This window comes from Massilia sp. 2TAF26 (genome assembly GCF_052115005.1).
In the GTDB taxonomy this organism is placed as follows: domain Bacteria; phylum Pseudomonadota; class Gammaproteobacteria; order Burkholderiales; family Burkholderiaceae_D; genus Telluria.
Genome location: NZ_JBFRFV010000028.1, coordinates 1 through 53,346, shown reverse-complemented (window position 1 = coordinate 53,346; position 53,346 = coordinate 1). Strand labels below are relative to the sequence as shown.

59 protein-coding genes and 1 pseudogene (1 of these 60 only partly in view) are annotated in these 53,346 nt (G+C 64.7%); 30 read left to right on the top strand and 30 right to left on the bottom strand.

All coding sequences use genetic code 11. The features are described 5' to 3' along the window. The 6 genes from AB4Z32_RS22610 to AB4Z32_RS22585 form a co-directional block, all read left to right on the top strand. A protein-coding gene (locus AB4Z32_RS22610) for a MarR family winged helix-turn-helix transcriptional regulator (RefSeq protein ID WP_442124114.1) crosses the window boundary here: on the top strand, nt 1-419 show its 3' portion. The gene continues 16 nt to the left of window position 1, outside the view; only the last 419 of its 435 coding nucleotides appear in the window; its start codon lies beyond the left edge, outside the window; it ends in the stop codon at nt 417-419. A gap of 21 nt (nt 420-440) precedes the next feature. Beyond that, the gene (locus tag AB4Z32_RS22605; protein WP_442124113.1) at nt 441-1,739 is read left to right on the top strand and encodes an MFS transporter; all 1,299 of its coding nucleotides are present in this window, start codon (nt 441-443) and stop codon (nt 1,737-1,739) included. 10 nt (nt 1,740-1,749) lie between these two features. Beyond that, nucleotides 1,750-2,529 carry a 2-oxo-tetronate isomerase gene (otnI, locus tag AB4Z32_RS22600; RefSeq protein WP_442124112.1) on the top strand — a complete coding sequence of 260 codons (780 nt, stop codon included), beginning with the start codon at nt 1,750-1,752 and terminating at the stop codon, nt 2,527-2,529. Nucleotides 2,530-2,613: 84 nt separating this feature from the next. Further along, nucleotides 2,614-3,480, top strand: coding sequence for a hypothetical protein (locus tag AB4Z32_RS22595; RefSeq protein WP_442124111.1), 867 nt, complete (start codon nt 2,614-2,616; stop codon nt 3,478-3,480). Between the two features lie 21 nt (nt 3,481-3,501). Beyond that, a complete protein-coding gene (locus tag AB4Z32_RS22590) occupies nt 3,502-4,011 on the top strand; it encodes a hypothetical protein (protein WP_442124110.1) in 510 nt (169 codons plus the stop codon). Between the two features lie 83 nt (nt 4,012-4,094). Then, nucleotides 4,095-4,478, top strand: a complete 384-nt coding sequence (locus AB4Z32_RS22585) for a TraR/DksA family transcriptional regulator (RefSeq protein ID WP_442124109.1) — start codon at nt 4,095-4,097, stop codon at nt 4,476-4,478. A 12-nt stretch (nt 4,479-4,490) separates the two neighbouring features. On the opposite strand, the gene phbB is transcribed toward AB4Z32_RS22585, so the two are convergent. The 5 genes from phbB to AB4Z32_RS22560 form a co-directional block, all read right to left on the bottom strand. Next, nucleotides 4,491-5,249 carry an acetoacetyl-CoA reductase gene (gene phbB / locus AB4Z32_RS22580; RefSeq protein ID WP_442124108.1) on the bottom strand — a complete coding sequence of 253 codons (759 nt, stop codon included), beginning with the start codon at nt 5,247-5,249 and terminating at the stop codon, nt 4,491-4,493. A gap of 127 nt (nt 5,250-5,376) precedes the next feature. Beyond that, nucleotides 5,377-5,931: a hypothetical protein gene (locus AB4Z32_RS22575; RefSeq protein ID WP_442124107.1), complete on the bottom strand. Its 555-nt coding sequence runs from the start codon at nt 5,929-5,931 to the stop codon at nt 5,377-5,379. A gap of 89 nt (nt 5,932-6,020) precedes the next feature. Continuing rightward, nucleotides 6,021-6,896, bottom strand: a complete 876-nt coding sequence (locus AB4Z32_RS22570; protein ID WP_442124135.1) for a zinc-dependent peptidase — start codon at nt 6,894-6,896, stop codon at nt 6,021-6,023. After that, nucleotides 6,896-7,666 carry a glutathione peroxidase gene (locus tag AB4Z32_RS22565; protein WP_442124106.1) on the bottom strand — a complete coding sequence of 257 codons (771 nt, stop codon included), beginning with the start codon at nt 7,664-7,666 and terminating at the stop codon, nt 6,896-6,898. The genes AB4Z32_RS22570 and AB4Z32_RS22565 overlap by 1 nt, the downstream gene beginning before the upstream one ends. Before the next feature lie 187 nt (nt 7,667-7,853). Next, nucleotides 7,854-8,459 (bottom strand): winged helix-turn-helix domain-containing protein, encoded by a 606-nt coding sequence (locus AB4Z32_RS22560; protein ID WP_047825542.1) that lies wholly within the window; start codon nt 8,457-8,459, stop codon nt 7,854-7,856. Nucleotides 8,460-9,068: 609 nt separating this feature from the next. Between AB4Z32_RS22560 and AB4Z32_RS22555 the strand changes: the two genes are divergently transcribed. Together AB4Z32_RS22555 and AB4Z32_RS22550 are read left to right on the top strand one after the other, a co-directional pair. Continuing rightward, nucleotides 9,069-10,100 carry an OmpA family protein gene (locus AB4Z32_RS22555; RefSeq protein WP_442124105.1) on the top strand — a complete coding sequence of 344 codons (1,032 nt, stop codon included), beginning with the start codon at nt 9,069-9,071 and terminating at the stop codon, nt 10,098-10,100. Nucleotides 10,101-10,221: 121 nt separating this feature from the next. Beyond that, the gene (locus tag AB4Z32_RS22550; protein WP_442124104.1) at nt 10,222-11,241 is read left to right on the top strand and encodes a YihY/virulence factor BrkB family protein; all 1,020 of its coding nucleotides are present in this window, start codon (nt 10,222-10,224) and stop codon (nt 11,239-11,241) included. A 173-nt stretch (nt 11,242-11,414) separates the two neighbouring features. Here AB4Z32_RS22550 and AB4Z32_RS22545 read toward each other — a convergent pair whose 3' ends face one another. The 3 genes from AB4Z32_RS22545 to AB4Z32_RS22535 form a co-directional block, all read right to left on the bottom strand. Then, nucleotides 11,415-12,698, bottom strand: a complete 1,284-nt coding sequence (locus AB4Z32_RS22545) for an AI-2E family transporter (protein WP_442124103.1) — start codon at nt 12,696-12,698, stop codon at nt 11,415-11,417. Between the two features lie 153 nt (nt 12,699-12,851). Further along, the gene (locus tag AB4Z32_RS22540) at nt 12,852-13,166 is read right to left on the bottom strand and encodes a BON domain-containing protein (RefSeq protein WP_442124102.1); all 315 of its coding nucleotides are present in this window, start codon (nt 13,164-13,166) and stop codon (nt 12,852-12,854) included. Between the two features lie 88 nt (nt 13,167-13,254). Continuing rightward, a complete protein-coding gene (locus tag AB4Z32_RS22535; RefSeq protein WP_442124101.1) occupies nt 13,255-13,785 on the bottom strand; it encodes a hypothetical protein in 531 nt (176 codons plus the stop codon). A gap of 208 nt (nt 13,786-13,993) precedes the next feature. On the opposite strand from AB4Z32_RS22535, the gene AB4Z32_RS22530 reads away from it, so the two are divergent. Beyond that, a complete protein-coding gene (locus AB4Z32_RS22530; protein WP_442124100.1) occupies nt 13,994-14,500 on the top strand; it encodes a glycine zipper 2TM domain-containing protein in 507 nt (168 codons plus the stop codon). Between the two features lie 61 nt (nt 14,501-14,561). Further along, nucleotides 14,562-15,005, top strand: a complete 444-nt coding sequence (locus AB4Z32_RS22525; RefSeq protein ID WP_442124099.1) for a hypothetical protein — start codon at nt 14,562-14,564, stop codon at nt 15,003-15,005. Between the two features lie 136 nt (nt 15,006-15,141). Here the strand turns inward: AB4Z32_RS22525 and AB4Z32_RS22520 are convergent, their stop codons facing one another. From AB4Z32_RS22520 to AB4Z32_RS22495, 6 genes are all read right to left on the bottom strand, one after another. Then, nucleotides 15,142-15,495, bottom strand: a complete 354-nt coding sequence (locus AB4Z32_RS22520; protein ID WP_442124098.1) for a hypothetical protein — start codon at nt 15,493-15,495, stop codon at nt 15,142-15,144. 25 nt (nt 15,496-15,520) lie between these two features. Further along, the gene (locus tag AB4Z32_RS22515; protein WP_442124097.1) at nt 15,521-15,907 is read right to left on the bottom strand and encodes a phage holin family protein; all 387 of its coding nucleotides are present in this window, start codon (nt 15,905-15,907) and stop codon (nt 15,521-15,523) included. Nucleotides 15,908-15,925: 18 nt separating this feature from the next. Next, nucleotides 15,926-16,192 (bottom strand): DUF883 family protein, encoded by a 267-nt coding sequence (locus tag AB4Z32_RS22510; RefSeq protein WP_442124134.1) that lies wholly within the window; start codon nt 16,190-16,192, stop codon nt 15,926-15,928. A gap of 135 nt (nt 16,193-16,327) precedes the next feature. After that, entirely contained in the window at nt 16,328-16,864 is a 537-nt protein-coding gene (locus AB4Z32_RS22505; protein WP_442124096.1) for a ferritin-like domain-containing protein, read from the bottom strand. A 39-nt stretch (nt 16,865-16,903) separates the two neighbouring features. Continuing rightward, on the bottom strand, nt 16,904-17,827 hold the full coding sequence (locus AB4Z32_RS22500; RefSeq protein ID WP_442124095.1) for an OmpA family protein: 924 nt from the start codon (nt 17,825-17,827) through the stop codon (nt 16,904-16,906). A gap of 56 nt (nt 17,828-17,883) precedes the next feature. Beyond that, nucleotides 17,884-18,264 (bottom strand): DUF4398 domain-containing protein, encoded by a 381-nt coding sequence (locus tag AB4Z32_RS22495; RefSeq protein WP_442124133.1) that lies wholly within the window; start codon nt 18,262-18,264, stop codon nt 17,884-17,886. Nucleotides 18,265-18,467: 203 nt separating this feature from the next. On the opposite strand from AB4Z32_RS22495, the gene AB4Z32_RS22490 reads away from it, so the two are divergent. The 3 genes from AB4Z32_RS22490 to AB4Z32_RS22480 all read left to right on the top strand — a co-directional run bounded on the left by AB4Z32_RS22490 (nt 18,468) and on the right by AB4Z32_RS22480 (nt 21,259). Further along, nucleotides 18,468-20,612: an AsmA family protein gene (locus AB4Z32_RS22490; protein WP_442124094.1), complete on the top strand. Its 2,145-nt coding sequence runs from the start codon at nt 18,468-18,470 to the stop codon at nt 20,610-20,612. A gap of 89 nt (nt 20,613-20,701) precedes the next feature. Next, complete coding sequence (locus AB4Z32_RS22485; protein WP_442124093.1) at nt 20,702-21,013, top strand: BON domain-containing protein; 312 nt, start codon at nt 20,702-20,704, stop codon at nt 21,011-21,013. Nucleotides 21,014-21,037: 24 nt separating this feature from the next. Beyond that, nucleotides 21,038-21,259 carry a glycine zipper 2TM domain-containing protein gene (locus tag AB4Z32_RS22480; protein WP_442124092.1) on the top strand — a complete coding sequence of 74 codons (222 nt, stop codon included), beginning with the start codon at nt 21,038-21,040 and terminating at the stop codon, nt 21,257-21,259. Nucleotides 21,260-21,365: 106 nt separating this feature from the next. Here the strand turns inward: AB4Z32_RS22480 and AB4Z32_RS22475 are convergent, their stop codons facing one another. Further along, nucleotides 21,366-22,097 (bottom strand): Crp/Fnr family transcriptional regulator, encoded by a 732-nt coding sequence (locus AB4Z32_RS22475; RefSeq protein WP_442124091.1) that lies wholly within the window; start codon nt 22,095-22,097, stop codon nt 21,366-21,368. A 178-nt stretch (nt 22,098-22,275) separates the two neighbouring features. Between AB4Z32_RS22475 and AB4Z32_RS22470 the strand changes: the two genes are divergently transcribed. From AB4Z32_RS22470 to AB4Z32_RS22440, 7 genes are all read left to right on the top strand, one after another. Beyond that, a complete protein-coding gene (locus AB4Z32_RS22470) occupies nt 22,276-23,133 on the top strand; it encodes a glycine zipper 2TM domain-containing protein (protein WP_442124090.1) in 858 nt (285 codons plus the stop codon). A 187-nt stretch (nt 23,134-23,320) separates the two neighbouring features. Then, nucleotides 23,321-23,551, top strand: a complete 231-nt coding sequence (locus AB4Z32_RS22465; protein ID WP_442124089.1) for a hypothetical protein — start codon at nt 23,321-23,323, stop codon at nt 23,549-23,551. Between the two features lie 90 nt (nt 23,552-23,641). Next, nucleotides 23,642-23,788 carry a lmo0937 family membrane protein gene (locus AB4Z32_RS22460; protein ID WP_105378160.1) on the top strand — a complete coding sequence of 49 codons (147 nt, stop codon included), beginning with the start codon at nt 23,642-23,644 and terminating at the stop codon, nt 23,786-23,788. Between the two features lie 104 nt (nt 23,789-23,892). After that, complete coding sequence (locus AB4Z32_RS22455; protein ID WP_442124088.1) at nt 23,893-24,564, top strand: OmpA family protein; 672 nt, start codon at nt 23,893-23,895, stop codon at nt 24,562-24,564. A 378-nt stretch (nt 24,565-24,942) separates the two neighbouring features. After that, nucleotides 24,943-27,798 carry a TonB-dependent receptor domain-containing protein gene (locus tag AB4Z32_RS22450; RefSeq protein ID WP_442124087.1) on the top strand — a complete coding sequence of 952 codons (2,856 nt, stop codon included), beginning with the start codon at nt 24,943-24,945 and terminating at the stop codon, nt 27,796-27,798. 110 nt (nt 27,799-27,908) lie between these two features. Beyond that, on the top strand, nt 27,909-28,517 hold the full coding sequence (locus tag AB4Z32_RS22445; protein WP_442124086.1) for an NUDIX domain-containing protein: 609 nt from the start codon (nt 27,909-27,911) through the stop codon (nt 28,515-28,517). An 81-nt stretch (nt 28,518-28,598) separates the two neighbouring features. Continuing rightward, nucleotides 28,599-29,162 (top strand): DUF3617 domain-containing protein, encoded by a 564-nt coding sequence (locus AB4Z32_RS22440; RefSeq protein ID WP_442124085.1) that lies wholly within the window; start codon nt 28,599-28,601, stop codon nt 29,160-29,162. Between the two features lie 310 nt (nt 29,163-29,472). Here the strand turns inward: AB4Z32_RS22440 and AB4Z32_RS22435 are convergent, their stop codons facing one another. Further along, the gene (locus AB4Z32_RS22435) at nt 29,473-30,309 is read right to left on the bottom strand and encodes a branched-chain amino acid aminotransferase (protein ID WP_442124084.1); all 837 of its coding nucleotides are present in this window, start codon (nt 30,307-30,309) and stop codon (nt 29,473-29,475) included. A 173-nt stretch (nt 30,310-30,482) separates the two neighbouring features. On the opposite strand from AB4Z32_RS22435, the gene AB4Z32_RS22430 reads away from it, so the two are divergent. Together AB4Z32_RS22430 and cls are read left to right on the top strand one after the other, a co-directional pair. Next, nucleotides 30,483-32,582 carry a site-specific recombinase gene (locus tag AB4Z32_RS22430; RefSeq protein WP_442124083.1) on the top strand — a complete coding sequence of 700 codons (2,100 nt, stop codon included), beginning with the start codon at nt 30,483-30,485 and terminating at the stop codon, nt 32,580-32,582. Then, the gene (gene cls, locus AB4Z32_RS22425) at nt 32,579-33,961 is read left to right on the top strand and encodes a cardiolipin synthase (protein ID WP_442124082.1); all 1,383 of its coding nucleotides are present in this window, start codon (nt 32,579-32,581) and stop codon (nt 33,959-33,961) included. Before AB4Z32_RS22430 ends, cls begins: the two co-directional genes overlap by 4 nt. A gap of 82 nt (nt 33,962-34,043) precedes the next feature. Here cls and AB4Z32_RS22420 read toward each other — a convergent pair whose 3' ends face one another. From AB4Z32_RS22420 to AB4Z32_RS22410, 3 genes are read right to left on the bottom strand one after another with little or no spacing between them, the layout of a single operon-like run. Beyond that, entirely contained in the window at nt 34,044-34,883 is an 840-nt protein-coding gene (locus AB4Z32_RS22420) for a metallophosphoesterase family protein (protein WP_442124081.1), read from the bottom strand. Then, nucleotides 34,858-35,835, bottom strand: coding sequence for a diacylglycerol/lipid kinase family protein (locus tag AB4Z32_RS22415; RefSeq protein WP_442124080.1), 978 nt, complete (start codon nt 35,833-35,835; stop codon nt 34,858-34,860). The genes AB4Z32_RS22420 and AB4Z32_RS22415 overlap by 26 nt, the downstream gene beginning before the upstream one ends. Next, nucleotides 35,832-36,497: a phosphatase PAP2 family protein gene (locus AB4Z32_RS22410; RefSeq protein ID WP_442124079.1), complete on the bottom strand. Its 666-nt coding sequence runs from the start codon at nt 36,495-36,497 to the stop codon at nt 35,832-35,834. Before AB4Z32_RS22410 ends, AB4Z32_RS22415 begins: the two co-directional genes overlap by 4 nt. A gap of 218 nt (nt 36,498-36,715) precedes the next feature. Between AB4Z32_RS22410 and AB4Z32_RS22405 the strand changes: the two genes are divergently transcribed. Continuing rightward, a complete protein-coding gene (locus AB4Z32_RS22405) occupies nt 36,716-36,928 on the top strand; it encodes a hypothetical protein (RefSeq protein WP_258845858.1) in 213 nt (70 codons plus the stop codon). 119 nt (nt 36,929-37,047) lie between these two features. After that, nucleotides 37,048-38,070, top strand: coding sequence for a sulfate ABC transporter substrate-binding protein (locus AB4Z32_RS22400; RefSeq protein WP_442124078.1), 1,023 nt, complete (start codon nt 37,048-37,050; stop codon nt 38,068-38,070). Nucleotides 38,071-38,502: 432 nt separating this feature from the next. Here AB4Z32_RS22400 and AB4Z32_RS22395 read toward each other — a convergent pair whose 3' ends face one another. Together AB4Z32_RS22395 and AB4Z32_RS22390 are read right to left on the bottom strand one after the other, a co-directional pair. Continuing rightward, entirely contained in the window at nt 38,503-38,940 is a 438-nt protein-coding gene (locus tag AB4Z32_RS22395; protein WP_442124077.1) for a hypothetical protein, read from the bottom strand. A gap of 49 nt (nt 38,941-38,989) precedes the next feature. Next, on the bottom strand, nt 38,990-39,982 hold the full coding sequence (locus AB4Z32_RS22390; protein ID WP_442124076.1) for a porin: 993 nt from the start codon (nt 39,980-39,982) through the stop codon (nt 38,990-38,992). Nucleotides 39,983-40,187: 205 nt separating this feature from the next. On the opposite strand from AB4Z32_RS22390, the gene AB4Z32_RS22385 reads away from it, so the two are divergent. After that, complete coding sequence (locus AB4Z32_RS22385; RefSeq protein WP_442124075.1) at nt 40,188-41,531, top strand: alpha-amylase family glycosyl hydrolase; 1,344 nt, start codon at nt 40,188-40,190, stop codon at nt 41,529-41,531. Here the strand turns inward: AB4Z32_RS22385 and AB4Z32_RS22380 are convergent. Genes AB4Z32_RS22380 through AB4Z32_RS22370 form a run of 3 tightly spaced genes read right to left on the bottom strand, consistent with a single transcriptional unit; the run spans nt 41,498 to nt 42,567 of the window. After that, nucleotides 41,498-41,932: a hypothetical protein gene (locus tag AB4Z32_RS22380; RefSeq protein ID WP_442124074.1), complete on the bottom strand. Its 435-nt coding sequence runs from the start codon at nt 41,930-41,932 to the stop codon at nt 41,498-41,500. The two genes, AB4Z32_RS22385 and AB4Z32_RS22380, sit on opposite strands and share 34 nt — an antisense overlap. Nucleotides 41,933-41,971: 39 nt before the next feature. Continuing rightward, on the bottom strand, nt 41,972-42,229 hold the full coding sequence (locus AB4Z32_RS22375; RefSeq protein ID WP_442124073.1) for a hypothetical protein: 258 nt from the start codon (nt 42,227-42,229) through the stop codon (nt 41,972-41,974). A gap of 8 nt (nt 42,230-42,237) precedes the next feature. Next, nucleotides 42,238-42,567 (bottom strand): ArsR/SmtB family transcription factor, encoded by a 330-nt coding sequence (locus AB4Z32_RS22370; RefSeq protein ID WP_442124072.1) that lies wholly within the window; start codon nt 42,565-42,567, stop codon nt 42,238-42,240. A gap of 138 nt (nt 42,568-42,705) precedes the next feature. On the opposite strand from AB4Z32_RS22370, the gene AB4Z32_RS22365 reads away from it, so the two are divergent. Further along, nucleotides 42,706-44,847 carry a TonB-dependent receptor plug domain-containing protein gene (locus AB4Z32_RS22365; RefSeq protein ID WP_442124071.1) on the top strand — a complete coding sequence of 714 codons (2,142 nt, stop codon included), beginning with the start codon at nt 42,706-42,708 and terminating at the stop codon, nt 44,845-44,847. A gap of 6 nt (nt 44,848-44,853) precedes the next feature. On the opposite strand, the gene AB4Z32_RS22360 is transcribed toward AB4Z32_RS22365, so the two are convergent. Continuing rightward, the gene (locus AB4Z32_RS22360; RefSeq protein WP_442124070.1) at nt 44,854-45,585 is read right to left on the bottom strand and encodes a transcriptional regulator; all 732 of its coding nucleotides are present in this window, start codon (nt 45,583-45,585) and stop codon (nt 44,854-44,856) included. A gap of 67 nt (nt 45,586-45,652) precedes the next feature. Between AB4Z32_RS22360 and AB4Z32_RS22355 the strand changes: the two genes are divergently transcribed. Next, nucleotides 45,653-47,149: an amidase gene (locus AB4Z32_RS22355; RefSeq protein WP_442124069.1), complete on the top strand. Its 1,497-nt coding sequence runs from the start codon at nt 45,653-45,655 to the stop codon at nt 47,147-47,149. Nucleotides 47,150-47,262: 113 nt separating this feature from the next. Further along, the gene (locus AB4Z32_RS22350; RefSeq protein ID WP_442124068.1) at nt 47,263-47,826 is read left to right on the top strand and encodes a PEP-CTERM sorting domain-containing protein; all 564 of its coding nucleotides are present in this window, start codon (nt 47,263-47,265) and stop codon (nt 47,824-47,826) included. A gap of 52 nt (nt 47,827-47,878) precedes the next feature. On the opposite strand, the gene AB4Z32_RS22345 is transcribed toward AB4Z32_RS22350, so the two are convergent. Continuing rightward, complete coding sequence (locus AB4Z32_RS22345) at nt 47,879-48,271, bottom strand: hypothetical protein (RefSeq protein WP_442124067.1); 393 nt, start codon at nt 48,269-48,271, stop codon at nt 47,879-47,881. 154 nt (nt 48,272-48,425) lie between these two features. Here AB4Z32_RS22345 and AB4Z32_RS22340 point away from each other — a divergent pair, with 154 nt between their 5' ends. Continuing rightward, nucleotides 48,426-48,797: a hypothetical protein gene (locus AB4Z32_RS22340; RefSeq protein WP_442124066.1), complete on the top strand. Its 372-nt coding sequence runs from the start codon at nt 48,426-48,428 to the stop codon at nt 48,795-48,797. 105 nt (nt 48,798-48,902) lie between these two features. Next, nucleotides 48,903-50,678 (top strand): methyltransferase domain-containing protein, encoded by a 1,776-nt coding sequence (locus AB4Z32_RS22335; protein ID WP_442124065.1) that lies wholly within the window; start codon nt 48,903-48,905, stop codon nt 50,676-50,678. A gap of 934 nt (nt 50,679-51,612) precedes the next feature. On the opposite strand, the gene AB4Z32_RS22330 is transcribed toward AB4Z32_RS22335, so the two are convergent. From AB4Z32_RS22330 to AB4Z32_RS22315, 4 genes and pseudogenes are all read right to left on the bottom strand, one after another. Continuing rightward, nucleotides 51,613-51,825, bottom strand: a complete 213-nt coding sequence (locus AB4Z32_RS22330; protein ID WP_442124064.1) for a hypothetical protein — start codon at nt 51,823-51,825, stop codon at nt 51,613-51,615. A 12-nt stretch (nt 51,826-51,837) separates the two neighbouring features. After that, on the bottom strand, nt 51,838-52,191 hold the full coding sequence (locus AB4Z32_RS22325) for a hypothetical protein (RefSeq protein WP_442124063.1): 354 nt from the start codon (nt 52,189-52,191) through the stop codon (nt 51,838-51,840). A 210-nt stretch (nt 52,192-52,401) separates the two neighbouring features. After that, a complete protein-coding gene (locus AB4Z32_RS22320) occupies nt 52,402-52,590 on the bottom strand; it encodes a hypothetical protein (protein WP_442124062.1) in 189 nt (62 codons plus the stop codon). A 609-nt stretch (nt 52,591-53,199) separates the two neighbouring features. Further along, a pseudogene (locus AB4Z32_RS22315) lies at nt 53,200-53,346 on the bottom strand (IS481 family transposase); the annotation flags it as partial.

The window sequence follows — 53,346 nt, the reverse complement described above, 5'->3', positions numbered from 1 at the left end:
CCACCGAATTCTGCCTGCGCATGGGACGCGCCTGGGCCACCCTCTCGCGCCGCCTCGACAGCGCCCTCGGCGGCCACTTCGGCATCAGCTTTGCCGACTACCAGATGCTGCTGCACCTGCAGCGCGCGCCCGGCGGACGCCTGCGCCGCGTCGACCTGGCCGAGAAGCTGGGCCTGACCGCTTCCGGCGTGACCCGCTCGCTGCTGCCGCTTGAAAAGATCGGCCTGGTCGACCGCCAGAGCGATCCGCGCGACGCCCGCGTCGGCTACGCCATCATCACGGCCACCGGCAACGACATGGTAAGCAATGCCACCGCCGTGGTCGACGACATCAGCCGCGCCATGCTGGGCGCGCCGTCGCGGGCCCAGCTGGAAGCGACCTCGGCCTTGCTGGCCCAGCTGGCGGGCGGCGGCCAATAATCCTTCTTCAAGCGGAACGCCATGGACAACAAGGATCAACACCATCGGCGCGGCGCCCTGCTGCGCGACCCCAACTTCGCCTGGCTGATGAGCGGCGGCGTGATTTCCGCCCTCGGCGACCAGTTCACCATGATCGCCCTGCCCTGGCTGGTGCTGCAGCTGACCCACGATCCGCTCGCGCTCGGCATGATGGTGGCCGTGATGGGCGTGCCGCGCGCCGTCCTGATTCTGTTCGGCGGCGCCCTGGTCGACCGCCATTCGCCCAAGCGGGTGCTGATGCTGACCAAGCACGTCAACACAGTGCTGCTGGGCCTGCTTGCGGCCCTGGTGCTGAGCGGCCGCGCGACTTTGCCGCTGGTGACGGCGCTGGCCGTGGTCCTGAGCATCGCCTCGGCCTTCAGTATCCCGGCCGGCACCTCGATGCTGCCGCAGGCGGTGGCGCTGCAGCACCTGCAGGCGGCCAACGGCATGATGATGGCGGTGCGCCAGGTAACGATGCTGGCCGGGCCGCTGCTGGCCGGCCTGCTGTTCCTGCTGGCCGGCGACGGCAGCGCCGGCGTTCGCGGCGGCGGCGCCGCCGGCCTCGGCCTGGCCTTCGGCTTCGACGCCGTCAGCTTCGCGCTGTCGGCCTGGACCCTGGCGAAAGTCAGGCCGCTGGCGGCAAGCGCGCCGCAGCAGGCACGCGAGCCGGTGCTGCGCGCGGTCGGCGCCGGCCTGGCGACCGTATGGCGCGACACCACCCTGCGCACCGCCTTCTTCTACTGGGGCCTGTGCGCCTGCGTGACCGGCGGCGTGATGCAGGTGGCGATGCCGCTGCTGGCCAGCGAGCGCCTGCACGGCGCCTCCGCCCTCGGCCTGCTGATGGGCGCCCACGGCACCGGCGCGCTGGCCGGCATGGCCCTGTCCGGCAGCTTCGGCAGGCGCCGCCTGGGCAGTCTCGGCCTGACCCTGCTACTGGTCGACGGCCTGGCCGGCTTCCTCCTGATGCCGCTGGGGCTGGTCACGGCGAGCTGGCAGGGCATGCTGATCCTCGCGGCGATCGGGGTGCTGGGCGGCTATGTGCAAGTGGCCGTGTTCACCTGGATCCAGCAGCGCGTGGCGCCGAGCATGCTGGGACGCATGATGAGCATCTTCATGTTCGTCTTCATGGGCCTGGCGCCGCTGGCCGCGGCGGTCGCCGGCTGGCTGGCCAGCGCCGTCACCCTGGCGAGCCTGTTCGTCGGCGCCGGCCTGGGCCTGAGCGTGGCGGCCCTGGCGGCCTGGCTGTTCACGCCGATGGCGAAGATGGCCGACGCCGCGCCGCCGGCGTCAATAAGCTAAAATTAATCTTATGCCAAAATTCGCCGCCAACCTCAGCCTGATGTTCAACGAGCTCGGCTTCCTCGAACGCTTCGCCGCGGCGCGCGCGGCGGGCTTCGACGCGGTCGAGTTCCTGTTCCCCTATGCCTTCGAGCCGGAACAGATCCTGGGCCGCCTGCAGCGCTACAAGCTGCAGCTGGTCCTGCACAATTTCCCGCCCGGCGACTGGGCCGCGGGCGAGCGCGGCTTCGCCTGCGATCCGCGCCGGGTCGGCGAATTCCAGGACAGCGTCGAGCAGGCCCTCGACCATGCGACCGAACTCGGCGTGCCGCGCCTGCACTGCATGGCCGGCAAGCTGCCGTCGAACGTGGCGCCGGCGCGCGCCCACGCCACCTTCGTGGCCAACCTGCGCTTCGCCGCCGACGCCTGCGCGCGCCACGGCATCGAGGTCCTGATCGAGCCGATCAACGATCGCGACATGCCCGGCTACTTCCTGACGCACAGCAGCCAGGCCGCCGCCATCATCGAGGAATGCGGCGCCCCCAACCTCTTCCTGCAGTACGACGTCTACCACATGCAGCGCATGGAGGGAGAACTCGCCAATACCTTGCGCGAGCGCCTGCCGCTGATCCGCCACATCCAGATCGCCGACGTGCCGGGCCGCCACGAACCGGGCAGCGGCGAGATCAACTACCCCTTCCTGTTCCGCCTGTTGGACCAGCTCGGCTACGAAGGCTGGGTAGGCTGCGAATACATCCCGCAGGGCGATACCGTGGCGGGCCTGAGCTGGCGTGAGGCTTTCGTCCGCTGACTTGATCCGAGGCAAGGTAGCCAGCAGGCAACTTTGAAAGAATGGGTTTTTCGAGCACGGCCTTTTGCCGGCTAGAAAGGACCCATGGACATCTGTCGCACTCTCACGCGTTACCTGCTTGTCCTTGCCGCCGGCCTCACGCTGGCCGCCTGCGCCGGTCCCGGCGGCCAGCTCAGCCTGGCCGAAGTCCGGCAGTTCGCCGACGCTTCGGCCCGCCTCGGCGGCCATGCCGAGCTATCCAGGCGCTACCGCGACACCTACGAGCGCGAGCAGCCCTACCTGTCGCCGGCCGCCGACCGCATCGCGAAAGAGAACGATGCGCGCCGCAAGGCCGTCTACGAAGACTACATCAGCATCCAGAAGAGCCTGGTGCTGTATATGCAGACCCTGAGCCTGTTGGCCGGCGATGCCCGCTATGACCTCTCGCCCCAGCTCGACGATCTCGGCAACGGCCTGAAGGCGAATGCCGAGTCCGGCCTGCAGCAGCGCCACATCGCCGCCTATACCGGGCTGACCCGCCTGCTGACCCGGGCGATCGCCTCCGGCTACCAGAACCGCAGCGTCGAGACCATGGTGCGCGACGGCGACGCCGACGTGCAGATACTGCTGGACGCGATGATCGCCCTGACCCGCCTGTACGCGAAGACCAACGAGAACGAGAAGAAGACCATCCTCGGCATCTTCGACGTCGAGATCCCGTTCTCGACCAAGAATTCGGACCGCATGCTGGTGACCCTGGCCAAGGTGCACTACATGACCAAGGCCAACGAATACAAGCTGATCGACAAGCGCTATGACGCGGCCATGCAGGGCCTGACCAAGGTGGCGCAAGGCCACCAGAAGATGCGCGAGAACCTGCACAATCTGACGTCGCCGGAGGTGCGCGCGCTGCTGTCCGCCTATGGGCGCGACCTGATCGCCCTGCGCGACGCCCTGTCCGACTCCCCCTGATTCCCGAGCCCGAGGAAACCCATGGCAAACGACAAGCCCACCCCGCCCAAGGCGCCGCCGACCCCGGCCGAGGCCCTGTCCACCGCGAAGCAGGTCGAGGAACTGGCCGACAAGCTGTCCGCCTGCGCCGACAGCATCCACGAGCGGGTGATGCGCGACATCCACCAGAGCCAGGAACAGCACCACGGCGAGGTGCCGGAATCCGAGCAGGCCGTGGCCCGTGCCCTGCTCGACGCCGAGATCGAGCTGCGCCAGCGCGCCAACCGCCTCTACGACGACGCCGCCGCCTGCGTGGTCGGCTCGCTCGGCCAGTCCCAGCAGCACCTGGTCGCCCTCACTCTGGACGCCGCCGACAAGATCCGCAAGATCACCCGCATCGGCGACGGCATCACCCTGGTCGCCCGCCTGCTGGGCCTGGCCGCGGCGGCCAGCACCGGCCAGGTGTTGCCGATCCTGGCCGCGATCTCCCAGCTCAAGACCCAGCTCGACGTCATTGCCATGCACGAGGCGCCGCCGGCCGCGAGCGCCTGACAGAAGCCCCAGGGTTTTTGTTAGGCGTTCGAAGTTTGCGCTACACTGGGTTCTCTCGCAGCATCCATCGGAGGGCCCTTCCCATGAGCGTCAATCCAAGCGTCCAGTCCGGCGGCGCGGACCTGGACCTGCTCGCACGTCTGAAATCGATGCTGGAGCAGCGCCTGCGGGCGCTGGAGAGCGCGGCGCCGCCCCAAGCCGCCGAGGGCGAGCTGCCGGTTTCGGAAGTGGAAAGTTCGCCGCTCGACCGCGCCACCGTGCGCCTGCTGAACGACCTTTCGCGCGAAGCGGCGGGCCACCATGCGGCCGAGATGCAGGTGCTGCGCCACGCGCTGGCCAAGTTCGAAGACGGCAGCTATGGCTTGTGCGAAATGTGCGGCCAGGCTATCGGCGAGTCGCGCCTGCTGGCGAAGCCCGAAGCGCGCCTGTGTATCGCCTGCCAGACGCGCGCCGAGCGCTCCCGCTGACGATCCCGACGATCAGTACATGTGCTGGCCGCCGTTGATGGCAAAATTCGACCCCGTCATGAAGCCGGCATCCTCGGACACCAGATAGGCCACCAGGCCGGCCACCTCGTCCGGCTCGCCCAGGCGGCCCATCGGAATCTGCGGCAGGATCTTGCCGCTCATCACATCCGGCGGCACCGCCTCCACCATGCGGGTACGCAGGTAGCCGGGCGACACCGTGTTGACGGTGATGCCGTGGCGCGCCATCTCCAGCGCCAGCGCCTTGGTGAAACCGTGCATGCCGGCCTTGGCGGCGGCGTAGTTGGTCTGGCCGAAGGCGCCCTGTTGGCCGTTGACCGAGGAGATGTTGACGATGCGGCCCCAGCGCCGCGCCATCATCGGTTCGATGGCCTGCTTGCTCAGGTTGAATACGCTGTCGAGGTTGGCGCGCAGCACGGCCTGCCAATCCTCCAGGCTCATCTTGCGCAGGCTGCGGTCGCGCGTGATGCCGGCATTATTCACCAGCACGTCCAGCCGACCCATCTCGGACAAGAGCTTCTGCATCATCCACTCGCAGTCGCCGTAGTCGGTGACGTCGACCTTGTAGGCCTGGAAGCGGTAGCCGTCGTCGCGCTGGGCCGCCAGCCAGGCTTCCGGCGCGGGGTTGTGCGGCGACCAGGTCGCCGCCACCTGGAATCCCTCGTCGTGCAGGCGGCGGCAGATCGCCGTGCCCAGCCCGCCCATTCCCCCCGTTACCAAGGCTACTTTTGCAGCTGCTTTGTCTTCGTGCATGTCTGTCGTCTCCTCGCCGGTAAGGCCGCGCCGTGAGCGCGGCGGAAACACCGAGTCTAGAAGCGCTGCCGTACTCAGCGTTGACAAATCTCAAACAGCCCTGACCCGGGGAATGTCCGGGAAATGCTCAGCGGATGATGTCGGGGGTGCTGCACGGCTCGAAATCGGCCCAGTCGCCATCCACGATATTACCCCTTGCGCGCTCGATCTGGGTGGCGCCCAGGCCACGCAGCACGTCCACCGCCCGCGCCTCCATGCCCGAATCGTCGAAAGCGACCGCGACCAGCATGCCGGCATGGCGGATCTCGGCCGGCGCCTCGCCGCCCTTTTCACGCTCGCCGGCTTCCTTCATCTTCGAAAAGCTGAACAGCGAGCCGACGTGGGCGCCGACCAGGCCGCCGACCACCGGCCCCAGTGGCCCGGTGAACGGGATCGTGGCCGCGCCCGCCACCGCGCCGATCACCGCGCCAGCGCTGGCGCCCTCCACCACGCCTAACGGCGTTTCCTTGGCGCCCGGCGACTGGATGTGGTCGCCGCCGATCGGGGTCTGGTCGTGCTGGCCCGGCTGGCTCAGGTAGAAGCCGCTGATACGCTCGCCCGCGAAACCGGCGTCGAGCAGGGCGCGGCGCGCCTGCTCGATGTCTTCCAGCAGCTGAAAGTGCCCTGCGATGATCATGGACATTGGTCAACCCTCCTGGATTCGTTATTACTGCAGAGCATGCGCGAGCGGCTGCCGGCGCTCTGTGCGCAAACGCACGCAGCCTGGCGCAGTCAGCGCCACTGGCCGTAGACCATGCCCTGCGGCTCCGCTTCCTGCCATAGCGGCTGCGGGAACCAGTCGCGCGGATCGACGCGGAAATAACGCCTGAATTCGGCGTACAGGTCCGGATGGCGCGCCGCCAGCGCGTGCGGCTGCTCGAAGAAGCTCTCGGTGGCGACCGCGAAGAATTCGGCCGGGCTGCTGGCGCCGTAGGGATCGAGCACGTCGCGGTAGCCCCAGTAAGTATCGCGGCGCAGCAGCTCGAAGTCGCGCGACAGGATCGCCGACCAGCGCTGGTAGCTTTCCGTGCTGCCGAGGATGGGCGCGCCGTTGGTGCTGCCGGATTCGCTGTCGAGCTGGTGCGCGAACTCGTGCAGCACCACGTTCTGCGCGCCTTCCGGCTGGTGGCCGGCGCGCTGCACGTGGTCCCAGGACAGGATCACGCGGCCGTCGCCCCAGGATTCGCCCAGCAGGTCCTGGCGCGTCTCGGTGACCACGCCGCCGGCATCGACCTCCTTGCGCGGCACCAGGAAGGCACCCGGATACACCAGCACCGCGTGCAGGCCAGGGTACACCTCGGTGGTGCGGTTGAGCAGCAGCAGGCAGGCCTGGGCCGCGATCGTCACCCGCATCTCCTCGGTGATCTCGAGCCCGGCGCAGCCGACGAAGGTCTTCTCGTGCAGGAAGCGCTTGACCAGGACCTGCAGCTGCTCGCGCAGCGGCGCCGGCATGCCGCGGTACTGGACCACGTTGCGCTCGATGAATCCCAGCTGGGCGGCGTCGAGGGGACGCGCCAGCGCCCGCCCCAGGCGCCAGCGCGGCAGGCCCCAGGCCAGCAGCAGCCCGGCCGCGATGGCGGCGCAGGCGATGGCGGCGCCGGTCTCCATCACGCGGCCTGGGCGCCCGCCGGCGCGCCGGACTGCCCGAAATGCGCCTCGACCGCATCGGCGCCGCCGATCCGCGTGCCGCCGACGAACACCTGCGGCCAGGTCATCTCGCCCGAGACGGCGCGCAGCACGCTGGTGGTGATCTTCTGGTCCTGGGGGATGTCGGTGAAGGCGATGCCGCGCGCCTTCAGCACCGCCTTGGCGCGTGCGCAGAACGGGCAGCCGGGTTTGGAAAACATGACCACCGGCTCGATCGGCTTCGCTTCCGGATTAATATGGCGCAGCATGGTGTCGGCGTCCGACACTTCGAAGGGATCGCCCTCCTTGTCCGGCTCGATGAAGATCTTGTCGACGATGCCGTCCTTCACCAGCATCGAATAGCGCCAGGAGCGCTTGCCGAAGCCGAGCTCGCGCTTGTCGACCAGCAGTCCCATGCCTTCGCTGAAATCGCCGTTGCCGTCCGGGATCATGGTGATATTGTCCGCTTCCTGGCTGCGCTGCCACTCGTTGACGACGAAGGGATCGTTGACGGTGATGCAGACGATGTCGTCCACGCCATTATCGCGCAACACCGGCGCCAGTTCGTTATAGCGCGGCAGGTGGGCGGAAGAACAGGTCGGCGTATAGGCGCCCGGCAAGGCGAACACGACCACGGTCTTGCCCTTAAACAGCTCGTCGGTCGTGATGTCGCGCCACTGCTCGTCGGGCCGCGCCTTGAACGTGACCTGGGGAACGGGCTTTCCTTCCAGCGATTCGGCACTCGGTAACATGGGATCTCCTGTGGTTGACGGGCGCGGCGACTTGCCGCTTCCCGCCGCATATGGGAGCCCTTATCGACTTTTCAATTGGTAAAAAAAAAGCCACCGCCCGGAGGCGGTGGCGCGCATCGTGCCGTTTCCCCGCATGGCGGCTGTCTGGGCCGCGTACGGGGTCAGGGCAGATTCGGTGCTGGCCGGCTTATTTGGCGACCTGGCTCGGGGCCGGGCCAAACAGGGCGGCGACCAGCGGATCGCGGGAAACCGGGCTGCGGTTCACGCGGATCGCGTAGTGGGTGTCGTCGGCCAGGATGTGGAAATGGCGGCCGGTGCCGGCCATGCTCTGTTCGCGCAGGCCCGGGCGCTCCTTGCGGGGGGCGGCGCCTTCGCGCTTCGGCTGGCAGATCGCGGCCAGGAAGGCCTTGACGCGTTCCGGATCCGGGGAGATGCGGTACACGGCCTTGCCCAGGTAGGTGGCGGTACCCTCGATATAGCGGGCCAGTTCGATCACGCCGGCTTCGCGCAGGTCGCGGATGTATTTGCGGGCGCCCGACGGCGAGAATTTCAGGAACCAGGCGATTTCGTCGGCCAGCATTTCGTGCGTCTGCAGCTCGCCAATCAGCTTCTGCATGTTCTCGATGCGGCGCTGGGTGGCCGAGGTCGACCGCACACGCTCGATCGGCGCCAGCGAGATGGGCGCGCGTTCGGTCGGTTGCGGCGGGACACGTTCGATCAGTGCAGAGTTGCTGGAAGTGTGCACTGCGCCGATGTCGCCTTGCACCGCATTGTGGTGAGTCGCTGCATGCATGTTGGTTTACTCCATTTAATGAGACTGTGTTCTGTGTGGCCCGGACCGGCGTTTTTCTGTATGACCCCCAGACAACTCGCCGGTTCCGCTTAACTGGATACAAGGTTGCCTGCGTCAGACCCGGAGTTCTGTGCGCCAGCCAACATTGCCGAAAATTTCTCAAAGTTATTAAGTGAGCCAGCGTATTGACGCGGCACAAGCGTTTAATTGAGAAAACGGGAAAGAACAGCGGTTTTTATGACAGCCACGGTAGTAAGTGACCGGGTGTCCCAGGCTGTATGTCCGGGGAAGAAGATAAAGATCGTTACACCGCGATCGAACAACTATTACAAAATGAAACAGTTAGTGATAACACTTTCTCTAGTTTTCTTGCGTACGGGGAATTTATCAACGACATAGCCGAAGATGAGCCCATCTTAAGCCACCCTTTGTGGCTGAGCAGGAAAAAAATGGAACTGTCGCGTTGCGAATTTGTCACAAACACAGTTGCCTTGGTGCGGTAGCGCACGGACCCTGGGAAACACAGGCTTGTATTCTTGACCACAACATCACTGTTTAGGCACGCGATGTAAGCACATTTACAACCAATGGGAGTTACCTGTGAATAATATGAAGAAGATCGCTCTGGCTGCCGCCCTGCTCTGCTCGGCTGGTTCGACGCTGGCTCAAGAAGTCATCAATCCGTCGTGGTACATTGCGCCGACCGTCGTCGGCATCAAGCCCGACCACGACTTCGGCGTCGGCGACAAGGACTGGGGCGGCGGGTTGAAGTTCGGTAAACCGGTGCACCCGCTGTGGGACATCCAGATCGGCGCGACCCATGCCCGCTCCGACAACAGCCTCACCAATTACCGCCAGACCCTGGTTGGTGTCGACGCGCTGCTGATGCTTTCGCGCAAACAGATCCGCCCCTTCCTGCTGGTCGGCGTCGGTGGCGAGCGTGACCGCGTAAGCCGTGGCAACTACAACGCCTCCGGCTGGTCGCCGTACTACACCGCCGGCCTGGGCGTCCAGGCCAGCCTGAACGACCGCTGGTCGGTGCAGCTCGACGGCCGCGCCGTGAAGAGCAACCTGCGCCACGACGACGAATTCGGCTTCTCGAAAGCCCTCACCAAGTATGTCGGCTTCAGCCTGATCTACGCCTTCAACCCGCCGCCGGCACCGCCGGCACCGGCCCCGGCTCCGGTCGTGGAAGCCCCGGCACCGGCACCGGCCCCGGTCGTGGAAGCCCCGCCGCCGCCGCCGCCGCCGGCCCGCTTCGAGAAGGTGACCCTGTCGGCGACCGAACTGTTCGCCTTCGACAGCGCCACCCTGTCGATGCCGCAGCCCAAGCTGGACGACATCGCCGCCGCCCTGCAGGCCGATCCGTCGATCACCGACGTCGACATCACCGGCTACACCGACCGCATCGGTTCGCCGAAGTACAACCAGAAGCTGTCGGAGCGCCGCGCCAACGCCGTGCGCGAATACCTGGTCGGCAAGGGCGTCGACGCGAACCGCCTGAAGGCCTACGGCAAGGGCGAGAAGAATCCGGTGGTCACCGACTGCCACCAGAAGAAGCGTTCGGAGCTGATCGCGTGCCTGGCGCCGAACCGTCGCGTGGAAGTCGAGCAGATCACCGTCGAACGCCGCGTGCAGTAAGCAGTAGGGTGAACATGAGCGGGAGCGCACGCGTTCCCGCCGGCCCGGCCACCCGCAGGACCCCGACCCGTGCTGGTCACTCGACGCGCCTTCGGGCGCGTTCTTTTTTTGGAGAAGCGATATGGATGTAAAAAACTGGGCACCGTTTTCGCGCAAGGTCATCCACGTGATGCGCTGCGCCGTCACCGAATGGATGGAGCACCGCGCATCCAGCAAGGGCGCGGCCCTGGCCTTCTATTCGCTGTTTTCGCTCGCGCCCATCCTGGTGCTGGTGATCGCCGTCGCCGGCTTCTTCTACGGCGCCGAAGCGGCCCAGGGCCAGCTGATCGGCGAACTGCGCGGCCTGGTCGGCCCGAAGGGCGCGCAAACCATCGAAGCCATCCTGGCCGGCGCCCAGAACAAGGACAGTGGCCTGTTCGCCACCATCGTCGCCACCGTGCTGCTGGTGATCGGCGCCACCACCGCCTTTGCCGAACTGAAGGACAGCCTGGACGAGATCTGGGGCGTGCCGCCGCCCAAGGACGCCAGCTTTTGGGACACGATCCGCACCCGCCTGCTGTCCTTCGGCCTGATCCTGACCCTGGCCCTGCTGCTGATGACCTCGCTCGTGGTATCGGCGGCGCTGACCGTGGCCGAGAAATTCCTCGGCGGCTACTGGCATAACGCCACCGTCATCTTCGGCTGGGTCGCCTGGGCCTTCAGCTTCCTGGTGATCGCCACCCTGTTCGGCGTGATCTACAAACTGCTGCCGCGCATCAAGCTGTCCTGGCACGACGTCACCATCGGCGCGCTCGGCACCGCGGTCCTGTTCACCTTGGGGAAATACGCGATCGGCCTGTATATCGGCAACAGCGGCACCACCAACAGCTTCGGCGCGGCCGGCTCCCTGATCGCCCTGCTCCTGTGGGTGTACTACTCGGCGCAGATCTTCTTCCTGGGCGCCGAATTCGCCCGCCAGTACGCGATCCAGATGGGCAGCCTGAGCAAGAAGGAAGGCAAGGAAGTGTCCCCGCTGGGCGACCTGCCGGATGGCCGGCCGGAACGCCGCATCCGCGAACGCCGCACCGCGGGCTCGCGTGATCGACGCACGGGCGGGGCGCCGGATCGGCGGTTGGGAGTGGCTGTCGGCCACAGTGCCTGAACACGTCAGCGTCATTCCGGACATTGCCCGAAATGACTCCCCGCACAGGCGGGGATCCATGCTGAACAACCGGATTCAGGTCATCCGATATCCCTGCCGCGTTTCGGAGAGTACCGGCTTCGGCCGCTCGGCGTGGAGGGAATGACGGGGAGATGCGGGAACGGCGGGTGAAATCACTCCCCCAACAACTCCGCCACCACCTCCATCCCTTCCACCCGCTCGGCCACAACCTTCACCACCACCACCACCGGCACGCCGAGCAGCAAGCCCCACATGCCCCACAGCCAGCCCCAGAACAGCAGGCTGACGAACACGGCGGCCGGGTTCATCTTTGCGATCTTGCCGGTCATCCAGGTGGTCACCACCATGCCCACCAGGGTCGCGATCGCCAGCGAGGCGCCGGCCACCAGGATCACCATGCGCAGCGATTCGAACTGCAGGAAGGCGACCAGGCCGGTGGCCGAGGTAATCAGCAGCGGCCCGAAGTAAGGCATGATGTGGGCGACGCCGGCGAAGATGGCCCAGGCGCCGGCGTTCTCCAGGCCGATCATGCGCAGTACGCCCCACATCAGCAGGGCCAGCAGGGTGTTGGTGACGAGCAGCATGAACATATAGTTCTGGATCGAGGTGTTGATGTCCTCGAGGATGTGCACGGTCACCTTCTTGCGCGTCAGCGAAGGCCCGGTCAGCTTGACCAGCTTGCGCTTGAAGGTGTCGCCCGCCAGCAGCAGGAAGAACACCAGGAAGACCACCATGGTGGCCTGGGAGATGAAGCTGGCCAGGCCCACCGACCCGGCCAGCAGCCAGTCCATCACGCGGAAATTGCTGGCCCCCGGCACGCCGGCCGGCGCCGGATGCTTTTGCTGCTGGGCGCGGCGCGCGTCCGCACCGGCGGCGTGGGCGGCCGCCTGCTCGATCTCCGCGGCGGCGGCCTGCACCTGCTGGATGGTCGAGGGCTGGCCGTCGGAATTCTGGGTGATCAGTCTGGTGACCTTGTGGGTCAGCGCCGGCAGGCCGTCGATGATATTGAAGAACTCGCCCTGCAGGCGCTGGGCGGTGAGCGCCATGCCGGCCAGGATCGCGGCCGTGACCAGGGTGGCGCCGATCGCGCGCTTGACGTGCCAGCGCTCCAGCCAGCGCACCACCGGGCTGAGGGTGTAGGCGAGGAAGATGCCGAGCAGGAGCGGCACGAGGAAATTCTTGGCCCATTGCAGGGCGAAAATGAAGGCGACGGTGGCCAGGATGCCGAGCGACATCCCGCGTGCGTTGACGTGGACCGGCAGGCGCAGGGCGCCGTGCTGGGCCCCCAGCTCTTCGCCGGTAGGGGCGCCTTCGGCGCTCAGCAGGCCGGCTTCGCGCGCCGCCTCTTCCGGCGAGCGCGGCTCCTCGGTGGCTGACGCCGGGGTTGGGTGGTCCGATTGCTCGGCCGAAGTCTTGGCGGTGGGAGCGAGCTGCATGTCGATACCTGAAAAAAGAAAGGCCAACCCTGGGGCTGGCCGATATGTTGCTGTCCAGCCGACGCGCCCGGGCGGACCCCCTGGTGAGACAAACAGGGATCCCCCGCGCGGCCGGAACACACCATCCGGCGTCAGCTCATTCTACGCGCCGGCTTACTTCACGCGAATGTCGTTCTTGACCGAGGACACGCCTTTCACGCCGCGCGCGATGTCGGCGGCGCGCTGGGCGTCGGCCGGATTGGCCACGAAGCCCGACAGCTGGACGGTGCCCTGATAGGTCTCGACGTTGATCTCGGTTGCCTTGACGTTCGGGTCGGCGGCGAAGGCGGCCTTCACCTTGGTGGTGATGCCGGCATCGTCCAGGTACTGGCCGGTGCTTTCGTGGGTGGCGGTCTGGGCGCAGCCGACGACGGCGAAAGCGACGGTGGCGGTGAAGACGGCGGTGGCGATACGTTTGGTCATGGTCATGATGAGCTCCTTGTTGTCAATGCATCACACGGGTGATACGGGATGGCCTTGAGGCCGGTTATAAATCGGGTTGCGGTTCGCGTTTACATCATTTACCGAACTGGGCTTTGGCGTCCGACATGCACTGGTCGCGGGCGGCGCCGGCAAAGGCGTCGCAGCGTTCCTTGGCGACTTTCCATGCGGCTTCCAGCTTGTCGTCACGGGCCTCGTTGCGCGCTTCGATGGTCTTCTGGTCGGCCTTGGCGTCGGCGCGCGCGGCCACCAGCGTGGCCTTGGCCTGGGCCTGGCAGACGTCCCTGTCGTTGCCGGCCAGGCCGGCGCAGCGCGTCTTGTCGCGGTCGTAGTTGGCATCCGCGATCTTCAGGCGGGCGCGGGTGTAAGCCTTCAGCGTGTCTTCGTATTTCGCACGCGCCTCTTCCTCGGCCCGCACGCGCACCGCCTTGGCTTCTGCCACGCACAGATCCTTCGGATTGCCGGTCACGGCATCGCACTGGGCGCGCGCGTTCTTGTAATTGGCGGCCGCCTGTTCACGCGCCTGCTGGTAGGCGAGCTTGGACTCCGGGGTTGCCGCCCGCACGTGCGCTGCCCACAGCATGGCGGCGCCGAGCAATAAAATCATATGGGGTGTCCTCATTGTTTTTCTCCTTTTTCAACACTCAGGTGATGTTTTACTCTGCCGTAACGAAGAGTTCTGTTCGGTGCCGAACACAGTCAAAAGGTGTTGTAAGGACATGGATCAGATGCAAGGAGATAGGGTGCGTCATCGCACAGACCTCAGGCATGCCGCTGCTTAATCTGGGCTTACATCTTTGCCAGGAGAACAAGTCATGAAAGCTATCCGAACTATCGCCGCCCTGGTCGCGGCCGGTGCAGTCCTTGGCGGTTGCGCCAGCAGCAGCCCTGACCCCTATTACGGCAATAATGGCTACCGCGGTGCCGACACCGGCTACCGCAACGACGGCTATCGCAATGACGGCTACCGCGACAGCGCCTCGGCCGGCTACGGCACCATCGAATCGATCCAGGTGACGAATGCGGAAGCCCGCACCAGCGGCGCCGGCGCCATCGTCGGCGGCCTGGTCGGCGCACTGGCCGGCAACCAGGTGGGCAGCGGCGGCGGACGCACCGCGGCCACCGTGGCCGGCGGCGTGGCCGGCGCGGCGATCGGCAACAACGTCGAGCGCAACCGCAATGCCGGCGACGGCCAGCAGGCCTATGCGGTGAATATCCGCATGGACAACGGCGAATACCGCACCATCGTGCAGGACAATGTCTACGACCTGCGCGTGGGCAACCGCGTGCGCATCGTCGACGGCCGCGTGTATCGTTATTAAACGTAGTAAGCGTGCCGGCGCGTGTGCGCCGGCTTTCGTTCGTCCAGAGAATGGAGGACCTATGAGACAGCCACAAGCGTTCGCGCTGGCCGCCGCACTTGCCGCCCTGTGCGCGGGCGGCGCCCAGGCGCAGACCCAGGGCCAGCCCTTCAACGACAGCACGGTCGACAAGAGCGTCGCCGTCAAGCAGGCCAGCGAGATCCGGAAAGGCGACCCGGCGCGCTGGCACAGCGAAGACACGAGCCGCCAGGCGCGCCTGCGCATCCTGCAGAAGGAGATCGGCGCGGCCTACGAGGAAGCGAAGAATGCCTGCCGCGAGAGCGCGGCGTCGGGGCGCAGCGCCTGCCTGAAGGAAGCGCGCGCCGGCTACGAGCGGGATATGAAGAATGCCCCGGCGCAGCTCGACAATGCGCCGAAAGGATCGGTCGAGACCACGGTCCAGACCGTCCAGGGCCCGGCGCCGGCACCGGCACCGACGCCGGCTCCCATGCCGAACTCGCATTGAGAAGGCGCCGAGAAGGCGCTGAGCAGGTCTGCAAAAAGACGGCGTCCAATCCGAGGATTGCGACGCCGCTCAAGCCCCACCATATCCTGTCACACGGACCGGCCCTTCATATTCGAAGGCCGGCCGCGATTCGCCTTCAGTATGCCATGTGTTGCGCGCGTTTGCGCTGTATATACCAAGCGGCAACACCCACCAGGGCTGCGATGCCCAGCGCCGGTTTACCGAGACGCCGCCTACGAATGAAGCCTAGCACGGTTAAGGCGTAAGGCGCCAGCACCGATACACTTGTGCCGGAAGGTTTCAGCAGCATGTCGGCGCGCGCGCGCAGGGCCCAGGTCGCGTGATCGATGACCGAGTGGAACATCACCTCGGGCCGCGCCGCATGCCTGATCTGGGCGCGCGAATGGGCCACGCCCGCGCGAAAGAACTCGGCGTCGCGCAGCAATGCGCGCTTCTTTTCCTCGTGACTGCGATGGTCGTTTTTCTGCATGTTTTTCCCCTTTTGGCTGGCATGCTTACATCAGCATGTCGCGATCGTTGCGCAGTTCCTTCATCGTCTCCGGGAACGCAAGCTTGCCTTGCTTCAGCATGGACAGGCCCCTGGCCACAAGGATGCCGGTGATGACGAGGAAGACGACGAACATGACCAGCAGGATCTTCCAGCCCATTTCGTCCCATGCCAGCGCGACGATGGTCGCCGTTCCGTAGGCGAGGGCGAACCAGGTGGCGAGCACGGCCATCGCGAAGATGGCGACGAGTTCGATCAGGTGGTTGCGCACCTCGGTCAGTTCGAGGGCGGCAAGCTCCACACGCGACACCACCAGGCCGAACAGGTTTTTCGCCAGGCCCGTGATCCCACCCATGAGGCCGGGGCTCTGCACGACGGTTTCGTTATTTTCCATGGCTGCCCCCGGCTCGGATTATTTGCGGCCCAGCAGGACACCGATCAGCAGGCCGACACCGGCCGCCGCGGCAACGGTGCGCCACGGATTGTCCTTCACGTAGACATCGGCATTCTTCGCCAGTTCCTTGCCCTTGACCATGGCTTGATCCTTGTACTCGCTGCCCTTGCCCAGCGCCGCATCCAGCATGCGCATGCCACGTGCGCGCAGCTCGTCGGCCTTGGTGCCGGTCAGGGAAGCGGCCGCGGTCAGCAGCGACTGGGCATCCTTGACCAGGGTTTTCATGTCGGTGCCGGCATCGTCCAGCTTGTCGTCGATGTCGGCGGCGTTGGCTTTGGCGCGTACGGAATTGGCGTTGGCGCGGATGGAATCGAGCATGTTGTACTCCTTGTTCTTGGTGGGTTATGGAAAGCGTTCGTGTCAGGCCAGCAGGTCGCGCATGTCGTCGGCGTGTTCCTCTTCGGTGGCGAGGATCTCGACCAGCATGTTCCTGGTGGTCGGGTCCTTGTCGCCGATCGCCTGGATCATCTGGCGGTAGGACTCGATCGCCACGCGCTCGGCGATCAGGTCGGCGCGGATCATCGCCTGCACGTCTTCGGAGTCGTCGTACTCGGCGTGGCTGCGCTGGGTCAGCGTGGCCGGATTGAAATTCGGCGAGCCGTTCAGCTGGACGATGCGCTCGGCGATGCGGTCGGCATGGTCCTGTTCCTGCTGGGCATGCTCGAGGAACTCGGCCTTGATGTGGCCGGTGTTCGGACCGCTGACCGTGTAATAGTGGCGCTTGTAGCGCAGCACGCACAGCAGCTCGGTGGCCAGGGCGGCATTCAGCATCGCGATCACCGCCTCGCGGTCGGCGGCGTAGCCTTCGGTGACGGCGCCGTCCTCGAGGTTGGCGGCCGCACGGCGGATCTCCGCGATGTCGAAGCCGTGGGCCAGCTTGGAATTCGTCTCGTTCATGGTCAATCTACCCCTTTATCAATAAAGCTCAAGCAAAAATCAACGCACCGCCGCTCGCGGCGGAATCGGCGCGTTCTCGTTCGACAGCACGATCTCGACGCGGCGGTTCAGCTGGCGGTTGGAGGCGCTGTCGTTGGACGCCACCGGATAGGCTTCGCCGTAGCCGCGCGTCGCGACGCGCTGGCGCTCCACGCCGAGGCTGGTCAGGGCCTGGGCCACGGATTGCGCACGGCGCTCCGACAGGTCCTGGTTGTGGGCGTGGCTGCCGGTGCTGTCGGTAAATCCTTCGACCAGCACAGTGCGGTCGGGGTTCTGCATCATGACCTCGGCCAGTTTACGCACGGTCGCCATGCCGTTCGCGTTCAGTTCGGCGCGGTCGGTGGCGAACAGCACGTCGCCGATCGTGACCACCATGCCGCGCTCGGTCTTCTGCGCATGCAGCTCGACCAGAATGGCTTCCAGGCGCGCGGCGCGCTCGGCCAGCTGGGCGTTCTGCTGCTGGGCCGCGGCGGCCTGGGCCTGGGCATCCTGGGCCTGCTGCTGGGCGGCGGCGGCCTGGGCATTGGCGGCGGCGGCTTCGCGCTTGGCACGTTCGGCCTCGGCGGTACGGGCTTCCAGCTGCACGCGGTCGCGCTCGCGGCCGGCGTTGGCGATGTCGGCTTCCGCGCTCTTGGCCTTCGCCACTTCCTGGGCGGTGGCGATGCGCTGCTTGGCCACATAGGCCAGGCGGTCGATGGTGTCCAGGCTCTCGCGCTTGGCGGCGGCCTGGTTGGCGCGGTCGAGGGCTTCGCTGGCCTGGCGGAATTCCAGCGGGGCATTGGCCGACACCTGCGGATTGTTGCTGGCCGCGACGTAGTCGGCGCGCGCCTCGTCAAGGGTCGGGGTGGTGGTCGGCACGGTGCTGCAGCCGGCCAGCAGCACGGCGCCGGCGAAGATCGCCGATGTCAGAAAATGCGATTTCATCGTATGTCCTTTCTTCTTATGTGCGCCTGGCGGGCGCGGTTGTCATGAAGCTCGGCTTACTGCTGCTGGTCCGAATTGGCGCGGTCGACTTCCTGGCGCAGCACGCGCAGGTCTTCGTTGAGCTGGTTCGAGGCCGCGGTCGCCTTGGCCGAACTGGCCTTGGCCTGGGCCAGCTTGGCATCGGCCTGGGCCTGCACGGCAAGTTCGCGCGCCAGCTTGTAGTCCTTGGCGGCCAGCGCCTGGTTGGCGCGCATCATCTTGGCGCGCGCCGCGCTGATTTCCTCGGGCGCCAGTTCGGGCGCGCCGGCGCTCACTGCGTTATCGACGGCGTTGTGCGACACCGCGACGGCAGCCGTGGCCGGGGTCTTTTCCGGGCTGGCGCAAGCGGCCAGGCCCAGGACCGCGGCGACCGCGCCTGCCCGCAGCAGCACATTCATCGATTTCATGTCCATCGTGGTTCTCCCTTGAAGAAAGATTGTGTTGGTAACGTTATAAGCCTCATGCGTAAAGTGTTCGGTTCGCTGCCGCACATTGGGCGGTGTCGGGGCAAGACCCATGCCAGTAGGGTGCGGCATCGCACATAGATCGGCGAACCTTTACGTTAATCTGATCTCAACACATCCCCCCCGAAGGATTGCCCATGACAACCCGACAGCATGAGGAGAACAAGCCGGCGGACCAGGACAGCCACGGCAAGGCAGCCGGCAAGCACCACGGCGGGCGCGCCATGTCGCGCACGATGAAGACCGTGCTGTGGATCCTCGGCATCCTCATCGCGATCCCGGTGATCGCCATCATCATCCTCCTGACCTTCGACTGGAACCGCGCCAAGCCCTGGCTGAACGCCAAGGTCAGCAACGCCATCGACCGCCCCTTCGCCATCGTCGGCGACCTGTCGGTGCACTGGGAACGGCCGTCGGAAAGCATCGTTCCGGGCCAACGCACCTGGCGCGACCACATTCCCTGGCCCCACCTGTACGCGAACGACGTGCACGTCGGCAATCCTGAAAACATGCCGAAGGGCGACACCGCCAGCGTACGCCAGTTTTCGTTCTCGCTGAATCCATTTGCCCTGCTCAGCCACACGATCAATATTCCGGTGCTGCGCTTCGACGGCCCGCAGGTCGAGCTGCTGCGTACCGATGCCACGCACTACAACTGGGCCTATAAACACGAGGAAAAGAAATCGACGTGGAAGCTGGACCTCGAGCGCCTGGTGCTGTCGAAGGGCGTGGTCCACATCAAGGACGCGGTCACCGATGCCGACATCACGGCCGACGTCGACACCATCGCCAACGACCCCACCTACGGGATCGGCTTCAAGGTCCACGGCAGCTACAACAAGGCCCCGGTCACGGGCGGCGGCAAGCTAGGGGGCGTGCTGACCCTGAGGGACCAGGACGTGCCCTTCCCGGTCCAAGCCGACGTGCATTCCGGCCCCTACGCGCTGGCGGTCGAAGGCACGGTCACGCGGCCGGCCAAGCTGGCCGGGCTCGACCTGCGCCTGAAGCTGGCCGGTCCCAGCATGGCGCGGCTGTACGCCTTCACCGGCGTGGTACTGCCGGAAACCCCGCCGTTCTCGACCGAGGGCCACCTGATCGGCTCGCTGGGCGGGGCCTCGGACCGCAAGGGTGGGCGCTGGAGCTACGAGAAATTCAAGGGCCGGGTCGGCGAGTCCGACATCGCCGGCAGCCTCACTTTCCAGAGCCAGAAGCCGCGCAACAAGTTGAGCGGTACCGTGCACTCGAACCAGCTGCGCTTTGCCGACCTCGGCCCGCTGATCGGCGCCGACTCGAATGCCAGCAAGCGCAAGCGCGGCGTGGCGCCGGTGCAGCCGGCAAACAAGGCCTTGCCGGTCGAGAAATTCCATACCGAAAAGTGGAAGGTGCTGGACGCCGACGTGCACTTCTCGGCCGACCGCATCGTGAAGACCGCGCAACTGCCGCTCAGCAAACTGAAGACCCACCTGACCCTCGACAACGGCGTGTTGCGCCTGAAGCCGCTGGACTTCGGCATGGCCGGCGGCAGCGTCACCTCGACCGTCACGCTGGACGGCAGCGGCGGCGGCGGCGGCGGCGGCGGCGGCGGCGGCAAGGATGCGATCAAGGCCACGCTCGAGGCCACCGCGCGCGAGATCGAGGTCAAGCAGCTGTTCCCGCAGATCCAGAAGATCCAGCAGGCCACCGCCGGCGACGTGTATGCCCAGGCCAAGCTGACCGCCACCGGCGATTCGGTGGGCGAGATGCTGGCGAAGTCGAACGGCGAAGTGAAGGGCCTGGTCAGCCAAGGCGTGGTCAGCAAGCTGCTGCTCGAGGAAGCCGGCCTGAACGTTGCCAACGTCATCATCACCAAGCTGTTCGGCGACAAGCAGGTGAAGCTGAACTGCCTGGCCTCCGACCTCGACGTCACCAACGGCGTGGCCAAGACCAATACCTTCGTGCTCGACACCGAGGATGCGATCGTCGACATCAATGGCACGGTCAACCTGAGCAGCGAGCAGATGGACCTGCGCGTCAAGCCGGAGACCAAGGCGCTGCGCATCTTCACCCTGCGCACGCCCTTCTACGTGCGCGGCACCTTCAAGCATCCGGACCTGCAGCTCGACAAGAAGGTGCTGGCGCTGAAAGGCGGCGCCGCGGCCGCGCTGGCCATCGTGGCCGCGCCAGCCGCCGCCCTGCTCCCGCTGATCAACACCGGTCCGGGCAAGGACAGCCCCTGCGCCGCACTGCTGGCCGAGGCCGGCGCCAAGCCGCAGGCGCCGCCGCCGGGCAAGCAGAAACGTTGAGCACGGTAGTGTGAGATGTCGTACAGACCATGGATGTGTGCGGAAGTAATCTGTCATCACTGCATCACGCAACAAGACCAGGAAGGAAGATGAAGCAATTCGGATGTACCGCGACGCTGCTGGCCGCCTTGGTGCTGGGCCCGGTGACCGTCTCGGGATGCGCCTCGACCGGGGAACATGCCGGCCAGGCCATCGACGACGCCACCATCACGACCGGAGTCAAGGCAGCCATCAACGGGGATCCGAACCTGAAGGTTTCCGAGCTCGAAGTGGAAACCGGACAGGGAGTCGTCCAGCTGAGAGGATTCGTCAGCTCGGCGGACGATGTGGCGGCAGCAGCAGCGGCTGCCCGCACAGTAAAGGGCGTGAAGTCGGTCAGAAATGACCTGCGCTTGAGATAAAAAACCCACCGTAAGGAGATCATCATGAAAACCATCAAACAACTCGTCGTGACCGCTTCGCTGGCAACCGTCGCACTGGGCCTGACCGGCTGCGCCGGCATGTCCAACCAGGACCGTAACACCGCCGTCGGCGCCGGCGTCGGCGCCGTGGCAGGCTCGGTCCTGACCGGCGGCAGCGCCGTCGGCACCGTGGGCGGCGCAGCCGTCGGCGGCGTGATCGGCAACCAGACCAGCAAGACCCACTAAGCCGATCCGCGGTCCGGTTCACGCAAAGGCAAACGCCCCGTTTCGACGGGGCGTTTGCCTTTTGGAAGCCGACCTCGCAAAGAAAGACAAAAACGGTTTATACGGTTTATACGAACAGCGGCGCGGGTATGCCGGCGCCGGCTTCGCGCACGATCTCGTAGCAGGTGCAGGCCGCCTGGGCCAGCCCTTCCGGGTCGAGGATCTCGATATTGCCGCGGCTGTAGTTGATCAGTCCCTGCTGCTGCAGGGCGCTGGCGGCCTTGGTGACGCCGACTCGGCGCACGCCCAGCGCGTGGGCGAGGAATTCGTGGGTCAGGTGGAAGCGGTCGGACTGCAGGCGGTCGCGGGTGACCAGCAGCGAGCGCGCCAGGCGCGCCTCCAGCACGTGGTAGCGGCTGCAGACGGCAATCTGGATGGCCTGGGCCAGCAGGGTGTCCGTGTAGCGGTACAGCACGCGCTGCAGGATCGGGCTGCGCGCGAAGGCTGCGCGGAACAGGCTGGCGTCGATGCGGCTGGCGCTGCCGGCGCGCTGAACCACGGCGCGCACCTGGGTGGTGTCGTGGCCGAGGGCGACGGTGGCGCCCAGCATGCCTTCGCGGCCGACCAGGCCGACCTCCAGGGTCATGCGCACTTCGGCCACCGCCATCATCGAGATCAGGCAGTCGTGCGGAAAGTAGATGTGGCGGATGGCGTCGCCGGGCTCGCACAGCACGGCCCCGACCTCCACCTGGACCTGGTCGAGCGCCGGGAGCATGCGGGCCAGGTCTTCCGGAGGAAGCGCGGCCAGCAACTGGTTGGCGTTATGCTCGGCGACCATGGGTGCAGCAGGAGAATTCATCGGACCCTCGCGGTTGGACGCCAGGGCAATTCTGCGGCTGACGTCGCGGTATCATTTGCTAACAACTTTTGGTCAGCGTACCGGCGCGGCCGGGGGAAGTATGTACGGTGACGCACGGAACCTGGTGTTGTTGACAGGGACAATGGTCAAACCGGACTGAAGAAAAAAAGGACCAGCCATGAACACACACCAGACACCCCCGACACGCGTCGGACAGCACCCTCTCCTGATCCTGGCGGCGCTCGCCGTGATCCTGTTCTGCGCGGTCGGCACCGCGGCCATCATGGGCTGGCTGCCGTCGTCGAAAGGCGGCACGGCGCGCGGGATGGTGCCCGCCAGGAGCGAATTGAGCGACGCCGACCGCGCCGCCCTCAACGCCAGCCTGCAGCAACCCGGCCAGCCGGGCTACGCGGCGCCGGGCACGCTGCCGCCGGCCTACCCGGCCCAGGCCGCGGTCGGCAGCTATGTGCCGGCAACGCCCAGCACCACCGCCCCGCTGCCGGCCGCCCCGGCCAGCTCGATCGCACCGACCACCGCCAGCGCCTACCCGCCGGGCTATGCGGCGCCGGCCACCGGCGCCTACGGCACCAGCGCCGCGGGCAGCACCGCCGCCGGCTACGACGAACCGGCGCCGGTGCGCGAGAGCTATCCGAAAGCCAGGACCCCGGCCCGCGTGGCCCAGGCGGAATCCGCGGGCAACTGGTGCGGCAACTGCGGCAACGTCGAATCGATCCGCCAGATCATGACCCGCGCCCAGGGCAGCGGCGTGGGCGCGGCCGGCGGCGCCATCCTCGGCGGCCTGCTGGGCAACCAGGTCGGCAGCGGCCATGGACGCCAGCTGGCGACGGTGGCCGGCGCGGTCGGCGGCGCCGTGATGGGCAACCAGGTCGAAGGCAATATGAAGGCCAGTCACAGCTACGAGATCCGGGTCCGCCTGGACGACGGCACCCTGCGCACCTTCCACCAGCAGAACCTGCCCCAATGGCGTACCGGCGACCGCGTCCGCATCGTCAAGGGGGCGCTGCGCGCCGCATAGTCGAACCGGATAACGCACCAGAACAGTGCCCGGCCATGCAGGCCGGGTCATGGAAAACGGGGCTGCGGCCCCGTTTTTGTTTTCTTTTTCGCAATGTGCGCTAGCGCACGGAACTCGGCCGTACGGCGGTCAAGAATCGATTCACGCCGGCAGGACGGCGGAGAACATTCACACGAAAGGGAGTCCAATGAACAGCATCGCATGGATCGGGATCATCCTCTGGGGTCTGCTTCTCACCTGTTTCGGCCTCGTCAGCGCCGGTCCGGCGCCCCAGCCCGGCAGCGCCGACATCGCCGCCCACGACGTGTTCTTCGTGATCACCGGCGGCATGCTGACTTGCCTGATCGGTTTCATCGGCCTGATGGGCTTCATGGGCTGGGTTCCGGGATTGCGAAAAGAACAAAAAAGCGCAGCTTAATGTACGTCAGCGAACGGAGTATATGGATGGATCCCGGGATACTGAACTCACGGCAAAGACATCGCCGGTTCATTCGAAGAGGACACTATCATGCTCTACACTATCGCTGTCATTCTCATTATTCTGTGGCTGCTTGGTCTGGTCACTTCCTACACCGTCGGCGGCTTCATCCACATCCTGCTGGTCGTTGCCGTCATCATGATCCTGGTGCGCCTGATCAGTGGACGCGGAATATAAGACCCGTCACGCAACATTCTGCAAGACCGCCCGGTCCGTTTCGCGGTCGTGCCCTGTTGACGGGCGCGACCTCGAAACGGATATTTCTTTGTAAGGAGAACACCATGCACACTGCTTTCATCCGGTCGACATTGTGCGCGACCGTATTTGCCGTCGCCGCCAGCGGCTGCGCGGACATGAACGCCACCCAGCGCGGCACCGCCACCGGCGCCGGCGTCGGCGCGGGCCTCGGTGCCATCCTCGGCGCCAGCACGGGCGGGGGCGGCAGCGGCCGCGCCACCCGTGGCGCAGTGCTGGGCGGCCTGGCCGGCGCGGTGGCCGGCAACGTCTGGTCCAAGCACATGGAGCAGCAGCGCCAGGCGATGGAACAGGCGACCCGCGGCACCGGCGTGCAGGTCTCGCAGACCGCCGACAACCGGCTCAAGCTCGAGATCCCGAGCGACATCTCGTTCGACACCAACCGCGCCGACATCAAGCCGAATTTCCGGCCCATCCTCGAGCGCTTCGCCACCACCCTGAACGAGAATCCGGGCACCTACGTGACCATCATCGGCCACACCGACAATACCGGCGGCGACCAGATCAACCAGCCGCTCTCGCTCGACCGCGCCGCCCATACGCGCGACTACCTCACCGCGCGCGGCATCGATCCGAACCGCATCACGGTCGAGGGCCGCGCCGCCCGCGAGCCGGTCGCTTCCAACGACGATCCGGCCGGCCGCGCGCGCAACCGCCGCGTCGAGATCTTCGTGAACGAGCCGAACCGCGCCGGCTGAACCCTGCCGGGCGCCGTGCCGCCAGGGCGGCGCCCGATGTACCCCAAACGCATAAGTTCACATTTTGCGGCGCAGCGCAAGATCCATTCCCCCTCGTCGTTCCGCCTCCGCACACAAGCAAACAACCAGGCTGCGGCAGGCCTCTCCGGGCAGCTTGACATATATGCATAAGTTTTTCTTATGCATATACGGAAATATTTACATCTGTGCATGGCGTCATTACCCGTCTTTATACCTGTTGCAAGATGCACACAAAATACGTCCTCCGATTTGACTTTTTCACATGAGAAATGTTCTTATCGTCCCCCTTGGCTGGTCTTTACCCGCCGAGGTCGATAAGAGAAGCCCCTGGCTTCGAGATTAAGTATTGGAGAGATTTTGACTAAGCAAATCGCAGTTAAGCACAGCGTCCTCGCTGTCGCCCTCACCCTGGCAGCGCCAGGCTTCGTGTTCGCGCAAGCCGAACAGTCGTCCGTGCAGAAGGTGTACGTGACCGGTTCGAACATCAAGCGTGCCGACAAGGAAGACTCCTCGCCGATCACCGTGATGACCGCCAAGGAAATCACCGCAACCGGTGCCAACACCGTCGCCGAACTGCTGCACAACATCCCGGCCTTCGGTTCGGGTACCTCGAACGACATCACCGACGGCGGCTTCTCGAAAGGCGTCTCGACCGCCTCGCTGCGCGGCCTGGGCTCGTCCTCGACCCTGATCCTGCTGAACGGCCGCCGCATCGCCGCCTCGGCCTATGCAGACCCGAACAACGGCAAATCGACCGTCTACGACCTGAACAACATTCCGGTGTCGGCCATCGCCCGCGTCGAAGTGTTCAAGGATGGCGCCTCGGCCGTGTACGGCTCGGACGCGATCGCCGGCGTGATCAACTTCATCACCAAGGACGACTACCAGGGTGCGCAGATCTCGGCCTCGACCTCGGCCAACGATAACGGCCAGTTCAACCGCAACAACATCAACGGCGTGGTCGGCTTCGGCGACCTGGAGAAGGACCGCTACAATGCCTTCATCAGCTTCGACGTCGCCAAGCGCGGCCACACCGGCATCAAGGATGTCAACGACATCGAAAAGGACGAGCTGTCCAAGATCAATAGCCGCCTGAACGGCTATGGCAGCTACGCCTCGGGCAACCCGTTCATCTTCCGTGAACTGACCGCCGGCGCCGGCAACTTCTCGACCAGCGCCGCCAACGGCAAATACGTCGTCAACAGCACCGCTGGCTGCCAGGGCAACGTCATTACCGGCGGCCCGCAGTACAACATCGCTTCGAGCTCGATGCTGTACGGCCGCCAGTTCTGCAACTACGACATCTACGACAATTACGAAGCCCAGTCCAAGGGTACCGACGTCAACCTGCTGTCGAAGGTCACCTTCAAGATCAGCGACAACGTCACCTCGTTCACTGAAATCGGCTTCTCGCGCGTCCAGCGTGAGTACGTCGGCCTGCCGAAGACCATCTCGTCGACCGCACCGACCACCGTGTTCCGCGTCAACGGCCTGCCGACCAGCTACCAGCTGCTGCTGCCGTCCGGCCACCCGGACAATCCGTTCACCGGCTACCGCGCAGCGGCCGTGTTCCGTTTCGTCGGCACCGACGCCAGCGGCGAGAACGTCAACAAGGCTTACCGCTTCCTGACCGGCCTGAAGGGCACCGCCGGCGCCTTCGACTGGGAAACCGGCCTGCTGTACAACCGCACCGAGCGTGACGACCTGGGCCATGGCTACCTGTACCGTCCGGTCATCGACCGCATCGTGACCGAGAACCGCACCATTGCCGCGACCATCGCCGACCCGAACGCAGTGCGCGACGTCGACAACCTGGGCTTCTCGCAAGTCACCCAGCTCGACGCCAAAGCCTCGACCACCCTCGGCAAGCTGGCCGGCGGCGACATCGGCTTCGCCTTCGGCGGCGAAATCCGCCAGGAAAAGATCGGCCTGAACTCGGATCCGGAACTGGCTGCGGGTAACATCATCGGCCTGGCGAACTCCGTCATGGACGGCCGCCGCGTCGTCAAGTCGGGCTTCGTCGAACTGCGCACCCCGTTCACCAAGACCTTCGAGATGGACTTCGCCGGCCGCGTCGACAAGTACCCGAACGCCAGGAGCTTCGTGCCGAAGGTCGGCGCCAAGTGGGAAGCGACCGACCAGGTCACCTTCCGCGGCTCGTTCGCCAAGGGCTTCCGCGCGCCGGCGCTGTCGCAGGTGTCGCCGGGCGGCGTGCAGTCGTTCAACAACGGCTTCGTCGATCCGGTCCGTTGCCCGGACGGCGTGAACCCGCTGCCGGGTGCAGACAAGCTGGATTGCTCGCGCAGCATCTCGGCAATGTCGACCCCGAACCCCAACCTGAAGAACGAAACCTCGAAGAGCTACTCCTTCGGTTCGATCATCAACGCCACCAAGAACCTCGACATCCTGATCGACTACTACCGTATTCGTAAGGAAAACGAGACTGCCCTGCTGTCGGCAACCTTCGTGGCCGAGCACCCGGACCTGTACCCGGGCCTGGCGATCCGCGACAACAACAACCTGGTCGACGCTTCGGGTCACGTCATCCCGAACTCGGGCCAGCTGCTGGCGATCAACCGCACCTTCGTGAACCAGGGTTCGACCGACACCTCGGGTATCGACGTCGAAGTGGCGCACCGCCTGAACCTGGGTGAGATGGGCCGTATTTCGACCCGCCTGAACTACACCTACGCGCTGACCTACAAGCGTTCGGAGCGTCCGGGCGAAGTCTCGACCAACGTCGTCGGCACCAACGGCGGCCTGTCCGACTGGGCGACCTCGGTGGGCGACATCCCGCGTCACCGCTTCAACATCGCGTCGACCTGGACCAGCGGCGACCACAGCGCAACCCTGTCGGCCGACTACGTGTCGTCGGTGTCGCTGATGCGCCGTACCGACAACACCACGACCTACCCGGTCCCGTTCTGCTACTACGGCACCAACACCGTGCCGGTGCCGAAGGGCGTGTCGACCGGCGGCCTGCCGAACTACCTGTACTCGAACCCGGACTGCAACGTCGACGAGTGGCTGACCTTCGGCGCCGCCTACTCGTACACCGGCTTCAAGAACTGGACCCTGTCGGCCAACATCAAGAACCTGTTCGATACCAAGGCTCCGTACGATCCGCGTTACCCGAACGAAGGCTTCAACACCCAGCTGCACAATGGCATGGGCCGTTACTTCCGCCTGACCGCTTCGTACAAGTTCAAGTAATCTGCTGAACGCCTGAACGTCTAGTACGATCGAAAGCCGCCCCGCGCAAGCCGGGCGGCTTTTTTCATGGCCGCGGTGTATGCTCGGCCGGCATATCACCAGGAGACGCCATGGCAGAACCACGCATCCGCATCGCCGGCGAGGAGATCCTCTCCGACGATTTCTATCCGCTCAAGAAGGTCACCTACGAACAGCTGCGCCGCGACGGCGGCTGGCAGGAGCAGCAGCGCGAAGTCTACGACGCCGCCAGCGGCGCCGCCGTGCTGCTGTACAACCGCGAACGCCGCACCGTGGTGCTGACGCGCCAGTTCCGGCTCGGCGCCCGCCTCAGTGCGCCCATCGGCGGCCACGACGGCTTCTTGCTGGAGGCCGCCGCCGGGGTGCTGGACGACGATGCGCCGCCCGAAGAGCGCGCCAGGATCGAGGCCCGCGAAGAAACCGGCTACGAGATCGAGCGCCTTGACGCCGTGATGCAGCTGTTTCCGAGTCCCGGCTCGCTGACCGAGAAGATCCACCTGTTCGTCGCCGAGTACGATCCGGCGCGCCGCAGCGGCGATGGCGGCGGCAAGGCCGAGGAAGGCGAAGACATCGAGGTGATCGAGATGGACTTCGACGATGCGCTGGCGCTGATCGACACCGGGGGCATCGTCGACGCCAAGACCGTGCTGCTCCTGCTGCACCTGGAGCGCCGCGTGCTCGGCCGGCACGAAGCCTCCTGATCCGTTTCCCCCCATTGGTGGTGCTGCCGGGAAACCGGCGCGCCCGCCACAATGCATTCCAGTTACAGGAGAACATCCCCTATGAAGACCCTTGCCCTGATCCTTTCGGCTTGCGCGGCCGCACTGGCGCTGCCGGCCGGCGCCCAGAACCTCAATATGAAACCCGGGCTCTGGGAGCTGAGCAACAAGGTCAGCTCCTCCGACGGCCAGATGCAGTCGGCCATGGCCGAGATGCAGAAGCAGCTCGCCAATATGTCGCCGGAACAGCGCAAGGCCATGCAGCAAATGATGGAACGCAACGGCGTGCAGATGAACGTCGGCGCCGGCGGCGCCCTCACCTCGCGCATGTGCATGACCAAGGAAATGATCCAGCGGAAGGAATTTCCAGTTCAGGAAGGCGACTGCAAGCAGAAACTGACGCCGGTCTCCGGCAACAGGATGAAGGTCGCCTTCAGCTGCAGCAAGCCGCCGGCCAGCGGCGAAGGCGAAATGAGCTTCGACAGCGACACCAGCTACCGCGCGCAGATGCACGTCAAAGGCAACGACGGCGGCAGGCAACAGACAGTGGACATGGACGTCGCCGGCAAATGGCTGGGCGCCGACTGCGGCAATCTCCGACCAATCAGCATCCCGCAAGCGCAATAGCAGCAACGACCCCCACGGGATTTGGCCAGGACTGGTTCGCCAGCCTGGCCTTTTTTACTCCCCAAATTCGGGGTCAAATTCGGGGTCAGAGCACATTATTCCGCTAATTCGGGGTCAGAGCATTTTTTTGGGCAATATCTCAGCCGCAAAAAATGATGCCCCGATGTTCGACTGGCCCGGCTGGCGCCCTGCCCCGCCCGATGTCTTAGCCGCATGGCCATTGATCGAAAAAGTGCTCTGACCCCGAATTGAAGGCGAAATGTGCTCTGACCCCGAATTACGAATTATTGCTCTGACCCCGATTATTGGCTCAGGTGGTTTCGGTGAAGGCGAGGTAGAGGTCGCGCGCCTGTTTGGCTACCGGGCCGGCCGGGAGGTCGCGGGTTTCGTAGCGGATGCAGGGGGTGACTTTGCCGTAGTTGCCGGTGCTGAAGATTTCGCGGGCGGTGTCGAGTTCTTCCGGCTTGACCGTGCGTTCCTCGACCGTCACGCCGGCGTCCTTCAGCAGTGCGATCACGCGGGCGCGGGTGATGCCGGCCAGGAAGGTGCCGTTCAGGGCCGGGGTGACGACGGCGCCGTCGGCGGTGACCAGGAACAGGTTGGAGGATGCGAACTCGGCCACGTCGCCGGCGGCGTCCAGCATGATGGCGTTGTCGAAGCCGCGGGTCCTAGCTTCGCGCAGGGCGCGGGCGGTGTTGGCGTACAGGGCCGAGGCCTTGGCGTCGGTCGGCGCCATGGTCGGCTGCGGGCGCTGCAGTTCCGACAGGCAGGCCGAAAAACCGGTAAACGGCGGCAGCGGCGCGTCGAACAGGGTCAGCGCGAAGCCGGCCTTTTCCGGCACCGGGATCAGGAAGCCTTCGGAAGCGAACACCAGCGGACGAATGTAGAGCTCGGCATCGGCCGGGAATTTGGCCACGCCTTCGCGCACCAGCGCTTCCATCTGGTCCACCGACAGCGGGCAGCGCAGGCCCAGCTTCTCGGCCGAGTCGATCACGCGCTGCAGGTGAGGACGCAGGTCCGGCAGGCGGCCATGCAGGGCGCGCGCGCCGTCGAACACGGAGGAACCCAGCCAGACGCTATGGTCCATGGCGCCGAACAGCGGCGTATTTCCTTCGGCCCATTCGCCGTTGTAATAAGTCAGGTACATTGGATTTCCCTAGTAAAAAGCGATGACGTAACGCATCAAGTTTAACCCAGGCGCCGGCATCCGGTACGCCAGAGCCCGCGGCCGCTCAGTTCGTTGGCGTACACAGCTTTCACATATCCACGAGTACACTACGCGTTCCGGGCAGTCCTTTCGCCCAGCACTACAAGTACTTCATGCTCGACATCCTAGAACGTATCGACCCGGACAGCGATCGCATCGACCTGCTGATCGACCTGGTCGACAAACTGCGTCCACGCCGCGCGTCCGATTACGACTACGCGCGCGCCCAGGTGCGCACGCTGTGCCAGCTCCTCAAAGGCCATCCCGGCCAGGCCTGGGCGCTGCGCCGCTACCTCGCCACCCTGCTGGAAACCCGCCGCCACACGAGCCTGTATTCGGATGTCGGTATTCTCTCGAACGACGGCTTCTTTACCGAACTGAAGCGCCGCATCGCCTACCGCATCCTGCCGCCCGCCCTCGACGACCACTACCTGTCCGATACCCTCGAACGCCTGCTGTGCCGCGAGGACGATTACCTGTGGATCCGCGCGATCCCGAACGCCGACTGGCTCGAGCTCTTCGACACCATCGCCAACGCCCCTCCGCCCGCGGACGCTGTCCCGGACCGCGCCCGCCAGGTGACGGTGCTCGGCCTGCTCGACGCGATCCGCACCCTCTCCTGCCGCGTCTGCGCGCTGGGACTGGAGCCGCGCCTGATCCACGCCCACATGGAGATCGAGGAAGTCGATTCGCCCTTCCTGATGCAGAACATCGAGGCCAACAACTACCTCGACCAGTACGGCCGCCTGCTGGCCGGCGAGATCGAGCAGATGGAAGACGCGCGCCACCTGCTCGTGATGCTCGACCAGTGCGAAGAAGTGGTGTTGAAGGTCCGGCGCCGCGCGCTGGGGGCCGGCACCAGCGTCTCGCTGACCTATCTGCTGGTGGCGGTCACCCAGAGCATCGACCGCCTGCGCAAGCTCCTGTTCCTGGTCGACGTCAGCGGCGAGCTGCCGGGCGCGCCGACCATCGACCTGCATGCGCTGGCCAACGAGGCCACGCCGCCGTCCGAGCCGCCGACCTCGCTGCGCCGCGCGGCCGCGCTGTCCCTGGCCCAGGAACTGGCGGAAGCCCACAACACCAAATACCAGGTGCGCGGCCTGGTGCGCGACAACGTCGACCTGCTGGCGCGTAACGTGACGGAGAACGCCAGCCGCACCGGCGAGCATTATGTCGCCGAGGACCGTGGCGCCATGCGCCAGATGTTCAACCAGGCCGCCGGCGCCGGTTTCATCATCAGCGTGATGGCGATCATCAAGATCCTGATGTCCTATCTGCACCAGGCGCCGCTGATCGAGGCCGCGCTGTACTGCATGAACTATTCGTTCGGCTTCATGCTCATCCACGTGCTGCACTTCACGGTCGCCACCAAGCAGCCCGCGATGACGGCCGCGCGCATCGCCGCCGCCCTCCACGAAAGCGACCAGAAGGGCAAAGGTTACCGCCAGGCCGACGTCGACAGCATGGCGGCCCTGGTCAACAAGGTGTTCCGCACCCAGGTGGTGGCCGTGCTCGGCAACCTGGCGACGGTGATCCCGATCTCCTTCCTGCTCGCGCTCGGCTACCAATACCTGAGCGGCCACCACCTGGTGAACGTGTTCAAGGCGCGCCACCTGATCGAGGACAGCCATCCCTGGCATTCCCTGGCCCTGCTGCATGCGGCCATCGCCGGGGTCTGGCTGTTCGTCTCGGGGCTGGTATCCGGCTACTACGACAACAAGGCGCTCTACACCCGCATGGGCCAGCGCGTGCAGCAGCTGCACGGCCTGCGGCGCCTGCTGGGGCGCGAGCGCCTGGAACGCTTCGGCCGCTACGTCGAGGACAACCTCGGCGGCCTGATGGGCAACGCCGTGTTCGGCGTCCTGATGGGCACCACCGCCCTGGTCGGCTTCCTGCTCGGCCTGCCGCTCGACGTCCGCCACGTGACCTTCTCCTCGGCCAACCTGGCGATCGGCTTCGTCGGCCTCGACTACCAGCTCGACTGGGAGACGGCCGGCATCACCCTGCTGGGGATCGCCCTGATCGCCGTGGTCAACCTGCTGGTGAGCTTCGGGCTCGCGCTGTGGGTGGCGCTGCGCGCCCGCAAGATCCGCTTCTACCACGGATTCCGCCTGTTGCGCGCGCTGGGCCGGCGCCTGCGCGCCGCGCCGCTGGACTTCTTCATCGGGCCCAAGGCCGACCCCCTGGGCCAACCACTGAGAGGTATCGAATGAGATCCCCAAGCCTGCCCTCCTGGCTCCTGGCCCTGTGCCTCGGCCTGGCCCTGGCCTCCTGCAAGGCCCTGCCCGAGGTCGATCCCGGCGCCCCCGCCAAGGGCACGCCCACGGTCGCGGGCACGAAGGGAGCGCTGCCGCCGAAGGTGGCGTCGTCGCTGGTGCAGAAGCGCTGGGCGAATGCCTCGACCGACCTGACCTCGCTGGCGCTGCTGGAGGAACAGGTGACCGGCGTGCCGCTCATCGCCGGCAACCGGGTGGGCCTGCTGTTCGACGGCCCCGCCACCATGCGCGAGATGATGGCCGCGGCGCGCGCCGCCACCAGCTCGATCAATATGGAAACCTATATCTTCGACCAGGACGAGATCGGCAACGAGTTCGCGGACGTGCTGATCGACAAGCAGCGCCAGGGCGTGGCGGTGAACATCATGGTCGACGCCGTCGGCGCCATCGCCACCCCGGCCGCCTTCTTCGACCGCATGCGCGCGGCCGGCATCCGGGTCCTGATCTTCAACCCGGTCAACCCGGCCAAGGCCAAGCGCCACTGGGACCTGAACAATCGCAACCACCGCAAGCTGATGGTGGTCGACGGCCGCATCGCCTTCACCGGCGGCATCAACATCAGCTCGACCTATGCCAACAGCTCGCTGTTCCGCTCGCGGAGCAAGCCGGACAACGTCGACGAATCGAAAGTCGGCTGGCGCGACACCCACGTCAAGATCGAGGGCCCGGCGGTGACCGCCCTGCAGTACTCCTTCGTCAAACTGTGGATCCAGCAGGAAGGCGGCGAGCTGCCTAAGGCCGAGTACTTCCCCCGCCTGTCCCGCGAGGGTGACAAGCTGATCCGCGTCCTGGCCGGCAATCCGGAAGGCGATTCCGACATCTACAAGGCGCTGGTGGTGGCGATCTCGGAAGCCAGGCAGAGCATTCACATCACGTCCGCCTACTTCGTCCCCGACCAGCAGATCGTCGACGCCCTCGCCAATGCGGCGAAGCGCGGCGTCGACGTCAAGCTGGTGCTGCCGGGCGTGTCCGACCACAGCCTGATCCGCTACGCCGGCCAGGCCTTCTACGACCAGCTGCTAAAGGCCGGCGTCAAGATCTACGAACTGCAGATCGCCGTGCTGCACGCGAAGACGGCGGTGATCGACGGCGGCTGGTCGACCATCGGCTCGGCCAACATCGACCGCCGCAGCTTCCTGCACAACTACGAGCTGAACGTGGTGGTGATGGACCCGGCCTTCGGAGGCGACATGGAGAGCGCCTTCAACGAGGACTTGCGCGATTCGAAGGAAGTGACCCTGGAGCGGTGGCGGCATCGGCCGTGGAAGGATCGGCTGCGGGAGTGGGTGGCGCGCCTGGGGGAGTACTGGATTTGAGCCGGCTGCGCTAAACCGCCGTTCCCGCGCTTCCCACAGTCGTCCCCGCTTCCGCGGGGATGACGGTTCAAACGGCGGCGGCTTAAATCCCCGCCGCCAGCAAGCCCTCGTTCACCTCCGCCCACACATTCCCGCTGCGCATGAACTTCTCGGTCGCCAGCAACTGGAACTGCTTGTGCACGGAATCCCAGCCATAACGATCGACCTCGATCTTCCGCGGCTCGGTGCGGATCACGTTGAAGGAGTTCACCTCGCCGCGGCCGCGCGTGGACGTTGCCGTGCCGGCCTGCACCACCAGGGCCGCGTACTCGCTGATCTTGTAGCGCGCCTGGGTGTTGCCGGCGTGGCTCTTGTGCAGGTGGCCGGCCAGCAGCAGGTCGACGCCGACGTCGGCGAAGGCATCCATCGCCATGTGGGCGCGGTCGACCAGGTCGTCCTCGTCGGTGGAGCCTTCGGGCAGGTCGAAGGGATGGTGGGTCACCACCACCCTCACGATATCCTTCGGCATGCTGGCCAGGGTGGCGCGGATCTTGTCGACCTGCTCCTTGTTGACGCGGCCGTCCTTCCAGGTGAGGGAGCGTGCCGTGTTCACGCCCAGCACCGCGACCTCGTCGTCGATGAAGACCGGGTCCAGGTCGTCGGTGATGTAGCGCTTGTAGCGTTCGAGCGGCAGCGCGAAGCGGCGGAACACGTTGTACAGCGAGATGTCGTGGTTGCCGGGGACGACGATCTGCGGACCGGGCAAGGTGTCGAGCCAGGCGCGCGCCTCCTCGAACTGCTCGCTTTTCGCCCGCTGCGTCAGGTCGCCCGACACCACCACCACGCTCGGGGCGAGGCGGTGGACGAGGTCGCGCAGCGGGTCGAGCAGTTCCGGATCGACGCGGCCGAAATGCAGGTCAGAGAGGTGAACGAGTGTGCGCATGATCTTCCGCTTCCTTTCCTGGTGTCGCTGTTAGCGTTGTGATGTTGGTTCCTTCCATTGTCGCCGCGGGAACCAGCACCGTCAGTGCGCCAGGCCTCACCCGGTAGCGCAGCGGCGCATGCATCTGCGTGACTTCGCCGTCGGTGGCGACGTGCAGGTGCGCGTGGTGGGTGGCGATCTCGAATTCCGCCGCCTCCAGGATGTCGAAGTCGCGCTCGCTGCCCAGCCTGCCGAGCAGGGCATCGATGGCGAAGCGCAGCAGGCCCAGGCGGGTCGGATGCTGGGCCACGTACAGGCTCAGCACGCCGTCGTCGAGGCGCTCGCGCTCGCCGATCGCCAGGCCCTGCATGGTGTAGCGGTTGTTGCCGATGAAGACGAAGGGCGTGCGGCGCGCCAGCGTTTCGCCATTCACCATCAGGCGCATCGACAGGAAAGGATAGCGGCGCAGCGCCGCCAGCGTCGCCCACAGGGCCGCCGGCCATTTGCCGCGCCCCAGGCGGCGCTGCTGCTTCTCGCGGTCGCGCACGATGTCCGGGTAGATCCCGAGGCTGGAGTTGTTGAGGAAGATGCGGCCGTTGACTTCGCCGACGTCGACCTGGCGCGGCACGCCGCTCGCCAGGTTGCGCACGGCTTCGTCGAGCTCGATCGGAACACCGAGGTCTTTCGCGAAATGGTTCAGGGTCCCGAGCGGCAGCACGCCGAAGCGCACGCCGCTGCCCACCATCACGGAGGCGACCGCGTTGATGGTGCCGTCGCCGCCGCCGGCCGCGACCAGTTCCGCGCCCTGCTCGAGCGCGCGCCTGGCGGTGGCGATCATCGCCTGGCCGTCCTTGGCCAGTACCAGTTCGGCGTCCAGGCCGGCCTCGCTCAGCTTGGCGCGCAGTTCCGCGCAGGCCTGGTCGTCGTGGCCGTGGCCGGCGCCGCCGTTGACGATCACGGTCACCGGCTTCATGGCGCCACCTCCCTGCCCTGCGCACCCGCCCTGCGGCGGCGGTGCAGGGTCGACACCGCCGTGATGCAGATCGCCAGCCAGGCCGCGCCTTCCGCGCTGGCCGCCAGCACGTCGGACAGGTAGTGCACGCCCAGGTACATGCGCGACAGCGCCACCAGCATCACCATCAGCACGCAGGCGGCGACGATCGCGGCGCGCGCCGGCCAGGCATGCACGCGGCGCACCAGGTAGCAGGCCAGCAGGCCGTAGAACACGGTCGCGGCCGCGGTGTGGCCGCTGGGGAAGCTATAGGTCGACAGGGTCAGCAAGGGGTCCTCCAGGCTGGGCCGGGCGCGGCGGAAAATGTGTTTGAGGGCGACGTTGAGCAGCATCCCGCCCGGCACCGACACCAATACCACGACCAGCCAGTAATGCGCCTTGCGGTACCAGAACCAGAGCGCCAGCAGCAAGCCCATGATGCTGGAGCCGAGGATGCCGTTCCAGTGCGTGATGAAGAGCATGGCATCGGTGAAGCCGGCGTCAGCGTGGGCGCGGAACCAGTGTGCAAGCCGGACGTCGATCAGGGTGATGGTGTCGCCCTCGATCACGTCCTCGGCGATCTCGCCGAAGGCCCAGGCGGCGCACAGGATCAGGATCACGCCGATGGTGAGATGCAGGCCCATCTCCTCCTTCGGAGAGAAGCGCCGGGCGAGGAATCGATGAACTGAGCGGTGGACGGATGTCAGCATGCGGCTCCAGTTGGGGCCAGTTGGTGAAAAAACCACAGTTGCGAAATAGAACTGGATTTTTGTACAGTAACTGTGGATTTATACAGTAGTTGTGATATTCTGAATGCACTTGAACAACACGTTGACCAACAACACTCGACAAAGGGATCGTCATGACTACTCTGAACAGCTCTTTTGGCCTTGAATACGCACCGACTCCGTTCCTGGTCCGCCTCGGCCGCCGCGAGATTCTCGTTACCCGCGATTTTCGCAAGCGCTTCTACGCAGTCAATCCGGTCATCGAATTCGATACCGGGGTCGTGCCGGGCCACCTCGAAGTGCTGCTGTTCCGCCGCTGGCTGCTGATCCTGTCGAAGGCCAAGTGAAAGTCGGCGCGTTATAAAGCGTCGCATTAAAAAGCGCATAAGGTTCATCGTTTAAATTCGTTTTCTTTCGCTGAGCAGGCACCTAAGCTGAGGCTTCCTCACCTGCCCGAAAGAAAACGATGTTTCATAAAAAAATCGCCGCCACGCTGGCCCTCGTAGCGCTTTTCAGCTCCGTCTTGGGCCAGTCCGCCGCCTTCGCCGCGGACATCACCCTGCTGAACGTGTCGTACGACCCGACCCGTGAGCTCTACCAGGATTTCAACCAGGCTTTCGCCCGCCAGTGGAAAGCCAAGACCGGCGACAACGTCACCGTCAAGCAATCGCATGGCGGCTCCGGCAAGCAGGCGCGTTCGGTGATCGACGGCCTGCAAGCCGACGTCGTCACCCTGGCGCTGGCCTATGACATCGATGCTATCAGCGAACGCGGCCTTATCGCGCACAACTGGCAACAGCGCCTGGCCCACAACAGCACGCCCTACGCCTCGACCATCGTGTTCCTGGTCCGCAAGGGCAATCCGAAGCACATCAAGGATTGGGCCGACCTGATCAAGCCGGGCGTCTCCGTGATCACGCCGAACCCGAAGACCTCGGGCGGCGCGCGCTGGAACCACCTGGCCGCCTACGGCTACGCCCTGCGCCTGCCGGGCGGCACCGACGCCAGCGCCCGCGACTACCTGGCCAAGCTGTACAAGAACGTGCCGGTGCTGGACTCCGGCGCCCGCGGCGCCACCACCACTTTCGTCGAACGCGGCATCGGCGACGTCCTGCTGGCCTGGGAAAACGAAGCCCTGCTGGCGGTGAAGGAACTGGGCCCGGACAAGTTCGAAGTCGTGGCCCCGTCGGTGAGCATCCTGGCCCAGCCGCCGGTGTCGGTGGTCGACAAGGTCGTCGACAAGCGCGGCACCCGCGCGGTGGCCGAAGCCTACCTGCAATACCTGTACAGCGCCGAAGGCCAACAGATCGCCGCCAAGCACTATTACCGCCCGGTGGTCGAGCCCTACGCCAAGCAATACGCGGCACAATTCCCGGCCGTCAAGCTGTTCACCATCGACGAGATCGCCGGCGGCTGGACCAAGGCGCAGAAGGCGCACTTTGCGGACGGGGGGATTTTCGATCAGATTTATCAGCCGGGTAAGAAGTAAAGATAGAAATATCAGCTCCGTCGTCCCCGCGCAGGCGGGGATCCAAGTTTGCTTGCGCTAACGAGACGCTTGCAGAACTTGGGTCCCCGCCTTCGCGGGGACGAGGTTTTGGAGGCGCAGGGACGACGTTTTGGGGAGCGGAAACTGCTCCACCGTTTTTGTAAAAATGACCTGCAATCCCGTGCATGGTCACGAGTGTCGTGTTCACAAGCTAGCCACGGGACTCATTCATGTCAGTGCAACTACGCAAGATCGACGAGCAGGTGTGGTGATCACCGGCGCCACCAGCGGCATCGGGCTGACTACCGCCCGCAACGGCGAGGCGCTCGACCAGGCGTGATCGGCGATGGGCAAGGGTGCCTGCGCCGGCCGCGGCCACACTACGAAAAAACCGGGCACCGCCCGGTTTTTTACCATCCGTAAAAACTTCGATCATTTGCCCGGCGCCGGCCCCTTCGGCGGCTGGCTGCCGAGGAAGTCCACGTCCTCGTCCGTCAGCGGCAGGTCCGGGATCGATTCGATGTGGTCGGTGTCGATGTCGTTGCCGTCCCTGACGCGCAGGTCGCGGCCGGCGGCCGCACGTTCGCCGGTGCCGCCGAAATCGCTGTCGCTCTCCAGGTTGGGGTCGCCCATGTCGGCCCCGGCGGTATCGTGGGCATAGCTTTCCTCGTTGTCCGAGGTGGTGCCGGTGTCCAGGTCCAGCACCTGGTCGTCGTCCAGATTGGCCGCGAAGCCCGGGCCGCCGACGACGTCGCTGCCGCTGTCGGTCACGTCGCTCGGGCCAAGGGCATCGATGCCGTGGCCTTTGCCAAGGCTACGGTCTGGTGCTCCGGGAAAGTTATCCGGATCAAGTGTGCTCGAGCCAGTCATGTGTCCTCCGATTCAATGCAATAAGTCATAAAGTCAGGCTACCCCAAATTCAAAACGCATGGCGCATGCCGACGTTCACTGCGGAACTACCGGGATGCGCCGCGCCGCCGATCAGTACCCCGTTGCCCTTGGTGGTGACCGTGTGGGAGATGGCCGCGTAGAAATCCGTCTTGCGCGACACGACATAGCTGGCGCCCACCGCGAACTGGTTGGCGTCGCGGTTGGCGAGGTCGCGGTCGTTCTTGTGGATATAGGAGGCCAGGAAAGTCGTGTTGCGCGTCACCGGCACCGCCACGCCCGCCATAGTGTCGCGGCTGTCGGTCGACGAGGTGCTGGCCACCCCGGCGCCGTAGGGATTGTCCGGGTTGTACAGGGGTGAGCTGCCCCAGCCGCGGTTGGCCGCATAAGCCGCGTAGGCCGTGCCCCAGCGCATGCGCAGGTTGGCGGCGATCAGCGAGTTCTTTGCATCCATGCTGCTGCCGACCAGGTCGAACAGGCGGATCTGGGCCACGTGGCGGTTCTGGTGGGCGGCGCGCAACGAGAAGCTGCCCATGTCGACGCCTACCGTCATGCCCCAGGCGCGGTCGGCCAGCGGGTCGCCGCCGAGGGTGTCGACGGTCCAGGAGCCGCCGGTGCTCAAGCCGTTCATGCTGCTGCCGTAGTAGCGCACATTCTCGTTCGACCGCATGCCGTTGCGCCCGACCAGGTTGCTGGCCCGGCCGGCGGTGCCGGTGTGGAAGGGATCGCCGACATCGGCCAGCGACAGGTATTCCAGGTTGTACTGGCGGCCGAGGGTGAAGCCTTCGATGTCGCCGAAGGCCGAGCGGCCGAACTGGCCATAACCGCGCCGTGGCGGCGTCGCCCAGTCCCCGCCGCGGGTACGGGTGGGAACGCCGGTGAATACCGCGATGTCGTGGGCGCCCGTCGCGCCCTGCGCGGTGCCGGCGGGTGCCGCGGGTGCGGTTCCGGCGCCGGCGTCCTGCGCGAACGCAAGGCGGGCGGCTCCGCAAAATACGATGGCGATGATGGGCGGCGTCTTCATGGCGAAATCCTCAGTACGCCTACAGTATTCCCACTCTACTGCTTCGCTCTGTCCAGAATCGCACAATATGCACCACAACTTGGCTCGTGTTTTTGTCGGTGTATTCCGACGTAGCAATCGGGCTCTTGCATTGCGCTGGTCACTACCGGGTTTCCAGTTTAGAATCTGTCGACCGCTGTAATTAAACTACATGAAAGCGACGATAATGAGACAGCTTACCCGTACCCTTGCTACAGCCACCTTCGCCCTGAGCGGTGTGTTCGCCGCCTTCCCCAGCCTTGCCGCCGAGCCTGCCCCCGCAAGCGCAGCGCCGATGGCCCACGTGGCCTGGTCGAAGAATGCCAACATCTACGAAGTCAATATTCGCCAATACACGAAGGAAGGGACCTTCAAGGCCTTCGCCGCCCACCTTCCGCGCCTCAAGAAGATGGGCGTCGACATCCTTTGGCTAATGCCGGTCCAGCCGATCGGCGAAAAGAACCGCAAGGGCACGCTGGGCAGCTATTACGCGGTGCGCGACTACACGGCCGTGAATCCGGAATTCGGCACCCTGGCCGATTTCAAGGCCCTCGTGAAGCAGGCACACGGGCTGGGCATGAAGGTGCTGATCGACTGGGTCGCCAACCACACGGCCTTCGACAATCCGTGGACGGTCGAGCACAAGGACTGGTACCTGCTGAACGACAAGGGCGAAATCTTCCCGGTCACCTACACCGACGGCGCCGAACCGGAATACTGGACCGACGTCACCGGCCTCGACTACAGCAAGCCAGCCCTGTGGAAAGGCATGACCGAGGCGATGGCGTACTGGGTGCGCGAAACCGACATCGACGGCTTCCGCTGCGACGTCGCCGGCAAGGTGCCGACCCCGTTCTGGAACCAGGCGCGCGATGCCCTCGACCGCATCAAGCCCGTCTTCATGCTGGCCGAGGCGGACAAGCCCGAGCTGCACGAACACGCCTTCGACATGACCTATGGCTGGGATACCAAGGACCTGTTCAAGGACATCGCCAAGGGCAAGAAGGATGCGCGTGCGCTGAAGGACTTCCTGGAACATCCACCCAGGGCCTATCCGCCGGGCGCCTACCGCATGCGCTTCACCTCGAACCACGACGAGAACTCCTGGGCCGGCAGCGACGTCGAACTCTACGGCCCGGCCTTCAAGGCAATGGCCGTGCTGGCCGCCACCCTGCCCGGCATGCCGCTCATCTACGGCGGCCAGGAAGCCGGCCTCGACAAGCGCATCGAGTTCTTCGAGAAGGACCCCATCGACTGGAAGACCTACCGGTACGCCCCCTTCTACGCCAGCCTGCTCAAGCTCAAGCACGATAATCCGGCACTGTGGAACGGCCAGTACGGCGGCGGCACCGAGGTGCTGGAGACCGGCAACGACAAGGTCTTCGCCTTCCAGCGCAAGCGCGACGGCAATATCGTGAAGGTCATTGTCAACCTGTCGAACGCGGCGCAGAAGTACACCCTGCCCGGCGGCAAGCAGCAGTCGCTGGCGGCCTGGGATTACCGCATCGAGGCGCCGGGCTCGGCGCGCTGAGAACGCCACGGGTCGCCCGCTTTGTTCACATAGTGGGCGACAAGGTAGCGCCAGGGCAGCACGAAGGGAATGATCAGTGCCAGGGCGCAGTCGAAGACATTCGCCTGCGTCGCCTCGTCCATCGTTCCGCTGCGCCAGGCCGGCAGCGCGACCGCCAGCAGCCACACCATCTTCCACACGAATTCCCACAACAGCACGGGCAGCATCTGCAGCGGATAGCGCACCCCGAGAATGGCCAACATCCAGAAGGCGACCAGCATGCAGTTGACCACGCCCTGGGTCAGCGCCCACGGGCCCTGGTGGTGCAGGATGCCGGGCAAGATGAAGGTCCCGAAACCGACCACGATGAACAGGTACATTGCGCGCAACAGGTACAGCCGGAACAGGGATACCTCGACCATGACAGCCTCCATTGGATGACGTTCGGACTTAGAGCGCTCTTATTCAACTTGCTTGAGGATCTGCTCGACGCTGGCAGTACGCGACTCCAGCCGCGCCAGCGTGGCGCTCATGGCGGCAAGCTGGGCGGCCGTGTCGGCCTGCGATTGGGCCACCTGGGCCGCCAGCTGGCGCCAGGCCTCGTCGTGGGCCAGCCGGCTTCTCGCCTGCTGCACGGACGCAAAATACTTCATGCCGAAGACCAGCAGCACCGTGACGAGCGGCAGGCAGAGAGTCAGCAGATAAACGCTAGTGGACATGGCAACCTCTACTCTTCCTTGTTGTTCAGGGTCTTCACGGCTTCGGCAATGAGGCCGGGCGCCAGCGGCACCGCGAACGCCGCCACCTCGAAATAATTCAGCGCCTTGCCGTCCGCCGACAACTCCATCCGGCTGGTGACCAGGCCCGCCTCCGCCAGCTTCTGCAGGTGCAGGTGCAGCAGCGGCCGGCTCAGGCCGATGTCCCGCGCCAGCTGGCTGACATAGTTGCGTCCGCCCGTCGCGAGCGCCGCGACGATGCGCAGCCGGTGCGGATTCGCGAGCGCCGCCAGCATCAGCAGCAGGCGGTCGCCATCGATCTTTTTAGTTTCGTCTTTCACGTGTCAATAATTCCTTACACGTGAAAACAAGTCAAGCGAAATCATGCCGTCACCGGCAAGCGGGCATTCGTCCCACCGCGCTTGCCGGCCACCGCAAGCGGATCGCATACTTTTTTCATCCAGAAACCATGCGATCCGATGAAGACACTCCGAACCGGTACTCCGGCGCTCCTGCTCGCCGTCCACGCCTGCGCCAGCGCGCAGGCCCAGGCTCCATCTCAGTCCCAAGCGGCGGTGCAGCAGGTGATGGTCAGCGCCAGCGCCCTCCAGCAGCGCGCGCAATCGACCACCACCGCCCTCGTCGTCACCCGCGACGAGATCGTGCGCCAGGGCGACGCCAGCCTCATCGAAGTGCTGAAGCGCCAGCCCGGCATCACCATCGACGGCGCCCCGGGCAAGCCGGCGATCCGCATGCGCGGACTCGGCAGCGGCTATGTGGCCATCCTCCTCAACGGCACGCCCGCGCCCGGCGGCTTTTCGCTGGAAGAGATCGATCCCGAGCTGGTCGAGCGCATCGAGATCCTGCGCGCGCCCACCGCCGAGACCAGCGGCCAGGCGGTGGCCGGCGCCATCAACATCGTCCTGCGCAAGGCCGGCAAGCTTGCCGCGCCGCAGACCGAGCTGAAGGCCGGCGCTTCGATTACCGATGGCCACCCGGCGCCCAGCCTCAGCGTCCAGCATGCCGGCCGTGTGAACGCACTGGCCTACACGCTCGCAGCCACCCTCAAGCGCCGCGACGAGACCTATACCGGCGTGACGACCGACGAGCGCCGCGCGCATCCGCTACTGCGGCATACGGCCTGGGAAGACCGGCAGATTAACGACCAGCTGGAACTGGCGCCGCGCCTGGACTGGCAGCCGACGGCGAACGACACCCTGTCTTCGCAAAGCTGGGTGCGCTGGAAGCGCATCGACAACGCCAAGTCCGAGCTCGAGAGCACGCAGATCGGATCGCCGAGCAGTTTCCCGCACGGCGCCAGCAGCTACCGCGCCCACTCGCAGCCGCAAGCCTATGCGGACCTGTCGTGGACCCGCAAGCTGGACCAGGGCGCGCGCCTCTCGGCCAAGCTGTCCGGCTATGCGAAGTCGATCGGCGCCGGCTTCGTCTACCGCGGCATGGACCTCGCCGATACCCTGCTCGAAACCCACCACGTGGACTCCGGCCAGTCCGAGCGCGGGCTGACGTTCAACGGCAGCTACCGCCGGCCGCTCCTGAAGACCCACGCGCTGGCCCTGGGCTGGGAAGCGGGCCGCACGCGGCGCCAGGAATTCCGGCGCGAGCAACAGTTCGATGCCGCCGGCCGCCCGCTGCTGGGCAGCGACGAGGACTACCGGGCAAAGGTAAGCCGCAGCGCTGTCTGGATCCAGGACGAGTGGGACATCACCGAGGCCTGGTCGGCCTACCTGGGCCTGCGCCGCGAAGACCTGCGCACCACCGGCGAAGGCAGCGCGCACGCGCCGGTGGACGTCGATTCAAGCGTCTGGAGTCCGATCTTCCAGACCCTGTTCAAGCCCGGCGGCCAGGACAACAAGGGCGACCAGTTGCGCTTCGCCCTCAGCCGCACCTACAAGGCGCCGCAGATCGTCCAGCTCATGCCGCGCCGCTACACGGTGGACAACAACAACAGCGCCACCAACCCCGACCAGCAGGGCAATCCGAACCTGCGTCCAGAACTCTCGCTCGGCGCCGACCTGGCCTGGGAACACTATGTGGGCAAGGACGACATGCTCAGCATCAGCGCCTTCGCCAAGCGCATCCGCGACATCACGCTGGACCGCGTGATCCTGCAGAACGGCGTCTGGATCGTCACCCCGGACAATGCCGGCAGCGCCACCGTGCGGGGACTGGAATTCGAAGCCAGGACCCGTCGCGGCGCGCTGGCGGCACGGGTGAATGTCGCGCGCAACTGGTCGCGGCTGGAAGCGGTGGCGGGGCCGGACAATCGCATCGCCGGCCAGCCGGCATGGAGCGGCAACCTGGGACTCGATGTCGGCGCGTCGACACTGCCGCTCGATCTGGGCGGGACGATGAGCTACCGGGGGCGTGTCGCCTCGCGCCAGAGTCCCCTGCTGGCCGACTATGGCAGCCCCAAGCGCCAGCTCGACCTCTACGCGGTGTGGAAGCGCGACCGGAAAAGCAAGCTGCGGCTGTCGGTGTCCGACCTGCTGCATAGTAACTCCTTCGGCCGCAGCGTCTACGGCGGCGAGGACGACCTGGCGACCAGCTACGTCTACCACGCCCGCACCACTTGGCGGCTCCAATGGGAGCAGAACCTCTAAGCCGACTTAACGGCGGAGCGCCGTGAACGCCGCCGGCTCCCACTCGCGCAAGGCCAGCAGCAGCCCGCTGCCGCGGCGCTTGGGCAGCGGCGAGGCCAGGCTCTCCTCGTGCAGCTCGGCGAAGCGGGCGCGCAGCTGGCGCAGCTCGGCCTGCATGCGTGCGAGCGCGCTCTCGGTCAGCATGCCATGCGTGAAGGCGAGCGACTGCTCGGGCTTGTCGAAGCCGCTGTCGAGGAAGTCGTTCAGGCCTTCGGTGCGGAAGTACCGGCGGATCGGCCCGTCCGGCATCCAGTCGAAATCGCGCGCCACGTTCAGGCGTATCCGGTTGCCGGGCATCAGGGCGATCAGGTGCAGGCGGTCCAGGTACAGCAGCTTCTGCAGGCACTCCGGCTCGCTCAGCTTGTAGACGGCCAGGATGTCCTGCAGGGTCCAGTGGTTCAGCGCGCACACGGCCACCAGCAGCAGCCGCGTATCCGACACCAGCTCCTTTTCCTGGGCCGGCGTGAGGGTGCGCACGCGGCTTTCCGTCACCGCCGCTTCCTGGGCCAGTTCGGCCAGGGTGAAGCCGAGCATATTGCTGATCTCGACCACGCGGTCGACGCCCAGGTTATCCGAGGTCAGCAGGCGCTTGACGCTGGCTTCCGACAGTCTCAGCGCGCTGGCGACGTCGCGGTAGGTCTTGCCCTGCAGCTTGAGCTGGCGTTTGATGGTCGTGATGAGTTGGGAAACTTCGGACATTGCGGCGAGATTTCTTCTATGACAATATGTGCTGTCAGATTACACCATAACAATATAGGGGATGCCAATGCAGCTTGCTGATTATCTTGCCAACGACGCCACGTCCCTCGCCCAGCAGGTAGCGCGCGGCGACGTCCGTCCCGGAGAACTGCTGGACCTGGCCCTGGCCCAGCACCGGCGCGTGCACGGCAGCGTGAACGCCGTCGTGCGGCTGATGGAAGACCAGGCGCGCGGCCAGCTCGGCGGCCCGCTGGGCGGCCCCTTCGCCGGCGTGCCCTTCCTGATCAAGGACGGCCGGCAGGATTACGCCGGCCTGCCCACCAGCTACGGCAGCCGCGCCATGCAGAACATCGTCCCCGCCCGCCACTCCCACGTGGTCGAGCGCTTCCTGAAGTCCGGCCTGGTCATCTTCGGCAAGACCAACCTGCCGGAATTCGCGATCCGCGCCGTCACCGACCCCGAGCTGTACGGCCGCACCAGCAATCCCTGGGACCTGACGCGAACCCCGGGCGGCTCCAGCGGCGGCGCGGCGGCGGCGGTGGCCGCCGGCATCGTGCCGATGGCGGCCGGGAACGACGGCGGCGGCTCGATCCGCATTCCCGCCGCCTGCTGCGGCCTGTTCGGCCTGCGGCCCTCGCGCGGACGGGTCTCGTCCGGCCCCGGCGCCGCCGAAGGCTGGTTCGGCGCCTCCAGCGAAGGCGTGATCTCGCGCAGCGTGCGCGATTCGGCGCTGGCGCTGGACGTCCTGCAGGGCGCCGAACCGGGCGATCCCTTCGTGATCGCGCCGCCTACCGAACCCTACGCCCAGGCGATGCTGCGCGAGCCGGGACGGCTGCGCATCGGCTTCACGACGGCCTCGCCGATCGGCACCGAGGTGCATCCGGAAGCGGTGAAGGCGGTCGAGCATGCCGCCCGGCTGCTGGAAAGCCTGGGGCACCACGTCGAAGAAGCGGCCCCAGACATCGACGGCGCCGCATTGGCCCAGAGCTACCTGCACATCTACTTCGGCCAGATCCCGGCCGCCGTCACGCACGCGAAAAAGCAGGGCGCGAAGGCGAGCGACCTGGAGCTCACCAACCGCCTGCTGGTCACGCTCGGGAACAGCATCTCGGCCACGTCGCTCACCGCGCAGCTGAACCGCTGGAACGAGTACGCGCGCGCCCTCGCCGCCTTCCACCAGCGCTATGACCTGCTGCTGACGCCGACCCTGGCCGCGCCGCCCGTCAAGCACGGCACCGGCGACCAGTCGGGCGCGGAAAAGGCGCTGCTGGGCTTCCTGCACGGCACTGGCGTGCTCGGCGTGCTTGCCCGCCTCGGCCTGCTCGACGGCACGATCCGGAAAATCGCGACCGACAACCTGCGCTATGTGCCCTTCACCCAGCTCTCGAACCTGACCGGCACGCCGTCGATGAGCGTGCCGCTGCACTGGACCGACGAGGGCCTGCCGCTGGGCGTCCAGTTCGTCGGCCCCTTCGGCAGCGAAGACCGGCTGCTGCAGCTGGCCCGCCAGCTCGAACAGGCGCAGCCCTGGTTCGACCGCCTGCCGTCACTGGCGCGAGGCTGAGTGCGCTAACTCAAAATCGATGAGTTCCAATTGATCAGTATCAAACGCTCACTCGGTCAATCATCGAGATTAGGTCTTTCCACTACCCGAATGACTCGGACAAAGGAGAGATCATGGCAACCAGAGCCTTATCTGCTTTATTTGCCGCCGCTGTAGCCGCAATCGCGCTCAGTCCGGCGGCGCAGGCGCAGAGCCTGACCGGTTCGCAAGTTACCGTCGCCGGCTACTGCTGCACGGCTGTCACCCCATCCGACCTGGTGACGAATACGCTCACCGCGACCGTCGGCCCGACCGTGGAGTTCCCGGAAGGGAGCTTCATGTCCACCGCGGTGGGCTTCGACGTACTGCCCGTCACCGTCGACGTCGGCGCCTCGACGATCCGGATCAGCTATACGGCGGGCGGGCCGGTGGCGCCGGGCGGATTCAACGGCTTCGCGTTCTCGTTTGCGGATGCGCCCACGATCACTGGTGCGACGGTCGATCCATCGAGTACCTATGTCCCGGTGGTGAGCTTCGGTCCCGATACCATCTATGTGAATGAGGCGGGCCAGACTTTGACCTCGACGTCCAGTGTGCTGGTGAATATTTCGGCAGTGCCGGAGCCTGGGGCGTACGCCTTGATGCTGGGTGGATTGGGATTGCTGGGGGTGATGGCTCGGCGGCGCCGGGTTCATTAAGCTGTCTTCTTGCGCAGGGAGGCGCTCTTCGATCGTCTCCCTGGCTTGGCACTCAGGATCCGACGAGTTTGCAATGCAGGACGACGTCCGGATCGATCCGGTAGGCCGCACACACGCGGTGAAATCCGTCCGCAATGATCACCTTCTTCAGCGAACTCGCGCGCATCAGCAGCACCGGCGAAATCGCTTCGCCATTCTTGATCTTCTTGATCTGCTCGCGAGTCGGGCGGTCGTCCGCTTTCGGCACCGTGAGCTGAGCGGCGCGGAGCAGATCCGTCGCCTTGAACCCCGTGATCGCTACGGATCGCATTTCTGCGACGGCTTTATCCACGTTTTTCTGGACCTCGAGCAGCGACAGGTAGTGCGCTGCTGCGCCATAGTCTTCGTCGATCGCGTCTTCGAGCCATTGGACCTGGCGAGGCTGCTGCTTGGGCTGCTTTGGCATTTGGTCGCTCCAGTTATCGTTTCGATACTATATTGTATTGCCAAGACTCGAAAACATTTGGACACATTTTCATGCATGCTGCGGTCAACCGTCGCAGCCGGGCTACGTTATTTGAACACGCACGTATATTCGTGTCCGCTCGAAGGAAAGAATCATGAAAAAACTCTCACTGCTGGCCGGCCTGGTCATGTTTGCGGCGACTTCCGCATTTGCCCAGACCACCGTACCGAATCCGGTTGCACCGTCGAGCACGACCAGCCAGGCGGCGCCGGCCAAGATGCACGAGACCCACGAGAAGGCCACCAAGGCTGCTGAAAAAACCACCAAGGCCAAGGCCGCGCCGATGGAACAGGCGCCGGGTGGCGGTAACGGGAAGGTTTGGGTGAATACGTCCAGCAAGGTGTATCACTGCGAGGGTGACAAGTACTATGGCAAGACCAAGAAAGGCGAATACATGAGCGAGGCGGATGCCAAGGCCAAGGGCTTTCATGGGGAGCATGGGAAGGCTTGCGCGGCCAAGTCCTGATCATTGCTCCGCGCTGGAAATTCCATAAGCGGCGCAAACAAAGTTTAAAGACGCTCGTTTCCAGACTACAATCGGCGGTAGCTCAACAATATTGAACTACCGTCGATGGCCCTCATTCCTCACTACGAACAGCATGCCTCCCGGCTGGTTGAGCAGTATGAGTCGCTATCCTTTCAAGAGGTTCACGCAGGCCTGCTTGACTTGCTTCCGCCACCTGGTGGCACAGTGCTCGACATTGGCGCCGGCTCCGGCCGTGACGCGGCCTGGTTCGTGGCAAATGGATATGACGTCGTTGCCGTCGAGCCCTCGGACGCCATGCTCGCCCAGGCGCGCAAACTACATCCATCAACGCGAATTCACTGGGTATCCGATAGCCTGCCGGACCTTGCGAACGTTCGGCGCCTCGGCCTAAGCTTCGATCTCATTCTCTTGTCCGCCGTCTGGATGCATATTCCTCCGGCAGCGCGTCAGCGTTCGCTAAGAAAGCTGGCAACGCTGCTGGCGCCGAAAGGACGCATCGCGATCAGTCTCCGGCTGGGGAGGCCCGATACCGAGCGAGCAATGCATGAGGTCTCATTGCCAGAATTGGCGAGCCTCGCCCAACAGTTCGGACTGCGGATCGTGCGCACAAGCGATAGCCATGACAAACTTGGCCGGAACGAGGTCTCATGGACAAACGTCGTACTTGGACTTCCCGATGACGGTCTGGGCGCCCTGCCCTTGTTGCGGCATCTGATCCTGGTCGACGGAAAGTCGTCGACTTACAAGATTGCGCTTCTTCGCGTGCTGGCCCGGATTGCCGATGCCGCGGCGGGTACGGCCCGCTATGAAGCTGATTCCGTGGTCGTACCATTGGGGCTGGTATCGCTCTTCTGGATGCGCATGTACAAGCCGCTGATCGAAAACGCGCTGCCGCAAATGCCGAGCTCTCCGTCCGGGAACGGTCCTGGCTTTCTCACCGATAGCTTTCTTGCGCTTCGACCTGTGACCACAGTTGAATTGCGGATTGGGTCCGTATTCAATGGACAGTCAGCGAAGCATCTCCATCGCAGCCTGTCGGAGATTTCACAGGTGATCCGCAATATGCCGGCGACCTACCTGCGCTGGCCATCGAGCGACAATCCGATCTTCGAGGTCACGCGACGCCGCATGATCGCTACACCAGCTCAACTCCAGATCGACGACCCCTTCCTGTGGAGCCTCGGCGACTTCCGCATCCCGCTTGAGATCTGGCAGGCGCTGACGCATTACAACGTATGGATCGAGCCAGTGCTGGTGTCGGAATGGGTCAGGTTGATCGAGTCCTATTGCAACGACGGGCGGCCAGACGTGCGCACGCTCGCGTATTCGCTGCTCACATGGGTGGATCCTGCACGCGACACCAGCTTCGCCAGGGCGGCCGTGGATCGCATCCGCGTGGCCGGCAAGCCGGTGTACTGTGTGTGGTCGGGTGCGCGCCTGCGCGACGAGTACGACGTAGACCACTGCTTCCCATTTGCTGCATGGCCCTGCGGCGACGCATGGAACTTGGTGCCGGCGTCACGGCAGATCAACATCCAGAAATCGAATCGCCTGGTCACCCAGGCGGCACTGGAGCGTGCCAGCGATACCATCAGTGAATGGTGGAGCGATGCCTTCCTGAGCCAGGGCGAGGACATGCGCCGCCAGTTCTTCCTCGAAGCTTCGCAGACCCTACCGATACTCGTCACCGATCCAGAACCGGCGGACGTCATCGACGCGATGAAAGTACATCGCATTAGATTGAGCAAGGATCAGGGATTGCGGGCTTGGGAGCCACCCTACGCCGGGAATCGCGGCAGGACAGATGATCGGCAGCCTGTCGACACGGATGCATCGATGACCGAAGTGCGCTCATGGTAATGGCAACGCCATGTGGCTGGGCGGTTGAATCACACGTCGGCGCGCCAAGTTCATGCACCAATGCCAAACGTCTAGCGAGTCAACACGTCCAATTTTATCTGGACGGCAATTTTATTCAATTCCTATATTTTGCCGGGAGAGGAGGCGGCTTCGGACTACACTTCATTCTCGTAGCAATATGATGAAACGAAAAAAGCCCCAATATGTGGGGCTTTAGTTCAGTATGCTTGGCGGAAGCGGTGTCAGCAGTAGTTTGTCTATGAAAATGGAGACATTTTTCAAAGGCTACCCACCATGCTGCCCACTGGGCCGTTCAAACTGATTTTTGTGGCCAATCAATAGTGTGGGTGCGGATTGACTGCCGCTGCCGCCACCTCCGCAGCGTCAACGCACTTTGCACCCTCATTTTCCCGTTCCTTTTTGTCGGGCAGGCTATTTACCCAATCTGCAGGCTTAGGTCCGGCAAACGGCCATTGTGAAGTTTAACGTGTAGGGCGTGTAAATACGCCTCGATTATGGGCACGAGGTGTGGGTGCGACACCGTGATGACTCCCAAGCTGACCCGCCCGTCCTCAATTTCTTTTTGCTGAAGTGGGCAGGCTACCTTCGAGCCGAATTGGTTGTTAGGGAAGGTATAACGACCTGACGGCAGTCGGGCTGGGGTCCGTACATGATCCCCAGACACGGTTGTGCAAGTTGTTCTTTCGACCTCTTCCGGGCTGTGAAATTCTCCGACTTTCGCATACCGTGCAGCGTCGACAAAACCGTAAGCTATGCCAAGCAAAACAACCAGGGCGCCAGACCGTTGAAACATAAGGCGTCGATTGACGCAAGCTTCGCCAAAAACATGTTCTAGCCAAATGCTGGCAGCTATACAAGCAACAAGTAGAACAAACAGCGGCAAAACGTAACGCTTCATCGATAGATTTTCCGGTCAGTTTGCTTCAGCCAAGAGCTGCTTAAGACGCTCGATTAGCGCAGGAATATAGTGCTTAGGGATCACGATGTGCACGTCGGTGTCTGCACTGCTAGCAGTTTGCCGTTCGTATTCCTCCAGTTCGCGCACCAGAACCACATCGTTCTTAGAGTTCAAGAAAACCTTCACTTCTTGAGTTCGTGGCACCAGCACTTCATCAGCTTCATTCATAGCTATCTTCCTTTACAGTAGGCCCCAGGCTTTCTCTATCCGGGCAATCTCATCAACGAGCATTTGCTTCCTCACGTCCATTCCACGACCGCCGGGAAAATAGACGGTGCGAGGCGCTTCGAATTTCTTGACGACTTCCGTCTGCATATGTGCTCGCAGAGACGCGTACTCATGGGTGTCGCCGAAGTTTGGAGGAACCTCGTCAACCTCGGCCAATTTTGCGCGCCACGCTGCGATCAAACTGCGGCGGTGCGTCCTACGCTCAGTTGCTTCATCTACGCGTGACTTGATCCACGGCGCCGCTAATCCACTAAGGAACCCCAGCACAGCGGTTGCAAGTGGAACGACAATCTTTTCGAAATCCATTGACGCTCCTTTCCTTAATCAGCGCCCGGAAGCTACCCAGGAAAAAAATAGCAAAAGCGGCGCAGCCCAGCCGACGATCCGAGAAGTCTTTTCGCCGGCCCCCATGTGATCGCTCAAGAAGCCGGACAAAAATAGTCCTGCGAAAAACCACATCGGTAGGGCCGTCAGAATGATGAGAGCGGTAAGCATTTTTTCGCAACTGCCCGCGTCTCAGGACTGTCTCGGCGTCGTGTCAGTGAAGCCATCGATAAGCCAGCAGATCGTCAGAAGAGTGCTGCTACCTTCGTCGTGCTCGACCTTGGATAGCGAATACTTTGAGCAGTCGATATGGAATTGCGCCAATTCGCGGACCGCCATCGCCTCCAATTCCACGCCGGTCAAACCAGTAGTGTTGCTCATGATGTCTTTAAATTCGCGGCTACCGGCCGTGTACAGGGCGCCGTGCGGGCGCCAGGTTTTCCGTTCAGTAGAGCCGCCCTGATATGTTTTCGATGAGTGCCGATAACTCGGACACCATGGGCTCAGTGGCAGGCAACACTACTCCGTGAACCCCTATCGAGTAACGGAGGTAGTACGGCGCCCCGTGGAGCTGGCTAAGATTCGATAGCCAATTCGGTGGGGTGGCTGCCACACCTAAACCTTCATGTGCAGCTAGGGTCCAAAGTGCCGATAAATCGTGGCGAATCGGATTCTGCTTGAGACGAATATCGTTACCGCTACGGGAGAGATATGCTTTCAATCCGCACTCGGCGGCTTGGGCAGCGAGAAAGGCAAGAGCAAAGGCACAATTTGGCGTGTTCGCTAACTCCAGCACTCCGACAAGGAAATTTCTTGCCGTTCCAATGTAAGTATCAGGCGGGCCGGGAGGTTTGATAGACACGCCCTCTAGTGTGACATTCATTGTGCCGGTTATCATAGGCTGCATACGTTCAGTTTTCCGATCTATCACTTGCCAACGAAGCTACAATTTTTCTGTCTGAAATCCTCCTTAGCCCAGACACTGTAGTTGTCCAGTCCCGTTTGATCGTAAACGCGTTTGACGAATAATTCTGGGCGCTTCTGCTGCCATTCCTTGAGTGCGAGGATAGGCGTTTTATTGTCGATGGCGCGTTGTGGAATGTGGTGGTTGTACAGCTTCAAGTAGTTCAGCAATGT

Excerpts from the sequence above, each read along its gene's own strand:
- AB4Z32_RS22550 (WP_442124104.1), top strand. The coding sequence starts at position 10,222 with ATGGATGTAAAAAACTGGGCACCGTTTTCGCGCAAGGTCATCCACGTG.
- AB4Z32_RS22410 (WP_442124079.1), bottom strand. The coding sequence starts at position 36,497 with ATGGGCCTGCATCTCACCATCGGCGTGATCCTGATCCTGTGCGCCGCC.
- AB4Z32_RS22350 (WP_442124068.1), top strand. The coding sequence starts at position 47,263 with ATGGCAACCAGAGCCTTATCTGCTTTATTTGCCGCCGCTGTAGCCGCA.
- AB4Z32_RS22460 (WP_105378160.1), top strand. The coding sequence starts at position 23,642 with ATGCTCTACACTATCGCTGTCATTCTCATTATTCTGTGGCTGCTTGGT.
- AB4Z32_RS22320 (WP_442124062.1), bottom strand. The coding sequence starts at position 52,590 with ATGAGCAACACTACTGGTTTGACCGGCGTGGAATTGGAGGCGATGGCG.
- AB4Z32_RS22355 (WP_442124069.1), top strand. The coding sequence starts at position 45,653 with ATGCAGCTTGCTGATTATCTTGCCAACGACGCCACGTCCCTCGCCCAG.
- AB4Z32_RS22495 (WP_442124133.1), bottom strand. The coding sequence starts at position 18,264 with ATGAATGTGCTGCTGCGGGCAGGCGCGGTCGCCGCGGTCCTGGGCCTG.
- AB4Z32_RS22390 (WP_442124076.1), bottom strand. The coding sequence starts at position 39,982 with ATGAAGACGCCGCCCATCATCGCCATCGTATTTTGCGGAGCCGCCCGC.
- AB4Z32_RS22485 (WP_442124093.1), top strand. The coding sequence starts at position 20,702 with ATGAAGCAATTCGGATGTACCGCGACGCTGCTGGCCGCCTTGGTGCTG.
- AB4Z32_RS22415 (WP_442124080.1), bottom strand. The coding sequence starts at position 35,835 with ATGAAGCCGGTGACCGTGATCGTCAACGGCGGCGCCGGCCACGGCCAC.
- AB4Z32_RS22375 (WP_442124073.1), bottom strand. The coding sequence starts at position 42,229 with ATGTCCACTAGCGTTTATCTGCTGACTCTCTGCCTGCCGCTCGTCACG.
- AB4Z32_RS22440 (WP_442124085.1), top strand. The coding sequence starts at position 28,599 with ATGAAGACCCTTGCCCTGATCCTTTCGGCTTGCGCGGCCGCACTGGCG.
- AB4Z32_RS22330 (WP_442124064.1), bottom strand. The coding sequence starts at position 51,825 with ATGAATGAAGCTGATGAAGTGCTGGTGCCACGAACTCAAGAAGTGAAG.
- cls (WP_442124082.1), top strand. The coding sequence starts at position 32,579 with ATGAGATCCCCAAGCCTGCCCTCCTGGCTCCTGGCCCTGTGCCTCGGC.
- AB4Z32_RS22565 (WP_442124106.1), bottom strand. The coding sequence starts at position 7,666 with ATGTTACCGAGTGCCGAATCGCTGGAAGGAAAGCCCGTTCCCCAGGTC.
- AB4Z32_RS22380 (WP_442124074.1), bottom strand. The coding sequence starts at position 41,932 with ATGGTCGAGGTATCCCTGTTCCGGCTGTACCTGTTGCGCGCAATGTAC.
- AB4Z32_RS22595 (WP_442124111.1), top strand. The coding sequence starts at position 2,614 with ATGGACATCTGTCGCACTCTCACGCGTTACCTGCTTGTCCTTGCCGCC.
- AB4Z32_RS22505 (WP_442124096.1), bottom strand. The coding sequence starts at position 16,864 with ATGAACGAGACGAATTCCAAGCTGGCCCACGGCTTCGACATCGCGGAG.
- phbB (WP_442124108.1), bottom strand. The coding sequence starts at position 5,249 with ATGCACGAAGACAAAGCAGCTGCAAAAGTAGCCTTGGTAACGGGGGGA.
- AB4Z32_RS22345 (WP_442124067.1), bottom strand. The coding sequence starts at position 48,271 with ATGCCAAAGCAGCCCAAGCAGCAGCCTCGCCAGGTCCAATGGCTCGAA.
- AB4Z32_RS22515 (WP_442124097.1), bottom strand. The coding sequence starts at position 15,907 with ATGGAAAATAACGAAACCGTCGTGCAGAGCCCCGGCCTCATGGGTGGG.
- AB4Z32_RS22420 (WP_442124081.1), bottom strand. The coding sequence starts at position 34,883 with ATGCGCACACTCGTTCACCTCTCTGACCTGCATTTCGGCCGCGTCGAT.
- AB4Z32_RS22570 (WP_442124135.1), bottom strand. The coding sequence starts at position 6,896 with ATGGAGACCGGCGCCGCCATCGCCTGCGCCGCCATCGCGGCCGGGCTG.
- AB4Z32_RS22395 (WP_442124077.1), bottom strand. The coding sequence starts at position 38,940 with ATGACTGGCTCGAGCACACTTGATCCGGATAACTTTCCCGGAGCACCA.
- AB4Z32_RS22465 (WP_442124089.1), top strand. The coding sequence starts at position 23,321 with ATGAACAGCATCGCATGGATCGGGATCATCCTCTGGGGTCTGCTTCTC.
- otnI (WP_442124112.1), top strand. The coding sequence starts at position 1,750 with ATGCCAAAATTCGCCGCCAACCTCAGCCTGATGTTCAACGAGCTCGGC.
- AB4Z32_RS22365 (WP_442124071.1), top strand. The coding sequence starts at position 42,706 with ATGAAGACACTCCGAACCGGTACTCCGGCGCTCCTGCTCGCCGTCCAC.
- AB4Z32_RS22575 (WP_442124107.1), bottom strand. The coding sequence starts at position 5,931 with ATGTCCATGATCATCGCAGGGCACTTTCAGCTGCTGGAAGACATCGAG.
- AB4Z32_RS22340 (WP_442124066.1), top strand. The coding sequence starts at position 48,426 with ATGAAAAAACTCTCACTGCTGGCCGGCCTGGTCATGTTTGCGGCGACT.
- AB4Z32_RS22490 (WP_442124094.1), top strand. The coding sequence starts at position 18,468 with ATGACAACCCGACAGCATGAGGAGAACAAGCCGGCGGACCAGGACAGC.
- AB4Z32_RS22560 (WP_047825542.1), bottom strand. The coding sequence starts at position 8,459 with ATGCATGCAGCGACTCACCACAATGCGGTGCAAGGCGACATCGGCGCA.
- AB4Z32_RS22325 (WP_442124063.1), bottom strand. The coding sequence starts at position 52,191 with ATGGATTTCGAAAAGATTGTCGTTCCACTTGCAACCGCTGTGCTGGGG.
- AB4Z32_RS22530 (WP_442124100.1), top strand. The coding sequence starts at position 13,994 with ATGAAAGCTATCCGAACTATCGCCGCCCTGGTCGCGGCCGGTGCAGTC.
- AB4Z32_RS22430 (WP_442124083.1), top strand. The coding sequence starts at position 30,483 with ATGCTCGACATCCTAGAACGTATCGACCCGGACAGCGATCGCATCGAC.
- AB4Z32_RS22480 (WP_442124092.1), top strand. The coding sequence starts at position 21,038 with ATGAAAACCATCAAACAACTCGTCGTGACCGCTTCGCTGGCAACCGTC.
- AB4Z32_RS22500 (WP_442124095.1), bottom strand. The coding sequence starts at position 17,827 with ATGAAATCGCATTTTCTGACATCGGCGATCTTCGCCGGCGCCGTGCTG.
- AB4Z32_RS22540 (WP_442124102.1), bottom strand. The coding sequence starts at position 13,166 with ATGACCATGACCAAACGTATCGCCACCGCCGTCTTCACCGCCACCGTC.
- AB4Z32_RS22435 (WP_442124084.1), bottom strand. The coding sequence starts at position 30,309 with ATGTACCTGACTTATTACAACGGCGAATGGGCCGAAGGAAATACGCCG.
- AB4Z32_RS22545 (WP_442124103.1), bottom strand. The coding sequence starts at position 12,698 with ATGCAGCTCGCTCCCACCGCCAAGACTTCGGCCGAGCAATCGGACCAC.
- AB4Z32_RS22335 (WP_442124065.1), top strand. The coding sequence starts at position 48,903 with ATGGCCCTCATTCCTCACTACGAACAGCATGCCTCCCGGCTGGTTGAG.
- AB4Z32_RS22360 (WP_442124070.1), bottom strand. The coding sequence starts at position 45,585 with ATGTCCGAAGTTTCCCAACTCATCACGACCATCAAACGCCAGCTCAAG.
- AB4Z32_RS22535 (WP_442124101.1), bottom strand. The coding sequence starts at position 13,785 with ATGATTTTATTGCTCGGCGCCGCCATGCTGTGGGCAGCGCACGTGCGG.
- AB4Z32_RS22520 (WP_442124098.1), bottom strand. The coding sequence starts at position 15,495 with ATGCAGAAAAACGACCATCGCAGTCACGAGGAAAAGAAGCGCGCATTG.
- AB4Z32_RS22385 (WP_442124075.1), top strand. The coding sequence starts at position 40,188 with ATGAGACAGCTTACCCGTACCCTTGCTACAGCCACCTTCGCCCTGAGC.
- AB4Z32_RS22400 (WP_442124078.1), top strand. The coding sequence starts at position 37,048 with ATGTTTCATAAAAAAATCGCCGCCACGCTGGCCCTCGTAGCGCTTTTC.
- AB4Z32_RS22475 (WP_442124091.1), bottom strand. The coding sequence starts at position 22,097 with ATGAATTCTCCTGCTGCACCCATGGTCGCCGAGCATAACGCCAACCAG.
- AB4Z32_RS22470 (WP_442124090.1), top strand. The coding sequence starts at position 22,276 with ATGAACACACACCAGACACCCCCGACACGCGTCGGACAGCACCCTCTC.
- AB4Z32_RS22590 (WP_442124110.1), top strand. The coding sequence starts at position 3,502 with ATGGCAAACGACAAGCCCACCCCGCCCAAGGCGCCGCCGACCCCGGCC.
- AB4Z32_RS22445 (WP_442124086.1), top strand. The coding sequence starts at position 27,909 with ATGGCAGAACCACGCATCCGCATCGCCGGCGAGGAGATCCTCTCCGAC.
- AB4Z32_RS22455 (WP_442124088.1), top strand. The coding sequence starts at position 23,893 with ATGCACACTGCTTTCATCCGGTCGACATTGTGCGCGACCGTATTTGCC.
- AB4Z32_RS22510 (WP_442124134.1), bottom strand. The coding sequence starts at position 16,192 with ATGAAAACCCTGGTCAAGGATGCCCAGTCGCTGCTGACCGCGGCCGCT.
- AB4Z32_RS22605 (WP_442124113.1), top strand. The coding sequence starts at position 441 with ATGGACAACAAGGATCAACACCATCGGCGCGGCGCCCTGCTGCGCGAC.
- AB4Z32_RS22555 (WP_442124105.1), top strand. The coding sequence starts at position 9,069 with ATGAAGAAGATCGCTCTGGCTGCCGCCCTGCTCTGCTCGGCTGGTTCG.
- AB4Z32_RS22405 (WP_258845858.1), top strand. The coding sequence starts at position 36,716 with ATGACTACTCTGAACAGCTCTTTTGGCCTTGAATACGCACCGACTCCG.
- AB4Z32_RS22525 (WP_442124099.1), top strand. The coding sequence starts at position 14,562 with ATGAGACAGCCACAAGCGTTCGCGCTGGCCGCCGCACTTGCCGCCCTG.
- AB4Z32_RS22585 (WP_442124109.1), top strand. The coding sequence starts at position 4,095 with ATGAGCGTCAATCCAAGCGTCCAGTCCGGCGGCGCGGACCTGGACCTG.